We start from the raw sequence: 56,027 nt of genomic DNA on the forward strand, positions 1-56,027 counted from the left end.
AAACAGAATAACCGCGATCAACAACCTGTTTGACTGCTTCAGTTTTAAACTCTTCGGGATAACGCTTACCGCTCATGGGCACCTCTCTTTAAGCCATCTTAAATGACTCTGAGGTGTCTGTTAAACCCGTGGCGATTCAGATGCTACAGGCTACAGTGCTTCACAGGTTTGCCGGATACAAGCGCTTCATAAAAATAATGAAACTGCCTGAAAGGCTGGAATAACGGTGTTTATTTGCAGTCATGGCCTAATAGTTAGCGCCCTGTAACAACTTTTGTGATTAGCAGCCTGACGCATCATCTATGTAAGGAAAGTCCGCTGTGTGCCAGGAGCGGACCTTTGTTAGACAGCATTCAATCTTTCAGCGAACTCAATTCTTCAGAGAGCCACTGTCTTAGAATGCTTATTTTAAATGAATCCTGATTATCTGAACGGTAGACTAAATCGTATCCCCGCTCAGCCTTAAGTTTGTACTGTGGAAACGGAACAACAAGCCTTCCAGCAGCTACATCATCTGCAATCAGAAGACTGCGCCCCAGAGCAACACCTTCGCCACGTATAGCAGCCTCAGTCGCCATGCTGCCAAGAGTCCATAAGGGCCCCTGCTGGCAGCTAAAGTTTTTTTCTCCGGCCATCTCAAACCATGCCTTCCAGTTCGCCAGCATTCTGTACTCATGCAGAAGAACACAGTTTAAAAGACCTTTAATCTCTGTCAGACCATTATGTTTCTCGAGAAAATCTGGGCTACATACAGGCGTGACTGTTTCATCGAACATACGTTCAGACGAAACATCTCGATAATTGCCAAGGCCGTAACGAATTGCGGCATCTACCTGACCATCATTAAGGTCCACATTAATGTCAGTAACATCCAGTTCAATATCAAATTCAGGATATCTCTGCCTGAACCGGCTGAGACGCGGTGCTAACCACTTACTGGCAAATGAAACCGTTGTACTTATACGTAAACTCTTTATCAGGTTTCTTCCACGCAGACGCTCAGACTCCCTCATTAAATCACTCAAAAGACGAGTAACCACATGGTGAAATTCAGCCCCTTGCTCCGTCAAAATTATCTGCCGTGTCAGTCTGAAAAATAGCTTTAACCCCAGATGCTCTTCGAGCTTCCGGATTTGCCGGCTTATCGCGCCATGCGTAACGTGCAACTCCGCTGCCGCCAGCGTCATGCTTGAGAGGCGGGCAGTGGCTTCAAAAGCGCGCAGAGTCTGCAATGGGGGAAGGCTATCGAACATCATACGCGTGATAATAATTCACGCGTATTGTGAGAACAAATGATTTGTCAGGTCAGAGTCCGAAAATCAAAATCAACTTAAAGAACATTACTATTTTCATAGCGATACCGGAGGAATTATGGAAAGTTTATTTGTTTACGGGACACTCGGTCCTGGCCGGCCTAATGCTCATATTCTTGAAAATATCGGGGGAATATGGCAGGAGGGCCACGTTGGTGGTTCTTTATTAGAGAAAGGCTGGGGTGCCGAGATGGGTTATCCGGGAATTGTGCTAGATGACTCAGGTAATCGTGTACAGGGCTTTCTTTTCACCTCCGAGAGTTTACCCAATCACTGGGACATCCTCGATGATTTCGAAGGTTCTGAATATGAACGGGTTCCGGTAAAGGTAACCACATTTACCGGTCAAACAGTGCAGTCATGTATCTATATGCTAAAACATGAATTATAAGTCCCGCAGTGGGCGGATTACACAACTGCCAGTGTACTTTAAATAAATCGATTTGATGGAGAATTAAGTGACAATACAGCGAAAACAGGTTGACGCTTATGCCACACTGGTCATGACCTCGCTGTGCGTTATTTGGGGAATTCAGCAGGTTGCAATTAAAGGTGTAGCCGATGAAATTTCTCCGGTTCTACAGGTAGCAATCAGAAGTGGGGTTGCGGCGGGCCTTATATGTTTATTGTTTATTCTTAAAAAAACGCCTCTAAGAAACTTTGCTATTTGCGTCGTTCCCGGGGGAGCAGTGGGCATACTTTTTGGTTTGCAATTCCTATTTGTTGCTGAAGGCCTGCGATATACGTCGGCATCGCACATGTCAGTATTCCTCTACACCGCTCCAATTTTTGCTGCTCTGGGGCTACAGTTTTTTAAGACCGATGAACGACTGTGTGCACCGCAATGGGTAGGGATAGCAATTACATTTGCAGGGATTTGTGTTGCGTTTCTGTCAGGTAAGGCTCCGGGTGGTAACTCCAGCCAAACTCTTGCAGGAGACATAATGGGATTATTTGCAGGCCTGTCATGGGGAACCACTACCGTCCTCGTCCGATGCTCCTCTCTTAGTGAATCGCCGGCTTCTCATACACTTTTTTATCAACTTACAGGAGGTTTTTTTGTTTTATCAGCCTATTCATACTTCTCTGGCCAGAATCATTTTGAACCCGGCACCGTCGGGATTGTTAGTTTAATCTTTCAAAGCGCAATAGTTGGTTTTTTGAGTTATTTAGCCTGGTACAGTTTAATGCGCAAATACATGGCATCACAGCTCGGTGTTCTCTCATTCATGACGCCTGTATTTGGGGTCGTTACGGCAGTGTTTATTTTGAAAGAACAGCTACAACCAGGGTTTATTTCAGGATCGATACTAATCCTGGGTGGCATAAGTATTGTCAGCGGATGGTCCTGGTTCAGGTCGAGATTTTCAACTGGGTCAGTTAACAAATAAAGATGACTGTCGATCTATTACAGGTAATCTGACGATGTGAGTGAGCCAGTTCAGATAAGGCTGATTTAATACCAATTTTACTTAAACGCCTTTCGGGCTCTAATGCAGAGAATAAATCATCCTCAATGCATCATGCTCAAATCCTTAGCCCGATTTATGTCTGCTCTTCGCTCACAGCTGCCAGTGAGCAGCGCTTCGGGTAAGTTAGTGCAAGGAGCGAGCATTCATTCCGAAGTTGCTCAAATGGTAGACTAAACCGATACACGCAATATTGTCCGATAGCGTTGCATCGATCCGTTGATCTCACAGCGAGATGCGGTCCTAAAGGCATTCGTTCAAAGTTAGTTGAAATTTCATGCCTTTATAGTCTTTGCCACTAATAACTGCCTTAATTTACTTACGCCAGAAGAAACGTGAAAAAAGAATCAACACTGGATATATCTCCAGCCTGCCTAATATCATTGCTGCACACATCAGATATTTTGCTTCATCCTTGAGGGTACCAAATGTTGAGGCGGTTTCACCAAACCCGAGGCCCATATTATTAATACACGCAGCCACTGTCGCGAACGACGTCAATAAATCATACCCCATCAGATTCAATGTCCAAATAAAACCCACGGTAAATAAGACATAAAGAAAGAAGAAACTCCACACTGAATGCAATACGCGATCGTTAACAACGCTTCCGCCTACCTTAATGCTCATCATCGCACGGGGATGAGCAAGTTGATGTAACTCGTGTCGACTCTGTTTAAACAAAATAAGGAACCGAAGCGCTTTAATACCACCGCATGTTGAACCTACGCATCCACCAAAAAAACTCATCGACAGCAGGAAGACAATCGTATGCACCGGCCAGTTGGCATAATCAGCGGTTGCCAGACCGTTATCCGTCATCATTGAGCTTGCGAGAAAGAAGGCATGAACAAGGCTGTCAGTGGCATTATACATCCCGGCATGCCAGACCTGAGCCGCCGTAATGAGCGTGACAACAAGCGCGATCCCCAGAAAAAAACGTACTTCGGTGTTTTGACGAAAGGGCTTCAGGGTCCGTTTGGCAAGCGCCACATACCAGAGCGTAAAATTAAGCGCTGACAACAAAGAGAACAATCCGGCCACCAGTTCAATAGCATGGCTGTCATAAAAACCAATACTTTCGCTACGCGTGGAAAATCCCCCGAGTGAAACGGTTGATAAACCGTGACAGAGCGCATCAAAGGCTGGCATCCCGGCAAGCATATAGGCAAAAGAACAGGCCATCCCCAGCAATAAATAGGTTAGCCACAAGGTGCGAGAGGTATCTGCAAGCCGTGGCGTCAGGCGATCCTCTTTAAACGGTCCTGGCATTTCAGACTGGTATAGTTTCGCCCCACCGATACCAAGCAGTGGCAGAACCGCAACCGCAAGGACGATAACCCCTAAGCCTCCGATAAAATTCAGCTGTGAGCGATAGTAAAGATACGATCGAGGCAGCGCACTCACATCACCGACCACTGTCGCACCGGTTGTAGTTATGCCTGAAACGCCCTCAAATAAGGCATCAGCAAAACTCAGTCCCAGCGCACTGTCCAGCCAGATTGGAATAGCACTGATCAAAGAGAAGAGGATCCAGAACAGAACAATAATGACAAATCCATCGCGTGTTCGCAGCTGTATACCCGCCCGTTTGGTCGCAAGCCAGGCTCCACCTCCCAAACTGAAAAAAGTGGCAAAGGTAATAAGAAAAATAAAGAAACTTCTTTCCTTGTTAAACAACGCCACGAGCATTGGCGGCAACATGGAAAAGCTGTAAAGCATCACCAAAAAACCGCATAAATGAATCACGACATGAAACTGGGAAATGTTAATAGAATAGTGATTCTTCAAACGCTGCTCCGCAATGCCATCAATAAACTGTAAGTTGTTTTTCCGTAACCTATGTCTGCGCAGTAAGCCTCACTGCTGACTGAATATAATCATAATCCCACGCGCTGCCATTAAACGACGGATAGCATGCTTTTGCGAGTGCCGCTTGATTACTTTCCGCTCATTTACGTAAATTTTTATACTTTTTTTACACCCACCTGATTACCTTTTTACAAAATTTTTGCATCGAAAAATCTACACTCACCTCCAGTTTAAACGTCTACCTGGAGGTGGAGTGTGAGTACAGGCGTAATAATCGGCATCGTGCTGGTTTTCCTGCTACTGGGCTATCTGGTCTATGCCCTGATTAAGGCGGAGGAATTCTGATGGCTGCGTCAGGTTTTTTATTAATTTCCAGTTTCCTGGTCATTTTGATGCTGTTGGCAAAACCTATTGGCTCTCTCCTTGCACGCTTAATTGAGGGCGAGCCATTGCCTGGTGTCACGGGATTCGAGAGAGGTTTGTGGCGACTATCCGGCATTCAAAACAGCGAAATGGACTGGAAGAGCTACTTAACAGCAATTTTACTCTTCAACGTTCTGGGCATCGTCGTGCTTTTCAGTATCCTGACCGCTCAGGCGATCCTGCCCTTCAACCCACAACAGTTACCGGGGTTATCCTGGGATCTGGCAATGAACACTGCGGTTAGTTTTGTGACAAATACTAACTGGCAGGCGTATTCGGGTGAAAGCACCATGAGCTATTTCAGCCAGATGGCTGGGCTCGCCGTGCAGAACTTCCTTTCCGCTGCGACCGGTATTGCCGTGGTATTTGCACTGACCCGCGCATTTGCGCGCCGCGCGATGACAACCCTCGGTAATGCCTGGCAGGATCTGTCCCGTATCACGCTCTATGTTCTGGTGCCGATCTCTCTGGTTTATGCCCTGTTCCTGATCCAACAAGGCGCGATTCAGAATTTTGCAGAGTATCAGGCTTACACCAGCCTTGAAGGGGTTAAGCAAATGATGCCAATGGGGCCGGTTGCATCCCAGGAAGCGATTAAAATGCTCGGCACCAATGGTGGCGGCTTCTTTAACGTTAACTCTTCGCATCCTTTTGAAAACCCGACTGCGCTGAGTAACTTCGTACAGATGCTGTCGATTTTCCTGATCCCCGCAGGGCTGTGTTTTGCCTTTGGCAAAGTGGTGGGTGATGCTCGTCAGGGACATGCCATTTTGTGGGCAATGACCATTATCTTCGTGATTTGCGTTGCGGTGGTGATGTGGGCAGAAACCAACGGTAACACACACCTGATGGAATTGGGCGCGTCCAGCAATATCAACATGGAAGGTAAAGAGAGCCGCTTCGGCATTCTGGCCAGTAGCCTATTCGCAGTCGTCACAACTGCAGCATCCTGTGGTGCGGTAAATGCGATGCATGACTCGTTTACTGCGCTAGGCGGCATGGTGCCAATGTGGCTGATGCAAGTCGGTGAAGTGATTTTCGGCGGTGTTGGCTCTGGTCTGTACGGGATGCTGATGTATGTCCTGCTGGCCGTATTTATTGCCGGACTGATGATTGGCCGCACCCCGGAATATCTTGGTAAGAAAATCGATGTGCGGGAAATGAAAATGACCGCTATCGCTATTCTGGTAACGCCTGCACTGGTTCTTCTGGGGACAGCGCTGGCACTGATGACAGAGGCTGGTCGCGCAGGGATTTATAACCCGGGTATCCACGGATTTAGCGAAGTGCTGTACGGCGTCTCTTCCGCAGCAAATAACAACGGTAGTGCATTCGCCGGTCTTGGCGCGAATACACCGTTCTGGAACAGCCTACAGGCCTTCTGCATGTTCGTGGGTCGCTTTGGCGTGATTGTTCCGGTGATGGCTATCGCGGGAAGTCTGGTCAGTAAGAATATTCAGCCTGCCAGTACCGGTACATTACCGACAACAGGCGCACTCTTTATCGGCCTGTTGATTGGCACCGTCGTGCTGGTTGGCGCTCTGACCTTTATCCCCGCACTGGCATTAGGTCCAGTGGCGGAACATCTCTCATTACGTTGAGATCCGTGGAGACGTGTTTTATGAGCCGTAAGCAACTGGCCCTGCTCGAACCTGCACTGGTCCGTCAGGCGCTAAAAGATTCAATTATTAAACTGAGCCCACATATTCAGTGGCGTAACCCAGTCATGTTCATTGTCTGGATTGGCAGTGTTCTGACCACCATTCTGGCAATTGCAATGGCGACCGGACATCTTGCAGGAAGTGCCGGGTTTACCGCAGCCATCAGCGCGTGGCTATGGATAACCGTGCTTTTCGCGAACTTTGCTGAAGCGATGGCAGAAGGACGCAGCAAGGCGCAAGCAAACAGTCTGCGTGGCGTGAAGAAAACGGCGTTTGCACGTAAGTTGCGAGCGCCGCAGCATGACGCTCAGGTTGACCACATTCCGGCCTCCGACTTACGCAAAGGCGATGTGGTACTGGTGGAAGCCGGTGACATTATTCCTTGTGATGGTGAAGTCATCGAAGGGGGCGCCTCGGTTGATGAAAGTGCGATTACCGGTGAGTCCGCGCCTGTTATCCGTGAATCCGGTGGTGATTTTGCTTCGGTGACCGGCGGCACGCGCATCTTATCTGACTGGCTGGTGATTCAGTGTAGCGTCAACCCTGGCGAAACATTCCTTGACCGGATGATTGCCATGGTTGAAGGGGCGCAACGTCGTAAGACGCCAAACGAAATTGCCCTGACCATTCTACTGGTCGCGCTGACGCTGATTTTTCTGCTGGCCACCGTAACCATCTGGCCGTTCTCCGCCTATGGCGGTGTGGCTGTCAGCGTCACGGTGCTGGTTGCGCTTCTGGTGTGTTTAATCCCAACAACAATCGGTGGACTGCTATCTGCCATCGGTGTCGCCGGGATGAGCCGTATGCTTGGCGCTAACGTCATAGCGACAAGCGGACGCGCCGTGGAAGCCGCTGGCGATGTTGACGTGCTGTTGCTGGATAAAACCGGGACGATCACCCTGGGTAATCGTCAGGCATCGGCGTTCCTGCCTGCGCCGGGTATTGACGAGAAAGTCCTGGCCGATGCGGCGCAGCTTTCCTCACTGGCGGATGAAACGCCGGAAGGCCGTAGCATTGTGGTGCTGGCCAAACAGCGCTTCAACCTGCGCGAACGCGATGTACATGACGCCACCTTTGTGCCTTTCACCGCGCAAACACGTATGAGTGGCATCAATATCGGCGAACGAATGATCCGCAAGGGCTCAGTTGATGCGATTCGTCGCCATGTTGAAGCTAACGGCGGTCACTTCCCGGCAGACGTTAATACGCTGGTTGAGAGCGTTGCACGCCAGGGGGCTACCCCACTGGTGGTGGTTGAAGGATCAAAAGTACTGGGCGTTATTGCACTGAAAGATATCGTTAAAGGCGGCATCAAAGAGCGATTTGCCCAGTTGCGTAAAATGGGTATCAAGACGGTCATGATCACAGGTGACAACCGCTTAACGGCGGCGGCAATCGCGGCAGAAGCCGGTGTCGATGATTTTCTGGCCGAAGCGACCCCTGAGGCCAAACTGGCGTTGATTCGCCAGTATCAGGCGGAAGGACGTCTGGTCGCGATGACCGGTGACGGTACCAACGACGCCCCTGCGCTGGCGCAGGCAGATGTGGCGGTAGCCATGAACTCGGGTACGCAGGCTGCGAAAGAAGCAGGCAACATGGTGGATCTGGATTCCAACCCCACCAAGCTGATTGAGGTCGTACACATTGGTAAACAGATGCTGATGACCCGTGGTTCGCTGACGACGTTCAGTATTGCCAACGATGTGGCGAAGTATTTCGCCATTATTCCGGCGGCGTTTGCAGCGACCTACCCCCAGTTGAATGCGCTCAATGTAATGCACCTGCATTCACCCACATCGGCGATTCTGAGTGCAGTTATCTTTAACGCTCTGATCATCGTGTTCCTGATCCCGCTGGCACTGAAAGGGGTGAGTTATAAACCGCTCACCGCCTCCGCGATGCTACGCCGTAACCTGTGGGTTTATGGCCTGGGTGGGCTGGTTGTGCCATTTATCGGCATTAAAGTGATCGATCTGTTGTTAACCCTGTTTGGCCTGGTTTGAGGATATTGTTATGACACAGTTACGTCCGGCAATCGTGATGCTGGTTATCCTGATGCTCATCACGGGTGGTCTTTATCCCGTCTTGACGACGCTGCTTGGCCAGTGGTGGTTCCCGCATCAGGCGAATGGCTCACTGATTGAAGTGAATGGTGAAGTACGAGGTTCGGAGTTGTTGGGCCAGAACTTTACTGAGCCGAAGTATTTCCAGGGCCGTCCTTCGGCCACTGCTGAAGCCCCATATAATCCAATGGCAACCAGCGGTAGCAACCTGGCTGGCAGTAACCCAGAGCTGGATAAAGCGTTCAAAGAGCGTGTGGACGCGCTGCGTGCGGCGAATCCACAAGCTGAAGGCGCGGTTCCGGTTGACCTGGTCACTGCATCATCCAGTGGACTGGATAACGGTATATCTCCGGATGCTGCAAAATGGCAGTTGCCTCGCGTAGCGCAAGCTCGGGGTATGTCTGCTCAGGACGTGCAACGTCTGGTAGATGAAAACACCGTGATGCCTCTGTTGAACTTTATTGGCCAGCCTTATGTAAACGTGACCCGGTTAAACCTGGCCCTGGATACATTGCAGAGCAAATAAGGTTATTAATAATGACAGAAGAACCCAATCGCCCCGATCCCGATCGTCTGTTAGAGCAGACAGGTGCTCTTCACCGCGGGAGGCTGAAAATCTTCTTTGGTGCCAGCGCTGGCGTCGGGAAAACGTATGCCATGCTGCAGGAAGCGCAACGCTTGCGTGCGCAGGGGCTTGATATTCTGATTGGGGTAGTCGAAACCCATGGCCGTAAGGAAACGGCCGCCTTACTGGATGGTCTGGCGACGTTACCCGCTAAACGCATAGCTTACCGGGGACGTCTCATTCAGGAGTTTGATCTGGACGCTGCGCTTGCGCGGCGTCCTCCGCTTATTTTGATGGATGAACTGGCGCACACCAATGCGCCGGGTTCACGCCATCCCAAGCGCTGGCAGGATGTAGAAGAACTGCTGGAAGCCGGTATCGATGTTTTCACGACGGTCAATGTACAACATCTTGAAAGTCTTAATGATGTCGTCAGCGGCGTCACGGGCATCCAGGTGCGGGAAACGGTTCCGGACCCCTTCTTTGATGCTGCCGACGAGGTAGTGTTAGTGGATCTCCCTGCTGACGATCTGCGTCAACGCTTAAACGAGGGTAAGGTCTATATAGGCGGCCAGGCCGAGCGGGCAATTGAACACTTTTTCCGTAAAGGGAATTTGATTGCATTACGCGAACTGGCGCTGCGGCGCACAGCCGATCGCGTTGACGACCAGATGCGTGCCTGGCGAGACGATCAGGGTGAGCAAAAAGTCTGGCACACCCGGGATGCCATTTTACTTTGCCTCGGTCATAACAGCGGTAATGAAAAGCTGGTGCGCACTGCTGCGCGTCTGGCCGCAAAACTCGGGAGTGTCTGGCGTGCAGTTTACGTGGAAACCCCTGCCCTGCACAAACTTCCAGAGCAGCAGCGACGCGCCATACTGAGTGCGTTACACCTTGCCCAGGAGTTGGGGGCAGAAACCGCTACACTCTCAGAATCGTTTCCGGAAAAAGCCATTCTGCGCTATGCCCGTGAGCATAATCTCGGAAAAATTGTGATTGGACGTCGCAATCGCCGTCGCTGGTTCTATCGCCCGGGTTTTGCCGAGACACTCGCTGCCTCTGCCCCCGATCTCGATTTGATGGTTATTGCATTGGACGACAAACCCGCCGTTTTGCAGGCCAAAACGGTAGACAATCGCACCTTCAGTGATAAATGGCGCGTACAAATTCAGGGGTGCGTACTGGCGCTGGTGCTGTGCACAGTGATTACCCTTGTCGCGAATCAATGGCTGCTGGCGTTCGATGCCGCCAACCTGGTTATGCTCTATTTGCTCGGCGTCGTCGTCGTGGCAATGTTTTACGGCCGCTGGCCATCGGTGCTGGCTACCTTTATCAATGTCATCAGTTTTGATCTCTTCTTTATCGCCCCCCGTGGCACCCTTGCCGTTTCCGATGTGCAGTATCTGCTGACATTTGCCGTGATGCTGACTGTCGGGCTTATCATCGGTAATCTGACAGCGGGAGTGCGTTATCAGGCGCGTATTGCACGCTACCGTGAGCAGCGCACCCGACAGCTCTATGAAATGTCGAAGGCGCTGGCCGCCGGACGTAACAGCAATGATATTGCGAAGACCAGCGAGATATTCATTCAGTCAACATTTAATGCACTGAGCCAGGTATTACTGCCCGATTCATCCGGAAAACTGAAGGCGGTTGCGCAGAGCCAGGGGATGACGCCCTGGGATGATGGCATTGCGCGCTGGAGTTTTGATAAAGGGCTGCCCGCCGGGGCGGGAACTGATACGTTACCGGGCGTCCCCTACCTGATTTTGCCGCTGAAAAGCGCCAATAAGACACACGGCCTGGTGATTGTTGAACCGTCGAATCTTCGCCAGTTAATGATCCCAGAGCAGCAGAGGTTGCTTGAAACTTTTATTATGCTGATCGCCAGCACCTTTGAGCGCCAGTCATTAATTTCAAGCGAACAACAGGCACGCCTCAATAGTGAACGCGAACAATTACGAAATTCACTGCTTGCTGCGCTGTCACATGACTTACGTACGCCGTTGACCGTGCTTTTTGGCCAGGCGGAGATCCTCACACTCGATCTCGCCAGCGAAGGGTCTAAACATGCCCTGCAGGCAAGTGAAATTCGCCAGCATGTACTGAATACAACGCGTCTGGTTAACAACTTACTGGATATGGCCCGTATCCAGTCTGGTGGATTCAGCCTTAAAAAAGAGTGGATCACGCTTGAGGAGATAGTAGGCAGCGCCTTACGTATTCTGGAGATGTCACTGAACGGACAGAAAATTAAACTTGATATCCCCGAGCCATTGCGACTGGTGTATGTCGACGGGCCATTGTTTGAACGCGTATTGATTAATCTGCTGGAAAACGCCGGTAAATATGCCGGGCGTAATGCCACTATCGGCCTGAATGCACATGTTGATAGCGGATGGATGGAGATTGAAGTCTGGGATAACGGCAAAGGCATATCCGCCGGGCAGGAACAGGCCATTTTCGACAAGTTCTCACGGGGTAATAAAGAATCGGCGATCCCAGGTGTCGGGCTTGGGCTGGCTATTTGTCAGGCGATAGTCGAGGTCCACGGCGGCTCCATTGTGGCCGGAAATCGTGCTGATGGGGGAGCCAGTTTTATCGTCCGTCTGCCACAGGATCCGCCCCCACAGATTGACGGTTTAGAGTGAGGTCATGTGATAACGGTACTGATTATCGAAGACGAAAAAGAAATCCGTCGCTTTGTGCGCCTGGCACTGGAAGCAGAATCAATGCGCGTGTACGAAGCTGAAACACTGCAGCGAGGTCTGATTGAGGCGGCAACGCGCAAACCCGATCTGGTGGTGCTGGATTTGGGATTACCCGATGGTGACGGCGTCGAATTTATCCGGGACTTCAGGCAATGGAGCAAAGTCCCCATCATGGTGCTCTCTGCGCGCAGCAGTGAAGACGATAAAATTGAAGCACTGGATCACGGTGCTGATGACTATCTTTGCAAACCCTTTGGCATCGGCGAATTACAGGCGCGGATGCGGGTGCTGCTCCGCCGACACAGTGCCATAACACCGGTTGACACTGTTTGGCACTTTTCGGATGTGAAAGTGGATATTACCGCGCGAATTGTGACTCGCCGTGGCGTGGAGATCCACCTTACGCCTATTGAATTTCGCCTGTTAGCACTATTGCTTAATAACAACAGCAAAGTGTTGACTCGCCACCAACTCTTAAGCCAGGTGTGGGGACCGAATGCCGTTGAAAATAGTCACTATTTGCGCATTTATATGGGCCATCTCAGGCAGAAACTGGAAATCGATCCGGCAAGACCCCGCCACTTGTTGACAGAAAGCGGTGTGGGTTATCGGTTTGTATTTTAATCAAGCGTAGACAGTTTTCCTCCGCAGGACGCGGAGGAAAAAATCAGGCAGGTTGAATATAAATATTTAACAAGCACTCAGCAATATGATTAAAAAACCAATATCGCCCCCTCATTAATATTTAACTACAGCACACCTAATGACTTGTAAGTAATTTTGCACTATTGTAATGGCCCGTAAATATATAGTTTTTTTACATCATCGCTTTTGTTTTTAACGCTTTCTTTATATCCATGCACATAACCATTTTTTATACTCCTGTTGTCGCCGAAAGGTATATCAGATAGATAATTATGTATTCAATAATGAGATCCTCACTTTTACAAAACATGCGGGCACTTTTGAGCTTCTCGCAGCCGACAGGAAACACTTGTGCAGAGGCTATAGAAAAGCAGAGAGATTCACGAAGTGAATTCCAGCAGGAAGTCAAAGACTATCTTTTACGGTACCCTGAGACAAAGCATGTTGATATCTATCTGAATGATGTCAACGGGACGTTCAGAGGGAAGCGGATCACCGTAGATGACCTCTGGTCTGCCGCAAATGGATGCTATTTCCCGCAATCAGTTTACTCGATGGACTGGGAAGGAAAAGTGGTTTGTCGAGCCTCCGATAGTCTGGTGATGGATGAACCTGACAGACTCTGTTTACCTGTGAAGGGAACATTGCGACCTTCAGCTTATGAGCCTCGTGAAAATGCACAGTTGCTATTGTCTATGCAGGATGCAGAAGGAGTCCCCTATGCCATGGAGCCAAGGGTCATACTGGAGAATGTGCTTCGTCGGTTCCATCATCACGGCTTATACCCGATCATCGCGCCGGAGATTGAATTTTATCTTATTGATCAGCAGACAGCAGAAACACGTGGACAGGGATGTTTTCAGATGGCGGTACCATCAACGTATACGCCGTTTATAGAACGTCTGGAAAAGATGGCTGCCGCGCAAAATCTTTCCCTGACAGGGATTGTCAGTGAAGCGGAACCCGGACAATTCGAGCTTAATTTGCGACATTCGCATCAGGTGGTGGAAGTCTGCGAGAACGTACTGGCACTGCGCCGCTTAACCAGCATTGTTGCCAGTGAGTTTGGTTATAAAGCCAACTTTATGGCAAAGCCCTTTTCTCAGCTTGCGGGCAACGGCTTACATTTCCATATCAGCTTAAATGATATCCATGGCAATAATGTTTTTGCCGCGGCGCCTGATGAGCTGAACGAGATGACACGGCTGTGTCTGGCGGGTTTACTCCACCTGATGCCTGGGTCACTCGCAATCATGGCTCCGGGGGTGAATGCTTTCCGCAGGATGCGTAAAAACCTCAATGAACCACTGTTCAGTTCCTGGGGATATAATAAGCGCTCTGCGGCATTACGTATCCCATGTTCATCAAAAGAAAACAGTCGTATCGAATATCGTCTGGCGGGTGCTGATGCCAACCCATATTTAGTGATGGCAACAATCCTGACCGGAATGTTATATGGCCTGGAAAATATTGATGATGATGATCTTGATAATATTATCCATGTAGCGCCTCCATTACCCCTTTTTCAACAACATGCACTTGACGCTTTTCAGGAATCCCCGTACCTGACGGAGAGTTTGGGCCGAGAATTCTCACAGCAGTGGATCCACAGCAAACTTGCGGAACTGACGCTTTTCGAAAGTATTGTAACGCATGAAGAGTCCGCAATAACGTTCTGAGAAAAGGTTTGCCGCTAACAATTGCTAATGAAAAAGATGAGGTCAATATGTCTCGTTTAATTATTCTGTCTAACCGCAGTGAAACGCGGGATAAAAATATCGCTGATCCATTACTCATCAGCCTTTCGCAGATCTTTAAAAAACATCCCGGGCTGTGGTTTGGCTGGAATGGTGAAATATCTACGGCCAGAAAATCGCGCGCGGTCCAGCATGTCCTGAAACCTGGGTGCCAGGTTTTCTCTTGGGATCTTTCACCTAATGAATACGACAACTATTACCAGGGGTATATTCATAAAGTACTGTGGCCTATATTCCACAACCGCCCCGATCTTGCGTGTTACAAAAAAGAGTTTTTTATCACCTGGAAAACCTATAATACGGATGTGGTTAATGCGGTTATTTCACATATTGAAAAACAAGATATCGTTTGGGTGCATGACTATCACTTGCTGCCGTCAGGAAAAATGCTGAAGGATGCAGGTTGTCAGAACCAATGTGGTTTTTTCCTGCATCAGCCTTTCCCGCCAGGAGAGGTACTCCGTACTGTTCCGGAACATGACTGGCTTATGCAGTCACTGTTACAATATGACCTAATTGGATTTCAATCCAGTGCTGACATAAATAATTTCTTGTCATATGTTTTACGGTACTACCGTGCTGAACGAATCTCAACCGATGCCATTCAAATTAACGGAAGATTAATTAAAGTGGGAATATTTCCCTGTGGTATCGACAACACGCTCATCGACAATATTAATCTGGATGCCGAACCTGTCAGAGAATACCAGAGAGATGTGATCATCAGCAATGACGTTATCAGCGATATAAGTGGGATCCACTATCGACTGGATGCGATGCGCCAGTTGTTAAATAAATATCCGCAATACATTCAGGATGTCAGTTTATTGCAAATTTCAGATCCTTCTCGCGAGTATCCCCATTCTTCACCCGAGCTAAATTCGAGACTTGAACGGTTCTGCGGTGAAATAAATGGTCAATACGGTGATTTTTCCTGGTATCCGGTTAATTACATCCATAACGGACTTTGTAATCGTGACGTCATTTATGCGCTTTACAGAAAAGCGCACGTCGCCATGTTCACACCGCTGTCAGAAGGGATGAGTTTATGTGCCAAAGAGTTCATTCTTGCACAGGATGCCGACAACCCGGGAGTACTGGTGTTATCTGAGTTTTCCGGAGCCGCAGAACAACTGACCGAGGCGATAACAGTAAACCCATATGATGCCTACAATACCAGTGAATCACTTCATTCGGCGCTGATGATGCCTTTGCATGAACGTAAACGCAGGCACAGTAAATTGCTGGCAAAAGTGAAACGTTATGATTGTTACTGGTGGGCGAAGGAGTTTATTACTCGCCTGCAGAAGACCTCACACGATGCACCATCCAGAATGGTGCTGAGCGGCTCACACTTCGGCATATTTACACCTCAAAAAATTTACTGATTTTAAAAGCCTGCCATCTTGCCGAGTTCTGATTAAGCGGTGCAGGCTTAACTTTTTATACAAATCTGTATTTTCGTTTTGCGAACTCTCTGATTTTGGACAGGTCTGATTCATCATCACTTCACTTCAGCGGGTCAGATGAAGTTTGAACGCCTCATTCGCTTTATGTACCAATATTTCAAAAATGGAAAGTCCGCTCTTCGCTCAAAGCTGCCTGTCAAAGTGGTCAAGCTCTACCACAGCTCAGAGGTACAAAAAATCACCTTAACGAATGGAAGGGACTTCCCCTGATTATGCGCCTGATTAACTCTTGTGCAATCATGGGGTACACATCGTCCCGGAGGAATTCGTTATGACTATCACGACTGTCGGTATCGATCTTGCTAAAAATGTGTTTGCTGTTCACGGTGTTGATCAAAATGGTAGAACTGTTCTGGTTAAGCCTAAAGTATCGCGTGCTGCACTTCCTGAGTTAATTGCAAGTTTGCCTCCCTGTGTTATCGGGATGGAAGCATGCTCCGGGGCTCACTACTGGGCAAGATTGTTTCGGCAGTATGGTCATGAGCCACGTCTGATGGCTGCTAAGTTTGTATCGCCTTATCGTATGGCCGGAAAATCAGGAAAAAATGATGCAGCTGATGCTCAGGCTATCTGTGAAGCTGTTCGTCGTCCGCATATGCGGTTCGTACCAGTGAAAGACGAAAGCCAGCAGGCCATGCAGTGTTTACATCGTACCCGTCAGGGTTTTATCGAAGAGAAAACAGCAACGTATAATCGTCTGCGAGGATTGATATCTGAATTCGGTGTCATCGCGCCACAAAGTGCTGATGCCCTGCGCCACATGGTTTCTGTGCAGAAGAGCTCTTTACCGCTTCAGGTTCAGCAATGTGTTGATGATTTGATGGAACACGTTGATCGCATTGAAGCTAACATCACTGAATATGACCGAATTTTGTCCCACATAGCCAAAACAGATCATCGCAGTCAGCGGCTGATGGAGCTAAAGGGCGTTGGTCCCACAACGGCCTGTGCACTGGTCGCCAGTATCGGTAATGCACATGATTTTAAAAATGGACGTCAACTGGCAGCCTGGCTGGGGCTGACGCCATCACAATACAGCAGCGGGGGAAAGTCGAAACTCGGCAGGATCACAAAAGCCGGTGATTCGTATCTGCGAACGCTTCTGGTTCAGGGGGCTCGTTCAGTGCTTATTGGCGCCGGGAAAAGGACTGACTCATTCAGCCGTTGGGTTTGTATGTTGGTTGAGCGCAGAGGGTACTGGCGGGCTGTTGTGGCCATCGCCGCCAAAAATGCGCGGCTGTGTTGGGCATCACTACATTACGGTGATGATTTCCGGCTGTACTCAGTCAACTAAAGCTCGAAGCTGTATAACCATCTGACCTGCAATTCGTTGATGATAAAGGGTTAGACCCCGTGAGGCCTATCTGGCTATTGTACAGGATATACGTATCCGCTTAACGAACAAGAACCTCACGCGCGTCTTTCATCAGGGCCCGAATCGATGACGATTCATCATGGCCGTTTATAGTACCGCAGTCTCTCCCCTTTATTTTTACTGAAGAGCAGACAGAAACCATAAATACCGGCTTTGACATGCCGGGGAAGTCCTTATAGTACAATAATTTTCGATATCCAAACTGACCCCAATCAGGCGCACAAACTGTTTGAAATGATCCGCTTCAGCCACGTTGATATGACAGAACTGCTTATCCACGCCACGGCTGAGGGCATAGCCATAGCTGAAGCTCATTTTTTCCGGGTGGCTTCTGCGATATTTTTTCAGCGCAACAAGGCTGCTGAATTCCATGACGTCCCACTCTTCCTCTGAGTTTTTTGGCTTATCAGCAACGAGGATCGTGTATGACACGGCTTTTCCCCCCATCTTTCTGGAAGATTCTTGAGCGGCGGTTTTGACGTTTCGTGTGTGCATTCTGGTTTTCTCCTGTGGTGATGGTTGTCCATCTCCCTGGTGAGTTCTCTCGCGGCACAGGGCAAAGGAGCAACGCTGTAAGGAGGAGAACAAGGGGCGGAGACAAAAAGTTTTTGCGGTCCCTGGCAAAAAGTTTTTGGCGGAGTTTATTTACCCCTTGTGCGACGACACGGCGGTGCTACGACCAGCCCTCCGCGTGAGGACACACGGGGGATGGCCTCACCGGGGGGACAGGATGAACACACCCGACACGTCGGAACGGCGTGGCGCCATAAAAGTGACGGCAGCTTTATCGCCGGCACGGTGAAAGCGGCGCATCCTGACAAGGATGCAGCAAGCGTGAATTTGAATTTGCGTCAGGATGGAAGCCCGCAGGGCAGAGACAGCCTGCTGGCTCTGTTCACGACAGCCGTGTCCCTAAAGGGACGACGCCCGGATCGGAATTCATTGGGTTCGCCTGTAAGGATAAATACCGGAAGGGATAAAAAGCAGCATGCCGGATGAGATATAACAGGGATGAATAATTAATCATGATGAGATAAGCCCGCGCCGTAATAATACGGGCGGCGCGTAGCGCAGCCGGTATTATCCGGCACCGCAGGTGAGCAGCCTTTTCCCGAAGTCGGGCAGGTTATCCCCTGCCCTTCTGGTTATTTACGCCACCTTCTGTCATGCCCTGTCTGTGAGAATCGATACAACACATGCGCATAATTGCTATAAGACAAAATGCTGGGGCTGACAGAAACAAAAGGCCAGCCCCGGCCGGTTGCTCAGTACAGTGCAATGACAGGCTTCTTGATACCGCAGGCATGAGCGTATCGGGTCAGCGTGTCAATGCTGGCTTTGGTGATGTTGTTTTCCAGGCGGGAAATAACCGGAGGTGTAACCCCCATGCGTTCAGCAACCTGCGCTTTTGTCAGGTTGTCATGCTTACGCCATTCTGCCAGCAGCTCTCTGAGCTTCTCCTTGCGTTCTTCTTCCTGCCATGCAGCGCGATATTCATCGTCCTGCATCCACTCGCTATGCAGTTCTTTATGGCTTACCAGTTTCATTGAGTACCTCCGCTAAACGCTTTTTGGCGAGATCGATTTCTTTCGCTGGCGTTTTCTGTGACTTTTTGATGAAAACCCGCAGCATAATGATGGTATTGCCTTTGTGGTATACCCATATGCCCCTGGCGATGTCCGTCCCCATCGTGCGGATCTCGAAAAGTCCATCGCCCAGAGGCCTGGTGTCTGGTTCCCGCAGCAACCGGGCATCATATTCCAGTTTGCCGATGAGACGGTCAAACTTCACCCTGATTTTTACGGGTAATGCTGTGGCTTCTTCCCTGGCATCCGGATGATAAACGACGCTAAACATGTGACCTCCCGTTTCCTGTATATTAACCTACAGGCTAATTTTAATCAAAGTAAAGTTAACCTATAAGCTAATTTTCTGGCAGTTATCTTAGCGGCCTGGTCATTATCACGGACTGAAAGAATTTTTACGTGCCTGTGGCTTTTCAAATGGCTACGATGGATTGCCCGGACAAGGCCAGTATTTCGATAATCCAGGGGTGGATTTGTTCTGCTTGCCTTTGTCCGGGCACCAATCTAAGCGGCACGCTCTGCCTCCCAAAGAGAAAACCCACGCACACCGCATATCCTGCGCCCGCCACCCAGCGCGACATGATCGATTAGGGAGCAGGTTTCCCGGCTTCCACGACGTCGGAGACCAGTTTATGCGGTCCGGTCCAGTTTCCAGCGCGGGGAATAGCGCCACTTCATCCGCGGCTCCGGTGTGTCAGCTTGTTCGGGACCTGCCAGCGTTCTGCCTGACGCACAGACTCCGGTGTCTCTCTCACAATGAAGCTGATTTCATGCATGACACCATACAGCGGCTCCCCGGCATCCCGCAGCCAGTCCAGGGAGACCAGCGAGGCAAACCGCGATCGCCAGTTCCAGAAGGCAGGCTCCAGATCCCGCGCGTCAAACTCGTCAGCCCACTGGCGGTACCAGGTGTTAACGGTCTCCGGTGACTGAAAGTTAAGCTCCGTGATAGCCTGCCCCAGCAGGTTCTGTCGCAGCAACCAGGTATGTGCTATCTCTTTGCCTTCACGCCGAACTCTCCGGGTGAACGCAATATTTTCACGCTGCATCCGCCGATCGGTTCGGGTGTGAATCACTTCCGGAAAAAGTTCAGCCTGAACATCGGTTGTCAGCGGCAGCGGGCAGCATTCCCCCTGACTGGCAATCAGCGTATCCAGTGCCTCTTCCACCTGCTTCAGATTATTCAGCCGGTCTTTCGGATCACGGTGCAGGCCGGGAATACTCCGGGCGACGGCGCTGTTAATTCGACTGCAACCGGTCAGCATGCGCAGGAACGTGCGGACATGGGGCATCGAGGGCAAACGAGCGCCCCGAAACCGGGCGTCTTCCACGAACATGATGGCCTGCAAAGCAGCCTGGCGTGCAGGTTTCAGGGTCACAATGGCATGGGATGAGGGGATCACAGTTCGCCCTCCTGAGCCAGGGTGCTGATGATACTGGCAAAGGAATAGCCGTCAGTATCGAGACACGCTATCAGTGCCAGCGTGTGGGAGATCAACTCCGGGTTAAATGTTTCCATGCTACGAACAACGGAGAACGGCTGGCCGCCACGGGTCACAAAAACGACCATCCAGCGCGTACTCAGCTCTCCCGGACTGCAGACCGCCACATCAAAATGACCGTGAGAGGGGGAAAAACGGATCTGTACCGGAAAGAATCCGCCGAATTCACTTTTGTACTCTCCGTTGACGTCCCAGCTCTCCGGACAGGACAGATCCCGCATCACGGCATGGGTGAGTTCACGGCGAAAATCTTCACCGGCGGCGCGGTAGTCTTCCAGCTCTCCGGCGAACATGGTTTTCAGGACATCGGTGGTAATGATCGTGTGCATAGGTTTCTCCTTACCGCCGCCCCCCAGGGCGGCGTCTCCGTTATCAGGCGGCGCAGGCCGGGTTGTTATGGTCGGTGACGTGGTCGACATCAGCGTCTGTATCGCTCTGACTCGTTGCCAGACTGAGTTCAGACTTTGCGGCAGGCTGTTTCTGGTTGTCGGCACTGGTCATCCATTCCGGAACCCACCGGGTTTTTGACAGGAAGTGCTCTGCATGTTCAGAGGCATCCTTTTTCTTCATTTTCGCGGCGTCCTGTGCTGCGCCAGTCAGTCCGGCCTGAGAGAGTGCCTGTACAATGTGTGGCTGCTTCATGTGCGAGAAAAGGTTATCAGCCGTCGGTTTCCACCAGTCGCGAAGGTCAAACTGGATGGCGTTTTCCACCCCATCCAGCGAACTCTGGTGTTTACGACCAAACTCATCCTTGCCCTGTACACCATCAATAGAACAGGCGGTGCAGAAAGCCATCAACGCCATCAGGGTTGCGCCATCGAGCGTAAAGAAGGTGGTCATATCCTTTCGCCAGTTTTCCGGCAGCAGGGCTTCAAGGCGTTCTTTTTCAGCCTGGATTGCCTGAAACGCAACGCTGTTTTCACCGTCAGGTGCTTCACGGGTCAGCGCGTAATGCGACACACTCACGCTAATGCAGAACGGCTCTTTGACGGACGTCGTGGTATGGAAAACCGAATTACACAGTTTCCAGACCATCAGCGCGATGGCTTTCTGCGGCTGCTGCAACAGGGCCGCCTGAACCGCCAGTGTGCGTTCAGAAGAAAGGCGGGTCAGCAACGGGACACCGACGGCGTCCAGCGGATCGACTTTTTCAGGAGCCTGATCGGTGGATGCATCCTTCTCCTTTATTTTTTCATCGGCGCACAGCACCACACCGCGCTGTACTTTCACCTCCTGACCAGTCCAGGAAACCACCACTCCGGCGGATTGCTTCATTTCATCGGGCCATGTCCGGTGTTCAGCGCGAAACTCAATGGTCTGCTGTTCATGCCAGACCTCATTGAGTTCACCTGCAACACGCTCCCCGTCATCCCCGGTATTTTGTACTTCGAGTTCTTCTTCGCGTTGTGCAAGGAAGGCAAGTCGTTCCGATTCGGCTTCGGTATATGCCACAGGCGGGACAGCATGCAGACGCCAGATTTTAGTATCCTTCCCGTAGTGAGAAATCGGTTCAAGGCGGCCATCGCACCATGACCAGCCTTCTGCTTCGCGAAGGTGTTCCGCGATACTCTGCAGTTTTTCCAGCAGGGCGGTATCGAGAGAAGCACTTTTGACATAGCCGCCGTTTTCGCTGCTGAAGAGATCAACCCGGATTTCTTCCGGACTGAATGCGGCCTCTCCCACAAAGCGGAATTTGTCGCCGTTTGTGGAGACCTCTTCTGAGGTAATGAGGTTACGGATCGAGGACACTGATACTTCATTATTCCAGGACCGTTTGCGGGCGGATTCCAGCACTTCCACCTGGCGTTTCTGATCGCTTTCGAGCGCCAGTGACTGGCAGTGTTCGGTGGTGATTTCATCCTTCGCCAGCGCCTCCAGAATGTCGGGAGCCAGTTCGGTCAGCTTCAACATACGCTGAACATGACGGGTACCGAACCCCAGCAAGTCACCAATCTGCGCGGGGGTTTTCCCCTGTGCTGCCAGCGTGCGGAACCCGGCGATCTGTTCAGACGGATGCATTGCCATCTGCTGTTCGTTTTCTGCCATTGATGCCGCAACAGCCAGTTCATCAGGTACCTTTTTCACCATCACCTGATATCCGGCATCGATACGGTTTTCACTCTGCAGGAGCTGCAGAGCTTTCAGGCGACGACCACCTGCAGCCACACCACACTGCCCGTCATGAAGAGAATGAACGACCAGATTCTGCAACAGGCCAAGCGCTTCAATGGAGTCTGCCATTGAGCGTACTTTCTCCACCGGATAAGGGATGGTCCTGACGTTCAGGGGAGATTTTACCAGTGCCGTCACCGGGACATACTCAATCGGCGCGGCATCGAGAGCCGCTTTCAGGGCGGCGGCTTCGGCAGGTTTCACCGATTTTTTGCTGGTTTTTGGTGCAGTTTTTACCTTAGACTCTGTTGCAGACATAATTGATACCTCTCTGATATTGATGACTGTCTGCCGGACAGCCCCCCTGTCCGGCACCTCTTACTGCTTATTGCGTGTTACGGATGCCATAACGTTCGATATAACGGTTGAGCCATTTCCCGGCATCCGCTTCAAAATTCCATGCGCGCCACACCATTTCGCCGTTCTGACGAACGACCAGGCGAAAATGCGAACCCTGATCGTCTTCAATGGCGACATTTTCAAACTGTGCCGCCACCGCTTCAGCCTGTGCTCTGGTGAAGGTGTCATCCGGTAACGGACCGTTATCGTAAATACTCATCTCTCTCCTTTCGGCCCCACCTGGGCAGGGCCGGCCTGAAACGGGTTATCAGAACGGGGCATCGTCATCCATCGGCGGGTAATCATCCGGGGACGGCTGCGGGGGTTGCTGGGACGGCGCGGCACTCTGACGGCCTTTTTTACCGCCCTTCGCTTTCGGGGATGCCACAGGGGGTTCAGCAGGTTGTACCGGAGTCTGCGGCTGTGCGGGCTGATGAGGTACGGCGCTCTCTGACGAACTGCCCTCACGACGCCCACCCAGCATCTGCATCGTGCCGTTCTGCCCGACCAGCACCTCGGTGACATAGCGTGTGATTCCGGCCTCATCCTGCCAGTTGCGGGTGCGCAGCTGGCCCTCGATGTAGACCTGAGCGCCTTTACGCAAGTATTCCCCCGCCACTTCCGCGAGCTTGCCGAACATGACCACACGGTGCCATTCGGTGTTTTCGCGCAGTTCCCCGCTCTGTTTGTCACGCCATGTTTCCGATGTGGCCAGCGTCAGGTTGGCCACCGCGCTCCCGTTGGGTATATAACGCACGTCCGGGTCCTGCCCCAGATGACCAACCAGAATGACTTTATTGATGCCTCGTGCTGCCATGATGACTCTCCTTACTCCGTTGTTTTGCTTTTAAAACCCCATCATCCGTTGAGTTACCGGAAGCCGCGGTTTTGACGTTTGCGGGAACCTGCTGTTTTGTTCCCGGAGGTATGACCTTCACCCGTTTGAGAACCTTCGCCGCAAGGGCGTCAACGAGCACGGCCCGGTGCAGCTGTCCGGGGTGAGCGGGAAATTTTTTCCGGTCTAATGGAGAGAAGCGAAATGGCCGGAAAAAATTTATTGCGAAAGGCCACGCCGGCCCTGGACAGCCAGGCGGGTTGTGCTTGTCTCAGCCCCGGCGAAAGGGACTTAAACGGTGAAAAGGCACAGGAGAGGAAATGAGCAGGGACCCGCCGCAACGTCGGGGCGCGGCACGCGAAACGGCGGTGCCCCTTACAGCCCGGCGGTCACTGGCCGGGGTGCAGGGAGCGCAGGGCACGGCGCGACAGGGCGGCGCCTCCGGAACGGAGGCTGCAAGCCTGCCGTTGACGTTGCGTCATGGGATGGAAGCCCGACAGGGCGGAGACAGCCTGGCTGGCTCCGTTCACGACAGCCCGCCCGGACGCCCACTGCAGGACCTGAAATAAACGAAGAGCAAAAAGAAAAGCCGGCAGAAACAGATGGATGACCACGCTCCATCAGCGGCTCATCCGGAACAAGAAAAAAGGAACAACAGTAAACCAGAATACCAGAAGGAAGAGAGGGACAGGATGAACGCGGAGAGGGAGAGCCGGCGGCGCGTCAGCGCGGCCCGGTCCTCCTGCGCCGCAGGCGTGCGGCCTTTTCCGGCGCGGCCAGACGGGGGCACACTCCCCCGCCGGGCTAACCGGCTTTCAGGCAGCTATCCTGAGCAGAACAGTTGAAACGTCGGTATACGTGAATGTGCCTCGCGGCAATGGCTCCCAGACATCAGCAAGCGGCTTCAGTATGGATTGTTGTCGCGGCCCGTTCAGACAGACCGCAGTGACCACGCCGCCGGGTGCCAGCAGCGTCACTGCCCGCTGTATATGCCGGATATCCTGCGCATGGTTAAACGGTGGATTCATGATAATTTTGCTGTAGTGCTTTTCCGGCCGGTATTCCAGAAAATCACCCAGCCAGACGCTGACGCCCGGGAAATGATCCCGGAGATGGCAGACCAAATCCGCGTTCAGCTCCACGGCGTCACACTGTGCCCGTGGCGCGCCTTCCCTGACCGCCCGTAGAATGGCGCCCGTTCCGGCGCTGGGCTCCAGAACATGATCAGAGTCCACCACCTCCGCCAGACTGACCAGCCGACGACAGAGCGGATCGGGCGAGACAAACAGCTGTGAACTGGCCCGGATTTCTGTCACAGGCATCCGGTCATCCAGCCTGGCCCGCATCGTCTGAATACGCGCCCTGAGTTCTCTGTGCATAAGTCAACCTCCCTGATCTCCCCGGCAACCTGCCGGGGAGTCTGCCTGTCATTTTTTCGGAATTTCAACGGTTTTCATGTCAGTGATATAGACATTCACCAGCGTACAGCCGTGCGTCATGCAGCGGCGAAAGCGGTACGCGCCGTGCGTCTCAGTTTCGGCCACACCCCGGACAGCCTTATAGTCCCCCGGCATTCTGGCCCATTCGGCTTTGGTCATCTCCCGGGATCCCTCCCCCGGATAGTTGACGATCGGGGGACGTTTTGCGGCCTGTTTCGCGGTGCTGACCTCTTCGGCTGAGGGAGCTTTATAGTCAGTGATGCGGTCCGGGGTCAGTTTCATGGTGCCGCCGTAGCCCAGAAAACGGTAACAGGGAGTTTCCACCGAACTAACCTGACCATTGCTTTTGTTGATGCGGATGATGGTTAACCACTCGCCCCGGCTCAGCACCTGCCCGCCAGGCTCAAATTCCTGTGTCCGGGTGACCACACCGCCGCTTTCATCCAGCATGGCGCGCTCATAGCTCAGACGGTTGCGATAATGATGAACCCAGCGTTGCTGATGGCGGATTGTGCGTTCATGGCAGCGGATCGCAATATCCCGCGCCTGTTCAAAAGTAATGATGTCCTCAGACAGGGCAGAATGGAGAGACATCGAGCCCTCATACTGGCTTTTCTCTGCCGGGCGGGGGTATTTGTCTAGCGTGAAGCTGGCATAAATATGGTCATAATTACTGACCAGTAACGCCATTTTCAGATCAAGAGTCTGCGCGCGCCACATCGTCAGATACTTTTCAGACCGGGCAATGTGCTTTTCTGCCTTGCGTAATTCCGCCTCAATTTTTTTGATACGACGGTAACGCACATCCGGACGCTCTTTGTACTTCGCGTGCCGTAAAGAGGCCTGCGCGCGCTCTTCCCAGTATTCTGCGCGTTCGAACAGCATCACCGCGCGTTTCATACCGTTTTCAATCTTCTGCGCATCCCGGCGCGCGCGGCGTTCGCTGTGATGGCCAACCAGGATCGGCTGACCGAAGGGGATAGCCGACGCCAGCGCGTCCACATGCGCAAGCTCCCGCTCAGATTCACCGGCGCGTTTGTCGCTGTAGTCGTTAAAGCGTTCCGCGCGTTGCTCCTGACGGTCAAAGAGTGTGCTGTCTTCGTCCCCGATATCACCGGCGAGAGACAGTAACACATCCTCGCGGCCCGGTGTCCAGGCTGGCGCCACAAACAGTCCCTGTTTCGGCGCCCACCGGAACCCCGCATCATGCACTTTTTTATACGTCTCTTCATCGAGACGGAGCGAGGCATAAAGCCGCAACTTGTTATCATCCGGGGAATAGGTCCCCCGATACATCTGGCCGATCTCCTCTTCAGCGCCGGTCTGCGGGATAGTGTCAGCACTGAGTGTCTGTGCAAAAGCCTGAGTCATAACTTTTCTCCTTCCTGCGGTTGCCGCCCCTCGCGGGGCGGCTCACCTCATCAGTTAAATGCGCGTTTCAGTTCGAGCGTGCGGAGCACCTGCCCAAAAGCGGCGTTTTTCATCGCGGGGATATGAACGCCGCGCCCCTTGCGGTGACTTCTGGCGATATGGCGGCCAAAAGCCTTTAACGCGGGGTCAATCTCCGGCGCGGGAATATCGGCGCGGAAAATGCGCGGATGACGGCGGGGCTTTACAGCCTCTGCGGAAGGTGAAACAATAGTAACGATCATTACGTTAACTCCTTCTGGTAGTTAATGAAGCCGTAGAACCGTTCGAGCGATTTTTACGGCGTGGATTAAGCAGGGGCTACCCTGCTTTTTTCATTTCTGCGGTTCGTTGTCTGCTTCTTCTGCCTCCTTTAATCAGCATCGTTTTTTTCCTGATTTTTAAAGAACATCACCCGTTGAGTTTCAGGAGCCGCGGTTTTGACGTTTGCGGGAACCGGCTGCGATATTCCCGATGGTATAAACTTCACCCGTTTGAGAACCTTCGCCGCAAGGGCGTCAACGAGCACGGCCCGGTGCAGATGTCCGGGGTGAGCGGGAAATTTTTTCCGGTCTAATGGAGCCTGCGGAATGGCCGGGGAAAATTTATTGCGAAAGGCCACGCCGGCCCTGGACAGCCAGGCGGGTTGTGCTTGTCTCAGCCCAGGCGAAAGGGGCTTAAACGGGTGATGCACCAGGAGCGGAACAGAGCGGGGACCCGCCGCAGCGTCGGAGCGCGGCACGCGAAACGGCGGTGCCCCTTACAGCCCGGCGGTCACTGGCCGGGGTGCAGGGAGCGCAGGGCACGGCGCGACAGGGCGGCGCCTCCGGAACGGAGGCTGTAAGCCTGCCGTTGACGTTGCGTCATGGGATGGAAGCCCGGCAGGGCGGAGACAGCCAGGCTGGCTCCGTTCACGACAGCCCGCCTGGACGCCCGTCGTGAAAAAGGAACGTCAGGAACGGAAATTTTTTCCTTTTCTGTACAGCACAATGCTGTGCCAGGCTGAATTCAGGAAAGCAACCACTGGCCCACTCTCCTTAACTTTCTTCTGTCTTCTGATATTCAGGAGCATTTGCGCGCGGCAGCTGCTGACTGTTCAGTCTGTGAATACGCAATCTTTCCCGGAAATACTCACGGAGATGCCCAGGCTGTTCACGCTCCGCGAGTTCGGGCACAACAGGCTTGTTCATACGCTCCTGCCATGCGACGGCAGCGGCCGCTTTATCGACGGAGACTTTGTCCTGTTCTTCTTTTGAGAAAGAGGCGATATTCCACTTTGACATCGGCATTACCGGTTAAGAAACAACTCAGGAGAGAGTATCCCCTTTCGTCGATCTTATCGACCAGTAACGGAGAGAGCGTGTGCGGCGCCGCAGGCGCGGCGAAACGCCTCTCCGGCAGGCACAGCCTGCCAGGGTTTTGCGCGCGGGCAGACAGGCGCCCTCTCCTCCTGCGCCTGCCATCGTGCTTACCGTCCTTTTCCACCCTGTAAGATGAAATGACCGGCGAGATACACGGCACACTGACAGGTCATGTACTCGCAGATTTCATCCATGACCTGTGCGGTTGTCAGTTCCCGCTGACCGGCATCACGGCGGCGGGCATTAATCAGGGCTTTGTACTGTCGGAGTATTTCACGGGTTTCTGTTGCAATATTCATCGGTATTCTCCTTAACCGGCGGGATTTCCCCGCCGTGTATGATTCCGTTACTGGATACATGCCGTCCGGGTCGTTAATCAGTCCAGCGCGGCGTAAATGGCGTTGCATTCCGGGTGAAAGGTAATGTGATCCCAGATCTGGGCATCACGCAGCATGTAAAGGTGGGTCAGGGCCGGGTTACCGCAGTCATGCCAGGACGCCAGACGACGGTTAACTGCCAGGCTGGTCAGAATAATGCCCGCCGCGTCGGCACTGACGGTACGATCGAACCAGTTTTCACCGTTCACCAGATGAACCCGCCCGCAATCAGGCATCATGTAGCCACCCCCTTCTGGTAAGCGGATGAAGTGCCAGAAACCGCCGTCAACTTCAGGCATCCATTTTTTCGCCAGGGCATACACCTGTAATTCTGCGATCATGAAATCCGTGCCGAACATGTACGGCAGGAAAGAAAGCCGATCGGACTCTTCAACATTCAGGACAGGGCGCGTTGTCACATACTGCATGGTAAAACCTCCGTCATCACATGGACTGCGACACCGGGCGGTGCCGTGCCTCCATAACAGGCGGGCGATCAGTCGGGAATGCAGGGGCGCAAGGGAAGCCGCAGCCTGACGCACACGGCAGCCGGGAGTTGCAGGGTGAGTCCGTGAATCCTGAGCGGGCGAACGACCGGAAAATCCCGGCAGACGGGAAGGAAGGACCGGGTGACCGCAGCGGCGAAGCGCACCCTTGCATTCCCGGCCGCCCGGCTACGATGGAGGCACGGCACAGCCCGCACACGCACAGCACTGACAGAGTGGAAAGCTCTCAGGCAACGTCACGCAGGGACGGGGCCGAGGAAAAGCGGAGCCGGCGACAGCCTTATCCTTCCAGGATGCTCCCGGGGGCCGCAACCCCCGGCGGTTCACGACACTGACCGGATTGTTGAAAGGGCACTGCGGACAAAGGTGATTTCTGCGCGCGCTTCTGCCATGACCTCATGTAACAGGGATAAATCCATCCACCGGCGCGCAGGCTCTCCCGGTATCCGTAACACATCACATATCTGCCCACATGCCAGGATCTGATCCACTTTGTCGCTGATAACAAAGTACTCAACGGCACTGTAGCGCGCGCCTTTGTTCAGGAGGGCATCCAGTACCACCGGTACATTGTCGTCCTCTTCGTCCAGCCAGCAGGGCATATCACTTTCCTTCACAACCAGACGGAAATTTCGTGTCTGGCGGTAAAACAGCGTTTCCCCGCGCGTGGTCAGCGCGGCCTCAATCCGGCGCGCATCCTCCCGGACCTGCCGGGAAATATCCCGCACGGCACGAAACAGGCAATCCGTCACAGCCTGAATTTCAGGCTCTGTCAGCCATTCCCCGGCCCAGGGAAAGGTTATCTGTGTTCCGTCCTCCGGCAGTTGCGGCGCGTCGGCATAGCGGCTGCCGGATAAAATAATCTGCGCTGGCGTCCCGGCTATTTTTGTCATGGCAGTTTGCAGCGCTGCGGGTACTCCACCGGTACAAAGCAAAGGAAGCAGGTGAACAATAGCGGCCGCGTCCAGACGGACATAAATACTTATCCATCCCGGTTTATTTACCGGATCACGCTGGCCAACATCGGTATGGACCGGCCATCCGTAATCAGCCAGCAGATCACGTGCACGGCGCATCACAAGGGCGTTTAAGGTGGTGGTTTCCTGCATGGTATCTTCCTCGAAACAGGGTAATGACACGCCGCCCGGGCGGCGTGTGGATGTCAGTTTTTCAGTAATGCACGCACTTTTGCTGCATCAGCAAGGCGGTGAGTAACGCTTTCCGGCACAGGATAGTTACCGTCCCGGGCGGCCCATTCCCTGCCCCACAACGCCTGTTCCGTGGTGATGAGCAGGGTTTCGAGCAGGTCAGCCGGCACCAGGACTCCCGGAACGGCCTCTTTTACCTCATCGATCAGGTCCATCACCGCACCGGCAGACACACCCGACTCAAGCCGCTGGTCTTCCGGTATGGCGTCCATGCGCTCCAGCACCGCCTTTATGTCCTGTTCAGATACGACACATTCCATCCCACCGGCCAGCGCTTCGATATCCTCCGGGGACCAGACAATCAGGTTCAGCGGGGTTTCTGCGGGATAGAGCTCACTCAGCAACCGGCAGAGGGTTTCACAGGTTCCGTACATGGTTTTTCTCCTTAGTCCTTAAAGCAGGCATCCAGCTCAAGAATGTCGTTGTACGCCGCCATAAACAGGGCATTGATGCGAAAAAGCGTCTGGCGGGTCAGGCGTTCGGCCAGCACATCGGAATCAAAGCGGTAGCGGTGCTCCATGTTGTTCAGCGTTGCCCGCAGGTCACACATGTTGTTGGCCAGTCCCGCCACCTCTGCGCGCAGCTTTTCGTGTCCGGCATAGTTCATTACGCGGCCTCCGGATAAAAGACGTCGTTGGCGGCCGGGCGCTGCATGGCGCGCTGGACAGCTGACAGGCGGGCGATTCCGGCGTTGTGGTACTGCTCCATCAGTTCAATACCGATGTAACGGCGCCCAGCCTGGAGGGCAGCCACACAGGTGGAACCAGAGCCGGCAAACGGGTCGAGAACAATGGCGTTCGGGTGTGTGAAGCTCTCGATCAGCGGCTGAAGACTGGTCACTGGTTTTTCGGTCGGATGGTGGCGGTTGCCGCTGTATTTCCAGCCCAGCACGTCCGGCAGCGGGTCCTGCGGCAGAGGCGGACGGCCTTTTGCCAGGACATAGGCGCATTCATGGCGGTAGCCGACATAGGCGGATTTGGACGCGTAAGTTTTGGTGAACACCAGATGCCCGACCACGCTGAACCCGGCACTTTTCCACGCGGCCATAAAACGATCGACGCGGTTCCAGCCATAAAAACTGACCATCAGCGCGTCCTTTTTGAGTACGCGGTACATCTGATTGCAGGCAGGCTGAAGCCATTCGTCAGTTTTGTCGCCGGCGAGGGTGCGGCCGGAACGGTCACGGAAGCCGACCAGGTACGGGGGATCGGTCAGAATGAAATCGACGGCGCGATCGGGAAAGCCGCCCATAATATCGATACAGTTACCCAGGATAAAACGGGACATAGGGATACCTCGTGGTGACAGGGGGCACTCAGGAGGACGTCGGTACGACGTCCGTTCCCTGCTGCCCGGAGCCTGTACGCCGCGACCGGTAACGGGTCAAGCTGACCGTGGAATACCGCAGCCGTCAGTCTTTCCGACGGCAAGGCTATGCCGCGAAAGCGGCTTGAAGGGCGATCATCAGAATGCGAGTGGATGGCGTAAAATCACAACGACGCCGGACAGGAGCGGAAAAGCCGCCCGTCCCGTGTCCACCCGGGCGCGGCACACTGGCTCCGGGCAGTGACTATCCCCGCGCCAGGCGCGGCATCGATGCGGAGCAACGCGACATCATTATTTTCTGACGTACCGGGCAGGAGCTCTGCCCGGCAGATGTCATGTCAGCGTGTGGTATCCCGCCAGTCATTCCCCCACTCGTCACGCAGTACCGGGGCATCCGGCGCGCCGGTCACGGTCCACACATCGAGGAACTTCAGCCCGCGCAGGGTGCTGTTCTCCACGTCCTCGAGCAGAATGATGCTGTCAAACCAGACCACCGGGATACTCCTACCGATGCCGGTCATCCTCGCGTTTCAGGGATGGCCACCAGGTGCGCCCCATTTCCAGGACACCCGCTTCGGCCTGCTCCAGGTCAGTCGCGGATACCAGGTAATACACCATCTGCCGCACCCTTTTCGACGGCGAGGTTATGCCGCGAAAGCGGCTTGAAGGGCGTTCCTCAGCATGGCGCAAACCGCCACCACGCCAGGCAGGATTTGTAAAGGCGCCCGTCCCGTGGCAAACCGGACGCGGCACACTGGCAGCGTGCGGCAGCGGAGGCACGGGTTAACGGGTGAAAGCAGAAGAAACTGTCGGGAACCCGCTATCCACAAAACGTCTGTTTAACGCTGTGGATAACCTGGAGGCAGGTGGCGGAGAAGAGCACTAAGACAGGCGCCGCGTCAGCTGTTCTTTTTTTAAGCAAAGCGGAAAGGATATCAGCGTGGCCGGGTCTTGTCTCCGGCCACGGACAGGCCAATATAGACGCCTGCCCCCCAGATGACCTGCGACAAAATGAAAACCCACTGCGGAACGTCAAAAACCAGAAGCGGAAGCAGACACAGCGTCACAATGCCAATCAGTCGGCTGCCGAATTTCCTGCGGACCAGTTCACTGCTGTCGACGGGAATGCGGGCGAAACGGAGAACACTTCTGAATCCTGGTGACATGAGAATCTCCCTGGGGATGAAAACCATTTGATATCGGTATATTACTGGATGTGACTCGTACTTTTAGTCACCGAATGCACGCCGCATATTTTTCTTTATTTCCCGGGTATCCGAACCAGACACCGGCATGGCAGATGTTGCCGGCGTATCCGGTACTGCAGCAGCAGCCCTGTTCACGGCAGTGGTGCCGGCCATCTGCTGAACCAGTGCCTGCAGCTCACTGACCGAGGTGGGCGGTACCGGCATACTGGTCAACAGGCGCGGCAGTTCCGGTGCCGTCGTGTGGAGGGCCAGACCGGTGATAATCAGGTTTCTCAGCAGATCCCCACGCAGACGGGATGACGCTTCCGTCAGCACACTTTCCACCCGTTCCCCACTCTGGCCATTTTGAAGCGTCAGGGTGTAACGCCGGCGCTGGTATTCCGTCTCCGGTGACATGGGCAGAGCAGCCTCACCATTTTCGGGCTCATCTGGAAGTCCTGTGAGTGAGGACCAGGTTCCGGAGACCAGGGCCATAACAGCGCAAAGGCGGGCAGCGCTCAGCTGCCCGGCAAAGAACACCGGGATCAGCGCCGGTAAACGGGCATCCACCTGGTATACCACCGCCCCGGCGGTGGCGGCGGTACGGATGAACTCACCGCGCAGGGGCTGTGAGATGGTGCTGATGGTTGCCATCGCCGCGATGTCGGTGCGATCGTCGCTGTGCAGATAGAAAGAATACTGGCCGTCCGGCACGTTTAGTCCTCTTTATTGTAAAGGGCAATCTCCCTGGCCAGCGCCATCTGCGGATCGCCTATAACCTCGATACGGTCAGGGGCCAGAGGCCAGGCCTGACGGATAGCTTCTTCTATGAGGGAGGCCCCTCCCCCGACCAGGAATACCCGGTTAACGTTCCTGAAGGCAGTCAGCTCACTGGTGACTCGCGCACCCAGGGAGGTGATTGCCTCTGTTATTTTGTTCCGAACCTCGTCAATTTTACCTGCATCGTTGATCACACGCTGCAGATACTGACGATCATTGCGGTTGCGGATGACCGTGTCGGCAATAAGCGCGCTGGTTTCGCTGTCTGCCGCCCGCAGCGCGCCTGCAGCTGCGCGGGTGACCTGTGACACGCCGACAGACGGATTACCGTGTACCGCACTGATATCATCAAACTGTCCGACAATCACGCCGGCATCGAGCGTGGTTCCGCCGAGATCAATAATCAGGGTGGTCTCAGCGGGTCCGGGCTTCAGCTCCGCGAGACGGGAGAACGCCGCCGGCAGTGATTCCGGCATCACCTTCACGTCCGTTACGGTAAATGCTCTGCCCTTATTCAGAACCAGCTCACGCATCAGGTTTTCTCGTTTGCGTCGTATGTTCTCCTCGTTCCGCTGGCAGTCCCCGTCGTAATATTCACTCAGGGGCAGCGTCACGGTCAGGCTCACCGGTTGCGGCTCCAGTCCGCTGTTCAGCAGCGCATGATGCACAGCCAGCAGGTTGAGATCACCGTACTGATATTCCACGTTTGTTGTCGGGATGGCATCCCGGCTGACGCTGTCCCAGGTGTATTTCAGCGTGCCCACCTGATAATTGAACGTTGCCGCACTGAATTCCGCCACTTTCCAGCCATGCCTGAAGGAGTTCGCAGAGACCCGTGTCTGAAGCTCATCTCCTTCAAACCATGCCAGCTTAACATTAGTTGAACCATCATCGCAGTAAATATTCATCATTATGCTCCGTTAATTACACTCAATTTGATACTAATTATAAGAGCAAAATGAAAAAAACAAAGTTATATTTCTCAATATGAGTAATATAAATACATCAAAATGATTAACAATGACATTTTGAGCACCTTTATTTACTCAAAATGTTCGTGCGGCGGGCGTTCTGGATTATCGTCACGCTGTCAAATATACTGTATGCATAACCAGTGTTTTGAGATATCAGGAGGAAAGATGAAACTACAGCTTTTCAGCACCGGGAAAGAACTCCCGCCACAGGCCCATCCATTGTTTGCCGATCTGGCCAGCTGCGGTTTTCCCAGCCCTGCAGCTGACTATGTCGAGTCCGATCTGGATCTCCATGATTACTGCATACGGCATCCGAGCGCGACTTACTATCTGCGTGCCAGCGGAGACAGCATGGCCGACGGCAGTCTGTACAATGGCGATCTGCTGGTTGTGGACAGTGCTGAAAAGCCGCGGCACGGCGATATCGTTGTCGCCAGCGTACAGGGGGAGTTTACGGTGAAAAGGCTTCTGCTGACGCCACGACTGACGCTGCAGCCCATGAATGCCTCCTGGTCGCCGATTTATCCTGACCCCGACGAGCTGGATATCTTTGGCGTCGTCACGCATATCATCCACCGCCCGAGAGAGATGTACTGATGTTTGCCCTGGCCGATGTGAACAGCTTCTATGCCAGCTGTGAACGTGTTTTCCGACCGGATTTGAAAGGAAAGCCAATAGTCGTCCTGAGCAACAACGACGGGAACGTAATCGCTCGCAGCGCCGAGGCGAAGCCCTGGATCAAAATGGGGACTCCGTGGTTTCAGATAAAAAACGAAAGGTACCCGGAAAAAATATATGCGTTTTCAAGTAACTATGAACTTTACGCCTCGATGTCGGCGCGCGTGATGAACTGCCTGGAGGAACTGGCCCCCAGGGTGGAACAGTATTCAATTGATGAGATGTTCCTCGACCTGACCGGCGTGGAGCACTGTATGGAGCTTGAGGACTTCGGCCGGCAGCTGCGTCAGCACGTGTATGACTGTACCCGCCTGACCATTGGCGTGGGCGCCGGACCAACGAAAACCCTCGCAAAATCAGCCCAGTGGGCCTCAAAAGAGTGGAAACAGTTTCGTGGCGTACTCGCTCTGACCAGGGGAAATCCGCAGAGAACGCGGAAACTGCTTTCACTGCAGCCGGTTGAAGAAATCTGGGGGGTTGGTAACCGTATTGCACGCAAGCTAAATGTGCTGGGCATAAAGACCGCGCTCGATCTGGCTCTGACGAACCCGGCCTTCATCCGCAAAAATTTTTCTGTCGTCCTTGAGCGAACGGTACGGGAACTGAACGGGGAAAGCTGCCTTTCGCTTGAGGAAGCCCCTCCGACGAAACAGCAAATTGTCTGCAGCCGCAGTTTTGGCGTGAAGATCACGGAGTACGAGTCGCTCCGTCAGGCTATCTGTCAGCACGCAGAGCGGGCCTCTGAAAAGCTGCGTAAAGAGCACCAGTATTGCCGGCATATTTCGGTTTTCATCAAAACGTCTCCGTTCGCCGTTAAAGAGCCTTACTACGGCAACGTGGCTACGGAAAAACTTCTTACACCCACTCAGGACACCAGGGACATCATTGCAGCCGCCACAACGGCTCTGGAGCGTATCTGGAGGGATGGGCACCGGTATGCCAAAGCCGGAGTTATGCTGAATGACTTCACCGGCTCCGGCGTTTCGCAGCTGCAGCTGTTCGACGAACGCCCGCCACGCCCTCACAGTGCTGAGCTGATGAGGGTTCTGGACGGGATCAACAACTCAGGGCTGGGTAAAGTATGGTTTGCGGGGCGGGGTATGGCCCCGGAATGGCAGATGAAACGGGAGATGCTTTCTCCTGCTTATACGACACGATGGTCAGATATTCCTGCAGCGAAACTGGCGTGAAACTTTGGCGATTTCACCTTGAAATTCTCAGCCTAAACTGCCTAATTACAATAAGTTAGATGTGAAATCGCCATGGCGAAATTATTGACTCAAATTTCTGTCAAGGACCTCGTTGATAGCCTTGTCCAGTTCATCCTGAATCACTTTTGACATACGGCTAAACTCATAAGTCAGCGTACGCCCTTTCACACGCTTACGCGCGAACTTGTCCTTTTCTTCAAAAGACCAGAGTGGGGAAACCACTGACTTTTCCTTGGGAGATGGATCTATCAATGCCTGAGATGCCTGAGAAATCAGCTTCAGAATACTGGCTTTCTGTTCGTCTTCTGGTCGTTCGCCATCACTCAAAATTGCATCGAGCTGAGCTGATACAGACTGAATGAGTTCTTCAGGCGTTAATCCCTTTTCACTGAGTTTTTCATTAACTTCTAAAAGAAGTTTATAGTCACTAAACGATAGCTCCGACTGAACCGGGAACAGAGAAATCAAGTCTTGCGGTACGGCCGCCGCCTGCAGCGCCCTGGTAACTTTAGCCTGAGATAACCCCTCCAGTTCAGCAATTTCCTTTTGATTAAATCCGGACTCTTTAAGAGCGATCAATCTCAGGCCAATCTCCCGAAGATTATGTTCTTTAGCTGTCTGGATATCTTTAGCCAGTTGGCGAGCTTCATCAGCTGATAAATGTTCTTCGGTGACCATTACATCAAGGCCTGTACGGACAAAAATTGCTGAGGCTCGCCGTCTTGAACCATCCAGTATCTCAATCCTTTCACTTTGCTTAATACCAATACAGGGAAAGAACTGCTGAAACTTAATCGTCTGGATAATGGATTTCAGGGACTCCCTGGTCAGTGCAAGTTGATCTCTTCCGTTGTTTTCCTGGTTTACGAAGGTCTTACTTTCAACTTCAGATGCAGGCACCCGAACAAACCTGAACGTTACCTTCCTGCCGGTTTTTAAGGTAAATACCTGGCTTCTACCGGTGTCCGTCATTTCGACCATTGACGCCTGAGTATTTAACTGTCTGCCGATGGTTTTTCTTTTCTCATTCGACATCACATACCTCCGTTAGTACGAATGAACTCGATGCGATCAAAGACTGCCTTCGCAAAGTCTTCCGCTGCTGATTTTGCGCTTTTTAGTGCCTCTGTACTTCCATCATAGGTTGCTGGATTTGCTGAAATAACTGTGTCAAAAGTCTCCCCGCAGCGTTCGAAACCATCCAGTCTCGGCAGAACCATGTCTAGCATATCGGCACCGAAAACCTCTTTGGCCTGACTATGGCAAATTTTGTGATCAGACTTGTTCAGGATCTTGGACATGAAGCCGACATTACCGATGAGATTGCAGGTGTGCCCATCCATTTCGATGGAATCTATGAGGGCAGGGAGGCTGGCCACAAACTTCAGGGAAGAATGAAAATCAACCGTAGCCGGTGGAAGAGGGGTCAACATCAGGTCTGCCGCCCCAATGCAGTTTTTCAGGAACGCATCAAGGTGAGGACCACTATCAAGGAAAATAAAGTCGTAGTCATGCTGGAGCTTATCGATAATGTTCTCTTTAAGCACAGCATGAATATTTTTCCCTGGAAGATGTTCTTCACACAATCCCTTCCAGCCTTCAGCAAGGAATGCATCGTCAATGGAAGCGGGGATTACATCAACACCAGGGATAATAGACGGTACTATAAAATCGGAAAGTAATTCTTCACGAGACACGTTCTGGAGCATGGCCTGAGCAGCCGTATTTTCAACCAGGCCCACTGAATTCTCATGGCTCAGGAACATTGTCAGAGATGCCTGCGGATCGAAATCGATGGCCAGAATACGCAGGTCTTCGAACAGAAGCTGAGGATGAGCTCGAAAAGCATGTGATAATGAAGCGGTAGAAACTGTCTTGGAACCACCACCTTTAAGATTACATACAAAAATCGTAAAGGCTTTATCGAAGCGATCCCTGTACTTGGGTACTTTACGATGGTTATACAGATCGATGACATTCTGAATCGTCATCGCGTATTTCATTGTATTACCAGAAGGTTTCTTTTTGAAAATGTAGCCACCGGCTTCCATTTCGGCCACAGCATACTCAACACTGCCTTTACTGAGCTTAGGCAGCTTATACAGAGCGGCTTTGCTGTATTCCTGATAGAACTCGGTAAGCTTCAATTCCTCTTTTTGCTGGCGGATACTCTCGCTCAAAGATGTCAGAAGCTTACCTGCACGTGTAGCAACTTTCCGTAACTGCTCAATATTGTCCATTTATCACCTCATGACGTTTTTTGTCATTTTGAACAAAAAGAGTCATGTTGCAAGCAAAAAATCATATTGTTTTGATTTCGCTCTCAACAGGAGGGGGGAGAAGCTCGACGGGCGTGCCACTCAATCACAGTGCCGCAACACGCAGACGCACTTATGACCATCACACAACAACTCGTACAAAAGGGTATAGAGAAGGGTATCAGCGCTCGCCGCAGCCATGTAACCGAGCGTAGCGAGCGAACTGGCGAGGAAGCGGGGAGGAACTGTACAGGCAGATAGCTCTTACGCTCAGCACAAGAAGAGTTATCCATCCTCTGTGGGAAACAGGTCAACTTCATGGACGGCCAGGGCTGCGGGAAACACCACAAGTATAGGCACACACGGATAGCCTGATCAGAGCAACAAGTGTGACAATCTGCCCTCATTGATTATGACGAACTTGCCCCCTCATGTCACATGACTAACGGGAAGAGGGGAAGACCTAGTGTGACAAACTGCACTCATTTAACTGTGACAAACTGCACTCATTTAACTGTGACAAACTGCACTCATTTAACTGTGACAAACTGCACTCATGTATTGTGACAAATTGCCCTCAAACTTGGTTTCACTACCGGTTATAGCCAAAAAACTATGAATAAGCGCAGGCCACCAGGGATGGAACAGCAAAACTGTGACAAATCACCCTCAACCTGCCGGATCTAATGTGACGAACCACCCTCAAATCTGTGACAGATAACCCTCAAACTATTCTGTTGTCATCGAGGTAATATCACGGAAGGAAAATACGATATGAGTCGTCTGGCGGCCTTTCTTTTTCTCGATGTAAGAGAGGCGCATTGGTGTCCGGCTATTGATCTCATCAACACTTGCCTGCAGGAAACGCCGGCGAAAATCCGGCATACGCTGGTAGCTTTGAGGTAGTTGGTAGCGCTCCATGATCCAGTCGATTTTCAGAGACACGACACCTGAGCCATCAGGTTTACGGTACTGACACAGGGATTCGTATAAACGCATTGCATACGGATTGGTAATCTCTTTTGTTTCACTTAGCCGGAACTGCGTAAACCGGTTCTGTAGCCCGATGAAGAAGGGAATGAGATATGGGTTGATATGTACGCTGTAAAGCCCTCTGGATGGACTGTGCGCACGTTTGATAAACCAGGGAAAGGATTCATACCCTTTTTCATCGCCGGCATCCTCTTCAGGGCGATAGAAAACCACTTCCTTACCTGCAAAACCTTTTAAAGCCTGTCGTATATCCTTACTGGCTTCAGCGGAGGTCAGCCCGAATGTTTCAGCGTATTTAGCAACGTGAATTTCGCAAATGCCATCATGTTCTTGCAGGGAGCCGTCGGATTTTCTGATCTGATCAACGAACAGATACAGCATACGTTTTTGATCCCTGGAAAGACTATATGCCGCCTCAGTCAGCTCATTTGACTGGACAATCCGCGGGCTATTTTTACGTTTTTTATGGTTTATAACCGCTATTTCCGCCATGACAGGTCCATGTGAAGTGTGACAGGTTTTCAGATTGTCACACTTTATAAAACAGAGTCAACAGGGATGGATAACTTTGTGAAAAGCAACACTTCCTGAGGGCAATTTGTCACAGGGTTAAGGGCAACTTGTCACAGAAAGGACGGCTATTTGAGGGTAATTTGTCACACTGAAAGGGCGGTTTGTCACAGATCCCTCCCTGGAACCCGCATGGATAAAGGCCTGTGAGCATTCTAAAAATAAAGATCTAACAACTATTAAAAAAGATCTTATAAAAATATCCCCGTGGATAAGTGGATAATCCCTAGGGGAGGTGATTTTTCAGGCATTGAGCGTATGCAGAATTTATGAGTTCTGTTCCCTGGTGCTTCCTCGCTCACTCGGGGCTTTGCCCTGTCGCTCGGCTGCGGCGAGCACTGCTGGCTCGCTCATATCCGTGGCCGGAATTTAGACATACAGAACATACAGTCCAGTTCCACCGGTTGTGAGAGATCCGACCCGCCATAACTGAGTTGCGTAAGCGACTTTTCAACGCCTTACATTTAATTTTCCGCGACGTAAGGCATAAAGCTTGTTCTCTTCATTGTTGACCTACTCCGCCAACGTGACAACCCGCACGAAGATTTCTATCGTCCCTGCAGGCATATTCGAATCGTTTTTATTAACCCTGGCTGCCGTCGTGACAGAACACTACTTCCTGTAAACGGGGCCAAGGCCTATGACACACCTTAAATTAATAATGCGGAGATTTACGATAATGCCATTGCTGGAGACGTTCCTGACTGCCTCACCCGCTTCTCAGGGGGCAACAATCCTGTTCCTTGCCATGCTGATATACTGGCAAAAGCGATAAGTCCATGCGGGCTGGCCATTGGCCAGCTTCGCTGTATAAGGGGTAAAAAGCGGCATATCCAAACGCTTAGCTAGGCAATTTGAGTTCAGATATCTATGCTTGCGATCCGGACAACATGAGGAAACAAGATGAAACTTGAATATATACAGATAAACAATACCGTAAGGAGTGGTCTTAATCCTTTCACTGACGGGGTGATTATTCGTGATACAAAGGTATTGATCACGCTCAATCTCCCGGATGGTTGGAAACCCACTATTGAGGGGGAATGGCGGCATATGTCGGACGCCGACACATTGTCAGATCGTATTAAAATGCTTCAGCATGCGATTTATGAGCGGTATCAGGGATACAGTGCAGATATTCCCGCCAGTTGGGCCAGATAACTTCTGACAGACCTCAGCGGCGAGCAGGACGTTCGCCAGCATCATTCCCCTCTACACTAAGTATTCCCTTTCAGCATGGCCACCGCATCCGCTTCGGGCATCTGGAACTGAACTCGATGACGCGCAGCAACATCAAGTGCGAACACCTTCGTATAGACTTCCGTCGAGCTAATCGATTTGTGGCCCATCAGGCTCTGCAGCACTTTCAGCGGAATACCGGCGTACAGCATGTGCATCGCGTAGGAGTGACGGAACGTATGGGGGGTCACCGGTACTGAGAACGTCACCCCGTCGGCCGCTGCGGCCTCCACCGCTTCGCTAAGCCAGGTGCGAACGGTACGGTCTGTGATCTCCCAGATACGCGCCTTCTCTATTCTGCCGGTGCGCTTGTTTCGTCTTTCCAGCGGAATTTTCAGGGTGGCCACCATCATCTGCAGCTGGCTGACGTACTGGTGATCGGAGAGGGGAACCAGGCGATGGGCCTGACTGCCTGCAGGTGCTCTTCCTGCCGTTCTGGCCGCTTTCTCTGTACGCTGCTTGAGGGTGGCCAGCTGAACAAACGGATACGGTGGAGCCAGCGAAAAATCTCCCCTGGTCAGCGCCAGGGCTTCGTTAATCCGGGCGCCGGTATTCCAGAGCGTCGCCAGCAACATCTTGCGATGAAGGTCGGGCACATAGTGGAGCAGGGCACTCACTTCCGGCGCCAGCAGGTATTTCGGCAGCTCATCCTGTACGAGCGCCATCTGTCGCAGGGCCAGTGCCGCCGGATAGTCGACAGCGACCGGCAGCTGCGATGGGATCACACCAGAGTGTACGCCGGGAATGGCCGGAACAGGTACCGTCATTGCGCGTTCTCTGTCCCCGTAAAGCGTTCAAGCCAGGCAACAGCGGCCACGGCGTAGTTTTCGCCGGCGTCGACGTGGATCTGCCCCTGCTGTTCCAGCTGCCGGCCCGTATCGGCCAGTCGGTTTTGCAGGGCCAGCAGGCTGTCGGTCATCGAGGCGTACAGGCAGGCCTGATGGATCTGGCGGGTGAAGTCATCAACGGGCACGCCAACGAGCGCTTTGTCAGGCGTGGGGCGCTGAATACCGTCTTTTTCTGACTGCAGCTGCAGACAGCGTGTCAGCAGTTCAATGGTCTGGTGTGAAACAGAATTGTTGTTATCACTCATATACATATACCTTTATCATTCGGGTTTTCTCTTTTTCGTACAGCATTGACATTTCGTCAAACATCATCACATGACGGGTGCGCTTTCCGCGAAAGATGCGTCTTACCGTGGCAGGGCGGCCATCGAGCCCTGAGAAGTAGCTGAAGGTATGAGGCCTGTCATAATCGATATCTCCGTATCATTGGGTGTTCAGGTAAGTCTGATGGAGTTTCGCACCGTTTCTGGCTGTCAGAAGCTGCCCAGAATACTATTCCATTCGGCGTTACAGTCCAGCAGGTACCGGAGGCGGTTATCTATTCCATCCAGTAAATCTGAAGCCTCCCCCATTTTTTCCCCGAAGCGACGAGTATTAACGTAATGGATCCCCTCGAGGCTGCGGGTGCCGTCATTTCTCCGGGCATAACGGAAATCTGTCGCCCGTTCATCCACCTGGTGAAGAGCTTTAACCACCTCTTTGACGATTTTAAAATCGGAAGGCCGGTAGCTGTCATCAACGTCCAGGATCAGCTTTTGTGCCAGCGGCCATAAGGTATTCAGGTTATGGTCATCTTTTTTGTACTGGCGTTTATCCGGCTCTTCTGTCAGTGCCAGAGCCAGCCCAATAATTTGTTTGATAATGAGTTCGATGTGATGCCTGTAGAGAAACAACACCGGATAAACCAGAAAATCCTGGTCCCGCCCGGATTCATCAATGTGGTTAATCAGAATATCAGCAGCCCGCCTGTAACCTTCGGTGTAAGCTGTACCATGATCCGGCATGTAATTCAGGCAGGCATTATTGTGCCAGTCGCTGTCGCTGGCCAGCAGCCCCGGTTCTGACGTTTTTCCCTTTTTCATTTCAGCTCCAGAATCTTTTAACAGCCCCGGTTCGGTACCTTATCCGGAAATCCCGCACTCAGCTACGGTTGTTCAGCTGCAGCTTTTGCGATCTCATCCACTGCTTCCCTTACCGAAAAGGATAATTTGTCCTTCGGTGAAAACTGCACCCAGTAGCAGAGATGCGATGCCCAGGTCTGGCCATTCTTGCGTGGTTCATAATCAACACTGAATGCGTAAATCACTCTGTTACTCAACTCCCAGTTTGTGACCTCACAGTACCGTGTATAGAGCTCCAGCAGCTCATCAAAGAACTGACCTTCCCGGAGCGGGCCAGATCCCTTTACAGCCTCACGCTGATCCATGAAATAGTCCACAGCGGCTTTTTTGGACGCAAACTCCCTTCCACCGATTTTGACCTTAACGGAACGTCCCATACTGACCTCCTTTCTGGTTTGCAGGTTAATAATCACTCAGAGCAATTATGATGTGCAGCATCATTCACTGTCACTTAGGTGATTCTCCCTGTCGTAACATTTTCATTATCTAATAATTAGCAACCTTATAACAACACCAGTAAATTACCGGATGCCGGTTTCTGGTGGATCCGACTTTTACGCTATCTGAGACTTTCCGGAAGTGTATCACGCCCACAAAATAATCATACCGCAGTTTTCGGCCGCGGGGGGGCGGGTCACGGGGCTGGGGAGGAACACAACATCTGGTAGCTCCTGCAGCTTAGAGAGCCACTGCATATTGTGATGGAGGGTAGGGCGGGGCCGGATGACGACCGGCAGATCCGGAACAACCAGAAATCGGATCTCGGCGGAAAAAAGAGAGAACTGTATATAGGTGTGGCATATCCATATGCCTGACATCTGCATAGGTCAAACATACGCATATACTCACCATCTGCATATGCTTTACATATACAAACCCGTTCTAAAGGCATATACTTCACCTATGCGGGAATACTCCCTGGCACACTCAGCATATGAGGAAAAACCATGCGCACAGTTTCGATATTTAAAAACGGCAATAACCGCGCCATACGTCTGCCCCGGGACCTGGATTTTGAGGGGGTGAGCGAGCTGGAGATCGTTCGCGAAGGGGACAGTATCATCCTGCGTCCCGTCCGGCCGACCTGGGGTTCATTCGCCAGCCTTGAAAAAGCCGATCCGGACTTTATGGCGGAGCGTGAGGATGTGGTCAGCGACGAAGGACGATTTAACCTGTGAACAAGATCTATATGCTCGACACGAACATCTGCTCGTTCATCATGCGCGAGCAGCCGGAAGCCGTGCTGAAGCGCCTGGAGCAGGCAGTGCTGCGTGGCCACCGTATCGTGGTCTCGGCCATTACCTACTCTGAAATGCGCTTCGGTGCCACCGGCCCGAAGGCCTCACCGCGCCACGTGCAGCTGGTTGACGCGTTCTGCGCCCGCGTCGATGCCATCCTGCCCTGGGATCGCGCCGCGGTGGATGCGACCACGGAGATTAAGGTGGCGCTGCGCCTCGCAGGAACGCCGATAGGCCCGAACGACACGGCGATCGCCGGGCACGCCATCGCCGCCGGCGCCGTACTGGTGACGAATAATGTGAGAGAGTTTGAGCGGGTCCTAGGGCTGAATCTGGAAGACTGGGTAAAATAATATAGTGCATTAATGACGGAATATTAAAAGTATGAGTGAACTAAAAATTGATAACCCGGCTCTGCGGCTGCTCGACATTCTTGAACAAGGTAAACGTCATCAGGCCGCAGCTACCTGTCGTGAAGTCTGGAAGGCACTGCTGCAGGCACAGAATCTGTCTGAGCACCAATTGCTTTCCAGGCTGGCACGAGTGATGGAACTTCCAGAGCGAATAGAGCAGGTGAGGGAAGACCATTTTTCTTCACTACGGAATAAATCCAGCTACTGGAGGGGGCAGGTCGAGAGTGCATTTACTTCACAGTCTTTAAATGGACGGTGGGAAACGTTTAAAAACCACATAGACGAAAGAACCCTGTCCGAGCTGAGCCTCTTATCTCTCAGATACTGAGGTGCATCAACCAACTGGCGAGGATTAAGCTCGTAGATACTTTCAAGAACGAGCGAAAGCAGCACTTTTTTCAGCTTTTCAGGGGGACAGCCAAACCCGGCAGATAATGTATGCAACGCATGAGTTCGTGAGGAGCAATCGAGGATCAACATTGTGTAAACCCCTCACAAATCCAATATGTTAACAGCTCGGGCTCGACGCCGGGCCATATTGTTGAGCGTTAGAAATGATACGCCCGGTGATCGTGTTCCTGATTGCCTGACGAGGCGGTTCCTTAACCGCCTCTCCGGACGCGAGCTGTTTCTCAATTTCAGACCGCTTGCTCAGTTTCTGGCTCATTCTTCTTTCCCTCTGCGTGGGCTTGCACTATCACGACATTAAAACTCAAAAGAACTTCAGCCGCACCCCCCTCTGACCAAATAGACATGTCCGCGCTACAGGCTCACCACTGCGATCACTGCATTCAAAGGATGAGACTCATGAAGACATACGGAACGGAGTTTTTCTCAATGAACGATGTGAACCGACTCAGGATCCTTCAGGATGTTATCGACCGGCTCTCACTACGCACCTCGCGGCCAGCCTGGCAACCGGCAACTGATGCCGGGTCTCTCTGAACGTGCACTACGTATTATCCGCGAACGCTGCGCTGTTTTTGGTCCAACTTTAGCCTGTGAGAAGCTCGCTGAGGTTCATGGGCAGTGTCTGGCCAAAGCGACTACTCATCGTCTTGCAGCCCGTCGGCTGGAGCTCTCTGACAGACACTGTCACCCTTCGCTTGAGCGCTATAGCGACATGGGCCGCTTTGACTTCGGCAGGTTGGATGGTAATAGCATAGAGAGAAGAGCGTATTCTCTACGCCTCAGTAAGAGGGAGTATGGCGTTTTCAGTCTTTTTTGCAGCCCACAACGACTTTTTCCCTACTATAATCAGCACCATAGTAGCTGGTGCGGTCAGATTTGATTGCCAGCTTCTTTTATCGCGAAATGAGGGGTGAGGGTAATCTTCCGGGTGTGTATGCCACTCCCCCAGATATTGCAAAGTACCTTTTGAACGGTAAAAGGCAGCATCAACCGCTTCCTGATGGTGAGGGCCACATCGATCTACAGAAAACCGCGTCCTCTTATCCCCCTTACCGGGTACAGAAAGGTCATGTATCACCAGATGTATACCCCGGCGTTCACCAATAAGAACACCCGCAGCCTCATGACTTTCTGGCGATAGCTGACGAAAGGAAAGAAGCTGACTCATCACTTTGGCTGTGATGACAACAAGTTCATCGTTGTCATCCCGAAATGTCAGTTCACAAGTTGCCATGGCATATTCCACACCGGGGATGAGCTGCTAAAAGTTTTTGCTTTTGGGTCCGGCCTCCCTCGAGTATATGTTCGCTATAGGTCCAGCGAGCGTTCTTTTCAAGTACAGAGAGAGCCGCTTCCTGCATTATCCCTGCAGTAATGATGCTAACCGCTGCATCATAGGGCGTAAAAGTGCTGCCACAACTGATATGTCTTTCCGCGGACATACTGATATGATTGAAGCGCAGATCCATTCCCCCCTTATAGAAGGCTTCGTTGGCAAAAAGACACCCATAGCAACAGCTTCCATCATCAATAATGACCTTGGACGCTCGTCCATTGCCATCGTTAAAACCATGAATTAAGACAGGGCGCTCTGTTAATTTAAGTGTCCGTACTACCGAAGCAAGACGAGCTGACACGGGAGGCCTGCCGGTTGCATCAATAACAATATCATAGCGTTTGAGCTGCTCCGCGTTGATAGCAAACCGCGAAGTAAATGCTTTAATATTTTTAGCAAGATGGGTGGATGAGTTTAGCGTGAAAACCAAAGCTTCAGCTTTGTTACGGCCAATGTCTGTTGTCGCGAGGACATGCCGGCCGAAGTTAATGGGTTGAAATTCATCATGATCAAAGAGATGAAATGTTTTATCACCACAGCCTGCGCCAGCACGGAGTAATAACCCTGCAAGATAGCCGCCTATAGTCCCGCATCCGATAAGCGCTATATGCTTAGTGCTGAGATCTCCTGACTCCTTCCCCCTGCGATTTCGGCTGAGAACCGAAAGGCGATCGGCCTGCACTACATTCACTCTTTGAAATTTCTGCACTGCTTGTTTTGAAGAAACAGCACTGGCGAGATGGGCATAATTCACCCGCCCGGCTTTTCTTTGCCTTCTAACTGAAGATGACTGGTACGAACTGAGAGCCAGTGCCCCCAAATCAAGATCCACCCGGAATCCGACCATGTCCTGATGAAGAACATCCATCAATATCATATGGCGTTTCACAGGATGTTGTATAAAATGCTCAAGGAGATGCAACCATGCTACATTATCAACCTCAGCAAGCCAGTCCAGCACAGCCCTGAAGGTTTTGGGTGGCCATGTCACACCACTCAATTGTGAAGGCTTAATTCTTATACGGCGGGTAATAATCCCCCGCGAGTCATGAAGTTCCAGTTTTCGTTGGCTCAGCCATGCATCACGTTCTTCAAGAGTTGTGTCATCACAAACAACCCACTCCTGATATTCAGTTTTATGCGCATTCTTCTTTCCAGCAACGAAGCAATTGAATTCTTTTTGCTGAGTGACATCTGCAACCAGGTATGCGGTATGCCTGGCTAACCAGTAAGAAGAAAACTCACCTTCCATCTCCGCATCAACCGCCAATCCCGTTTCAACAGCATTTACCGAATTATTGAGAGTTAATCCTATCTGGATGTCAACACTTCTCAATAAGCCCTCAAGATCATTCGGATCCCAGGTTGCTTCTTTCTCCTCAACATAGCACAGGTACCACCCCATATTGATATGGGGTAAAAGACGCCCTTTAAGCTGCTCAGGTGACTGTAAAATAATGGCTGCTGGTAGAGTGGTTAATAGCTCATCTTTCAGTACAATGGCCACGTCAAATGTTCCTGCCGATGTTACATAGCTTTTAACATAAAAGCCTGCTGCGGAATACAGAAGGCGCAGCGCAGAATCCGGCGATATATCTCGCGCGTTGGTGTATCTGAAGCCGCAGCCCAACAACACCTGATGTATTTGACGGACTTGGATCTGGTCCATACCGTTAGCCACTGCTCATCGTCTGGCTAATGACGACAGGCTTAAGAGCCTTGCTGGGCTCTTCATGATATGCCGGTCCGGCGACTTTCCTGTCAATAAGGTCGTGGTCCGTGACGCGATCACCAAATGCTTTATTTAATGCTTTCAGTGCTAGCTCCTTCGTTTCTGCGGTATCCGCTTCAGACAGATAATTTTTTAATTCTTCAAGTTTTGTGATCACATCTTGCTCCCATTCACCATGCGCTTCGACCGGTGGGAACAAGGGCTTATCATCCGTATGATCGGGGCTTTCAACCCCCTTTCTGAACTCCTCAGGCAAATGCAGAGCGATTAGACTCATCGTTGCCCCAAGATCAGTACTGTCATGAGTATATTTGTTGAGGACATTCAGGGTGGCAGCCATTAATGAGATAGATGACGGCCCTTTTTCTTTCCACTGGGCATCACGCCACGCCTTCATAAATCGGCATACTTTCCGCAAGTGCCAGCCATTCACTCGACAACTTTCAAGGAACCAATCCTCAACGATTTTAGGATCGCTTTTTGCCCATTTTTGTTCACCTTCGCGCAGGGCAAGGTTTACGGAGTCTGAATCCAGTTCATATTCATCACGATTAACCATCCAGGCTTCAGCTCTTGCATCAACTGAATCAAAGGCCATTTTCCTGAACGACTCAATCGCGACTTCCTTTAAAACGAACTGATCCTCAGGTATGGCATACATAGGAACGTCAATATGCGTATTTTCAGAGGGGATTTTGATCCGCGCACAGGTACGCTTCGCCTCAAAAATCCATCCATCATTTTCAGCGACAAGTGATTTGAGGGATGTATCGACAAGTAACAACAGAAGCCGGTGGCCAATGATTGGCTTATCATCAAAAAGTGCCATAGGAAGATAGGTACCATCATCAATATCCATCTCCTGGGGAGGTGTGCTATATGGCACATTGAGCGTGTCATACTGAAAACTACCTTGAGTCCAGAAACGTGGCTTCAGACGTAAAAATGATTCACGGGCTTCGTTACCAAGTGCATTAATAAGCTCTTCGACTTCTTTCTGCGCTTCCGGCGAAAGATGTCGAAAGTGGGTAGCTGCAACTTTCTCCCTGAGGTTTACAGTGGAAGTTCTGGTTTCCTCTGCCAGCTTTTTTGCCTCTTCAAACACATCTCTTGTACGTGCCCGAATTTGCTTACGAAGCGCCTTAAGATACCCGGACTTTTCGTCACTGAGCTTCAGCTTACTGATGAGTCCATCTGTCCGGTTTGTATAATAGCGATGAAAACTCCAACTCATGGTATTAGCTCCTTACTGGCCTTGCGAATGAACGGAACGGCACGTGCCTTAAAGAATGCCCTTAACTGATTGTTTTTAGAAAACTCATCAGTCGCCAGTTGTTTACCTCTGCTGGCAAGGTTACGAAGGCTACTTTCACTGGCATTATCGAGAGTGATGTCTGAGGCTGCCTCATTGGGGATTGTGTCATCGAGATAAACGTAATTACCTGAAGCATCATTACGGCGTAACTCGCGTTTGAGTATCGCTTTGTGTAGCAATTGATTTGCCGTCATCGTTGTCAGCACAAGCCTTTCTCCCCCACCCCACAGACCAGCGTAACCGTTTTTCTTGGACGCAAGGGCTGCCGGACTGATGGTATATTCCTCGCCAAGAGTACCAATATTCAGTATTCTGATATTCCTGACATCTACCCCGGGAAAATCGATTTGCATATCACTGATAACTTCGTAAAGCCCGATTAAGCTGGGATTGTTCGCGACTAAGCCTCCATCAGCGAAATAAGCATCCAGTTCGTTACAATAATGGGGGGCGAAGTAAGTCGGTGCAGCTGAGGTCGCCATTGCAGCATCCAGAAGAGTGAGGTGGCCATCACGAGTGAATTCTGGATTATGCGGAGTCTTAAAAAACTGAGGTTCGCCTGTTGAAAGATTCACTGCAGGTATCATAACCCTGCGCTGCAGGTCATTAAACGTGGTAGTCTTTCCAACCATACTCGCAATTGTTTCAGCGAGAGGTGCACTGTCATATAAAGGTTGCTTACAGAGGCGATAAAGACGGCGGTACTTAGGAAAAAACCAGGCTAATTTTTGCTCCGGAAAAATCAACGGAGCCTGCTTTCTGAATACGGCCTCAAGCTGCCGTGCTGTTTTCCCTGAAGCAAGACCCAGAGCCAGAATCCCCCCAATGGAGGTGCCTGTTATCAGATCAAAGTAATCGCCAACATTTACGCTGGTATCACCTGTTTTCTGCTCGATTATCCGCTCAATCTCAGCGAGAACATTAATAGTAAAGAGCCCTCTCGCCCCACCGCCATTGAGACAAAGGATTTTAAGCTTCTCAACTTCAAACTGCTCCGACATCCTGCTCTCCAACTGATAACCGTTCAGAACAACTTAAATATGGGCTGATCGGTCGATTTCAATGGGTATTTATCCGAATTTTTTCAGTAGCATCACCTTACATGATGGACGCAATTAAAGTGCCAGGATGGTTGGTTTATTTCCTTTTTCGAACCGGAAACAACTAACACTGCATTCAATGGAAAATGGATCTGCCAGCTTGGTAACAAGGCCACATAAAATCTGCCAGATGACATTTTCATCAAAATAATTGATTAACTCATGCTTATACAGTCTATGCTCCCAGGATTTTGAGTTTTGTATCCTTTCTTTGCCTGTAAGCACACCCGTTTTAGTTCCACGCACTTTTTGATAGTTCCGGTTTTTCTGCCATCAGCCGGTACACTTCCGGCGTCAGGTTGTTCAGGAATCATGAGGCCGCTCGTTGTTATATTCCATCAGCCAGCGCTCAGTAATTTCCCGTGCTTCACTCAGTGTTCTGAACAGGTAAAAATCCAGGATTTCTGTTCGGTATGTTCGGTTGAACCGTTCTATAAAAGCATTCTGTGTCGGCTTACCCGTCTTGAGAGAGACAGGCTATATCGAGAGGTCAGAGCGCGCCACCCGGAACGCTGGTCGCGCGGTACGCGGAACTTGCAATGGAAAGAGGAGGTCATGTTGAACCCGGAGCGGCAAAACAGACCTGCAAAAAGGCTTTATGGCTGTGATCCGCAGCATCGCAAAACCAATCACATTTTAAATGGATTTAAAATGAAAATCACCATCTATGGGAAAGTAACTGTTCTTTCTGTAAACGCGCTGTAGAGCTTTCTAAGCAACTTAAAACCCAAGGGCTCATATGACTATGAGTATATCGACATTGTAGCTAATGGTATTGATGCTGTAGCGCTTGGCGAACTGACGGGTAAACCGGTTCGGACCGTCCCGCAGATCCTGGTCGATGGGAGGTCGATAGGCAGTTATAACGAATTGGCGACATTGGCCACCACTCTGTAATGAAGAAAGGCTCCTTACGGAGCCTTTCTTATTAGCTTACTTTTGGATTTGGCCAAGTCTTTACGCCGAGCGTATCTGCTTCTTTATTGCCAAGTTTAGCGACTTTACTTCCATCTAGGCTAAGCCAGAAATTTACTGCAGGCATAGGTCGGCAGCTCTTGGCCTTTCTGTCGGCTCGTTTTTCTTTCACTGTCATAGGGCCTCCTGCTGCTTCATTAATCGTTCTATGAGTAAATTCTACACCGATAGTGTCTGCTTTACAAACAACCTTCATTTCTTAGCCCCATAGCCCGTCATCATCTTCACCATCTTCGTCTTCGCCCCTCACCCACCGCGTAAAGCCGATCTCCCCAAAAGATCCTGTATGGTTCACATTCCGAGTGCCGTAAGTGTCTACCATGCCAATAGTGACCACATTCTGAATGCCGTTATCCTCGCGAATGATTAATTCTTCCATTTCACCATTGCTATCTTCATTGAGCATCTGTCGGATTCTCTCCTGAATAGTAATGACATCAGCGGACATCCATGAGTGATTTCGGTAATCATCAAAAAATCCGAACTCACGATAGTAACTTTTAAGATTCTGTTCAGGATTAACCAGCACTATATCCGTCTCATTAATTCTGTCTTTATTACTATCTATATTTGAGGCAAAAATGGTCGCAAAGATGAGAGCTATAATAAAAACCTTGCCATCTAATATAGTGTTTTGATTTCTGATGAAATTTTCCATCATGTAAATTAATAGTGCAGGTTGTCGGTCATCATACTTCATGATGATTGCTGCATGTGGGGAGACCGGATCGTCTAAATTAACAACCTTTAACGACAGGTAAAAAATATGGTTGCCATTTTCAATTTCACGGAAGTCATTAATCCCACTATTCCAAGCAAGCGAATAGCCGTCAGATAAAGTATCTCGGGCTTTGTTGAATAAATCGAACTTTTGCTGAGTTGAAGGATCAGATCACGCATCTTCCCGACAACGCAGACCGTTCCGTGGCAAAGCAAAAGTTCAAAATCACCAACTGGCCCACCTACAATAAAGCCCTCATCAACCGTGGCTCCATAACTTTCTGGCTGGATGATGAAGCTATTCAGGCCTGGTATGAGTCAGCAACACCTTCTTCACGAGGCAGACCTCAGCGCTATTCTGACCTTGCCATCACGACTGTGCTGGTCATTAAACGCGTATTCAGGCTGACCCTGCGCGCTGCGCAGGGCTTTATTGATTCCATTTTTTCTCTGATGAACGTTCCGCTACGCTGCCCGGATTACAGCTGTGTCAGCAGGCGGGCAAAGTCGGTTAATGTCAGTTTCAAAACGCCCACCCGGGGTGAAATCGCACACCTGGTAATTGATTCCACCGGGCTGAAGGTCTTCGGTGAAGGCGAGTGGAAAGTCAAAAAGCATGGCCAGGAACGCCGCCGTATCTGGCGTAAGCTGCATCTCGCCGTTGACAGTAAAACACATGAAATCATCTGCGCTGACCTGTCGCTGAACAACGTTACGGACTCAGAGGCCTTCCCCGGGTTAATCCGGCAAACCCACCGGAAAATCAGGTCAGCCGCCGCCGATGGCGCTTACGATACCCGGCTATGTCACGATGAACTGCGGCGTAAGAAAATCAGCGCGCTTATCCCTCCCCGAAAAGGTGCGGGTTACTGGCCCGGTGAATATGCAGACCGTAACCGTGCAGTGGCTAATCAGCGAATGACCGGGAGTAATGCGCGGTGGAAATGGACAACAGATTACAATCGTCGCTCGATAGCGGAAACGGCGATGTACCGGGTAAAACAGCTGTTCGGGGGTTCACTGACGCTGCGTGACTACGATGGTCAGGTTGCGGAGGCTATGGCCCTGGTACGAGCGCTGAACAAAATGACGAAAGCAGGTATGCCTGAAAGCGTGCGTATTGCCTGAAAACACAACCCGCTACGGGGGAGACTTACCCGAAATCTGATTTATTCAACAAAGCCCTATCGTGCCAACGAAGCGGATTTGCGCCGCCTGGAGTTTCGCCAGCGCGTGGCAGTCGATATCGCCGGGCGCAGCACCGCCACAGTGATACTCGGGCAGGCCGTGACGATGCCAATGGCAATTGCGCCCACCGGTTTAACCGGCATGATTCATCCCGACGGCGAGATCCTTGCTGCGCGTGCGGCGAAACGGTTTGGCATTCCCTTTACACTATCAACCATGAGTATTTGCTCGATGGAAACGGTGGCGCAGGCAACGGATTATCATCCATTTTGGTTCCAGCTTTATGTCATGCGTGATCGCCACTTTGTCGAGAATCTTATCGATCGTGCAAAAGCCGTGAACTGCGGAGCGCTGGTTGTCACTATGGACTTGCAGGTGTTTGGCCAGCGCCATAAAGACATCAAAAATGGCCTGTCTACGCCACCTAAAATGACGCTGCGCAACCTTTTGGACATCGCTGTCAAACCTCGCTGGTGTCGTAATATGCTCGCCACGCGTAACCGTAACTTTGGCAATATCATCGGCCACGCAAGCGGCGTTGATAATATCGATGCGATGGTTGAGTGGACAGCCCAGCAGTTCGACCCGCGTCTTTCCTGGCAGGATATTGAGTGGATTAAACAGCGATGGGGCGGCAAGCTGATCGTTAAAGGTATTATGGATGTAGAAGATGCGCGACTGGCGGTAGCGGCGGGGGCAGATGCCTTGATTGTCTCCAATCACGGCGGGCGTCAACTGGATGGCGTGTCGTCATCGATTACTCTGTTACCGGAGATAGTCTCGGCAGTAGGCGATCGGATTGAAGTGCATTTTGATGGCGGTATTCGTTCCGGGCAGGACGTGCTGAAGGCAATTGCGCTGGGAGCGAAAGGGACTTATATCGGGCGCAGCATGCTGTATGGATTAGGGGCGCTTGGGGAAGAGGGTGTAACGATGGCGCTTAATATCATTCGTAATGAATTCGATTTATCGATGGCATTTTGCGGCAAGACCAATGTTGCTGCGGTTGATGCAAGCATCCTGCGGGGTAATGTATTTTCGGCGCAGCACAATACTTGAAGGGATAGGGTTGTTCGGACGTAAGGACCCTGTACATAAGTTTGTGTAATTGCCTGATTTTGATATGTTCAATCTAACATCAAAAGCAGGTTACTTTATGGACGAAAAACAATTGCAGGCTCTGGCTAACGAACTGGCCAAAAATCTCAAAACCCCTGACGACCTCAACCAGTTCGATCGCCTGCTGAAGAAAATTAGCGTTGAGGCGGCTCTCAACGCCGAAATGACCCACCATCTGGGCTACGATAAAAACCAGCCTAAACCGGGTGCCAACTCCCGCAACGGCTATTCCACAAAGACCGTTACCACCGGCGATGGCCCTCTGGAACTACGCACTCCACGCGATCGTGATGGCTCTTTCGAACCGCAACTGGTGAAGAAAAACCAGACCCGGATCACCGGGATGGATAACCAGATTTTATCGTTGTACGCCAAAGGGATGACCACCCGCGAGATAGCGGCCGCGTTCAAAGAGTTGTATGACGCAGACGTCTCACCGGCGCTGGTATCGAAGGTCACTGACGCGGTGATGGAACAGGTTACTGAATGGCAGAATCGTCCACTGGATGCGGTCTATCCCATTGTTTACCTTGACTGTATCGTCCTGAAGGTCCGGCAGGACAGTCGCGTCATCAATAAATCCGTATTCCTGGCGCTGGGTATAAACATCGAAGGCCAGAAAGAACTGCTGGGTATGTGGCTGGCTGAAAACGAGGGCGCGAAGTTCTGGCTGAACGTGCTGACAGAGCTGAAAAACCGCGGCCTGAACGATATCCTCATCGCCTGTGTCGACGGACTGAAAGGCTTCCCGGACGCCATCAACACGGTATATCCGGAAGCCCGCATCCAGCTGTGCATCGTGCATATGGTGCGCAACAGCCTGCGGTTCGTCTCGTGGAAGGACTACAAAGCCGTCACCCGCGACCTGAAAGCCATCTATCAGGCCCCTACGGAAGAAGCAGGTCAGCAGGCGCTGGAAGCCTTCGCCACCGCCTGGGACAACCGCTACCCGCAGATAAGCCGGAGCTGGCAGGCTAACTGGACTAACCTTGCGACGTTCTTCGCTTACCCGGCAGACATCCGTAAGGTGATCTACACAACGAATGCTATTGAGTCTCTGAACAGCGTGATCCGGCATGCCATCAATAAACGTAAGGTGTTCCCGACGGATGATGCAGTGAAAAGGTGGTATGGCTGGCAATCCAGTCGGCCTCGCAAAAATGGACGATGCCGCTGAGGGACTGGCGCATGGCAATGAGCCGCTTTATTATCGAGTTCGGTGACCGTCTGGACGGTCACTTCTGAGAAAAGGCATTTACACAGAATGGTGTACAGGGTCTTGCCCGGGCACGCAGCGCGA

Annotated in this window: 57 protein-coding genes and 9 pseudogenes; 25 read left to right on the plus strand and 41 right to left on the minus strand. The window is 51.7% G+C overall.

Features of this window, described 5'->3' with window-relative positions; genetic code table 11:
- Nucleotide 1: 1 nt before the first annotated feature.
- Both MMW58_RS29540 and gcvA read right to left on the minus strand, forming a co-directional pair.
- Nucleotides 2-76: pseudogene (locus MMW58_RS29540) on the minus strand (transposase); the annotation flags it as partial.
- Nucleotides 77-353: 277 nt separating this feature from the next.
- Entirely contained in the window at nt 354-1,253 is a 900-nt protein-coding gene (gcvA, locus tag MMW58_RS29545) for a transcriptional regulator GcvA (RefSeq protein ID WP_111975973.1), read from the minus strand.
- A 118-nt stretch (nt 1,254-1,371) separates the two neighbouring features.
- On the opposite strand from gcvA, the gene MMW58_RS29550 reads away from it, so the two are divergent.
- Entirely contained in the window at nt 1,372-1,704 is a 333-nt protein-coding gene (locus tag MMW58_RS29550; RefSeq protein WP_111975974.1) for a gamma-glutamylcyclotransferase family protein, read from the plus strand.
- Nucleotides 1,705-1,771: 67 nt separating this feature from the next.
- Complete coding sequence (locus MMW58_RS29555; RefSeq protein ID WP_111975975.1) at nt 1,772-2,704, plus strand: DMT family transporter; 933 nt, start codon at nt 1,772-1,774, stop codon at nt 2,702-2,704.
- 393 nt (nt 2,705-3,097) lie between these two features.
- Here the strand turns inward: MMW58_RS29555 and MMW58_RS29560 are convergent, their stop codons facing one another.
- Nucleotides 3,098-4,504 (minus strand): TrkH family potassium uptake protein, encoded by a 1,407-nt coding sequence (locus MMW58_RS29560; protein WP_185953663.1) that lies wholly within the window; start codon nt 4,502-4,504, stop codon nt 3,098-3,100.
- A 345-nt stretch (nt 4,505-4,849) separates the two neighbouring features.
- On the opposite strand from MMW58_RS29560, the gene kdpF reads away from it, so the two are divergent.
- From kdpF to MMW58_RS29605, 9 genes are all read left to right on the plus strand, one after another.
- The gene (kdpF, locus tag MMW58_RS29565) at nt 4,850-4,939 is read left to right on the plus strand and encodes a K(+)-transporting ATPase subunit F (protein ID WP_111975977.1); all 90 of its coding nucleotides are present in this window, start codon (nt 4,850-4,852) and stop codon (nt 4,937-4,939) included.
- Nucleotides 4,939-6,618: a potassium-transporting ATPase subunit KdpA gene (gene kdpA / locus MMW58_RS29570; RefSeq protein ID WP_111975978.1), complete on the plus strand. Its 1,680-nt coding sequence runs from the start codon at nt 4,939-4,941 to the stop codon at nt 6,616-6,618. Before kdpF ends, kdpA begins: the two co-directional genes overlap by 1 nt.
- Nucleotides 6,619-6,638: 20 nt before the next feature.
- Nucleotides 6,639-8,681, plus strand: a complete 2,043-nt coding sequence (kdpB, locus tag MMW58_RS29575) for a potassium-transporting ATPase subunit KdpB (RefSeq protein ID WP_111975979.1) — start codon at nt 6,639-6,641, stop codon at nt 8,679-8,681.
- A 10-nt stretch (nt 8,682-8,691) separates the two neighbouring features.
- Nucleotides 8,692-9,267: a potassium-transporting ATPase subunit KdpC gene (kdpC, locus tag MMW58_RS29580; RefSeq protein WP_111975980.1), complete on the plus strand. Its 576-nt coding sequence runs from the start codon at nt 8,692-8,694 to the stop codon at nt 9,265-9,267.
- 11 nt (nt 9,268-9,278) lie between these two features.
- Complete coding sequence (gene kdpD / locus MMW58_RS29585) at nt 9,279-11,957, plus strand: two-component system sensor histidine kinase KdpD (RefSeq protein WP_111975981.1); 2,679 nt, start codon at nt 9,279-9,281, stop codon at nt 11,955-11,957.
- Between the two features lie 6 nt (nt 11,958-11,963).
- Nucleotides 11,964-12,641 carry a two-component system response regulator KdpE gene (gene kdpE, locus MMW58_RS29590; RefSeq protein WP_111975982.1) on the plus strand — a complete coding sequence of 226 codons (678 nt, stop codon included), beginning with the start codon at nt 11,964-11,966 and terminating at the stop codon, nt 12,639-12,641.
- Between the two features lie 305 nt (nt 12,642-12,946).
- Complete coding sequence (locus MMW58_RS29595) at nt 12,947-14,341, plus strand: glutamine synthetase family protein (RefSeq protein WP_233158558.1); 1,395 nt, start codon at nt 12,947-12,949, stop codon at nt 14,339-14,341.
- Between the two features lie 47 nt (nt 14,342-14,388).
- Entirely contained in the window at nt 14,389-15,807 is a 1,419-nt protein-coding gene (locus tag MMW58_RS29600; protein WP_111975984.1) for an alpha,alpha-trehalose-phosphate synthase (UDP-forming), read from the plus strand.
- Between the two features lie 352 nt (nt 15,808-16,159).
- Nucleotides 16,160-17,182 carry an IS110 family RNA-guided transposase gene (locus tag MMW58_RS29605; protein WP_000156887.1) on the plus strand — a complete coding sequence of 341 codons (1,023 nt, stop codon included), beginning with the start codon at nt 16,160-16,162 and terminating at the stop codon, nt 17,180-17,182.
- Nucleotides 17,183-17,380: 198 nt separating this feature from the next.
- Here MMW58_RS29605 and MMW58_RS29610 read toward each other — a convergent pair whose 3' ends face one another.
- The 9 genes and pseudogenes from MMW58_RS29610 to ssb form a co-directional block, all read right to left on the minus strand.
- The gene (locus MMW58_RS29610; protein ID WP_241723827.1) at nt 17,381-17,710 is read right to left on the minus strand and encodes a hypothetical protein; all 330 of its coding nucleotides are present in this window, start codon (nt 17,708-17,710) and stop codon (nt 17,381-17,383) included.
- An 818-nt stretch (nt 17,711-18,528) separates the two neighbouring features.
- A complete protein-coding gene (locus tag MMW58_RS29615; protein WP_004118961.1) occupies nt 18,529-18,810 on the minus strand; it encodes a helix-turn-helix domain-containing protein in 282 nt (93 codons plus the stop codon).
- Nucleotides 18,791-19,120 (minus strand): type II toxin-antitoxin system RelE/ParE family toxin, encoded by a 330-nt coding sequence (locus MMW58_RS29620; protein WP_004118963.1) that lies wholly within the window; start codon nt 19,118-19,120, stop codon nt 18,791-18,793. The genes MMW58_RS29615 and MMW58_RS29620 overlap by 20 nt, the downstream gene beginning before the upstream one ends.
- A 247-nt stretch (nt 19,121-19,367) precedes the next feature.
- Nucleotides 19,368-19,527 (minus strand): annotated as a pseudogene (locus tag MMW58_RS30405) (theronine dehydrogenase); the annotation flags it as partial.
- Nucleotides 19,524-20,252: a plasmid SOS inhibition protein A gene (locus MMW58_RS29630; protein WP_004118966.1), complete on the minus strand. Its 729-nt coding sequence runs from the start codon at nt 20,250-20,252 to the stop codon at nt 19,524-19,526. The pseudogene MMW58_RS30405 and the gene MMW58_RS29630, both read right to left, overlap by 4 nt.
- Nucleotides 20,249-20,680: a conjugation system SOS inhibitor PsiB gene (gene psiB, locus MMW58_RS29635; RefSeq protein ID WP_004118968.1), complete on the minus strand. Its 432-nt coding sequence runs from the start codon at nt 20,678-20,680 to the stop codon at nt 20,249-20,251. The genes MMW58_RS29630 and psiB overlap by 4 nt, the downstream gene beginning before the upstream one ends.
- Nucleotides 20,681-20,723: 43 nt before the next feature.
- Complete coding sequence (locus tag MMW58_RS29640) at nt 20,724-22,781, minus strand: ParB/RepB/Spo0J family partition protein (RefSeq protein ID WP_032744120.1); 2,058 nt, start codon at nt 22,779-22,781, stop codon at nt 20,724-20,726.
- A 67-nt stretch (nt 22,782-22,848) separates the two neighbouring features.
- Complete coding sequence (locus tag MMW58_RS29645) at nt 22,849-23,082, minus strand: DUF905 domain-containing protein (RefSeq protein WP_009654057.1); 234 nt, start codon at nt 23,080-23,082, stop codon at nt 22,849-22,851.
- A gap of 48 nt (nt 23,083-23,130) precedes the next feature.
- Nucleotides 23,131-23,679 (minus strand): single-stranded DNA-binding protein, encoded by a 549-nt coding sequence (gene ssb / locus MMW58_RS29650; RefSeq protein ID WP_032732060.1) that lies wholly within the window; start codon nt 23,677-23,679, stop codon nt 23,131-23,133.
- Between the two features lie 316 nt (nt 23,680-23,995).
- Between ssb and MMW58_RS29660 the strand changes: the two are divergent.
- Nucleotides 23,996-24,239 (plus strand): annotated as a pseudogene (locus MMW58_RS29660) (hypothetical protein); the annotation flags it as partial.
- 273 nt (nt 24,240-24,512) lie between these two features.
- Here MMW58_RS29660 and MMW58_RS29665 read toward each other — a convergent pair.
- The 4 genes from MMW58_RS29665 to MMW58_RS29680 all read right to left on the minus strand — a co-directional run bounded on the left by MMW58_RS29665 (nt 24,513) and on the right by MMW58_RS29680 (nt 27,165).
- Nucleotides 24,513-25,076, minus strand: a complete 564-nt coding sequence (locus MMW58_RS29665; RefSeq protein ID WP_032700843.1) for a class I SAM-dependent methyltransferase — start codon at nt 25,074-25,076, stop codon at nt 24,513-24,515.
- A 48-nt stretch (nt 25,077-25,124) separates the two neighbouring features.
- Nucleotides 25,125-26,432 carry a DUF3560 domain-containing protein gene (locus tag MMW58_RS29670; RefSeq protein WP_086544384.1) on the minus strand — a complete coding sequence of 436 codons (1,308 nt, stop codon included), beginning with the start codon at nt 26,430-26,432 and terminating at the stop codon, nt 25,125-25,127.
- Between the two features lie 125 nt (nt 26,433-26,557).
- A complete protein-coding gene (locus tag MMW58_RS29675; RefSeq protein ID WP_032700845.1) occupies nt 26,558-26,788 on the minus strand; it encodes a CCDC81 family HU domain 1-containing protein in 231 nt (76 codons plus the stop codon).
- A gap of 128 nt (nt 26,789-26,916) precedes the next feature.
- Nucleotides 26,917-27,165: a hypothetical protein gene (locus MMW58_RS29680; protein ID WP_223306709.1), complete on the minus strand. Its 249-nt coding sequence runs from the start codon at nt 27,163-27,165 to the stop codon at nt 26,917-26,919.
- Between the two features lie 92 nt (nt 27,166-27,257).
- On the opposite strand from MMW58_RS29680, the pseudogene MMW58_RS29685 reads away from it, so the two are divergent.
- Nucleotides 27,258-27,470, plus strand: a pseudogene (locus tag MMW58_RS29685) (hypothetical protein); the annotation flags it as partial.
- A gap of 110 nt (nt 27,471-27,580) precedes the next feature.
- Here the strand turns inward: MMW58_RS29685 and MMW58_RS29690 are convergent.
- From MMW58_RS29690 to parM, 11 genes and pseudogenes are all read right to left on the minus strand, one after another.
- Nucleotides 27,581-27,826: a DNA polymerase III subunit theta gene (locus tag MMW58_RS29690; protein ID WP_074172513.1), complete on the minus strand. Its 246-nt coding sequence runs from the start codon at nt 27,824-27,826 to the stop codon at nt 27,581-27,583.
- Nucleotides 27,827-28,011: 185 nt separating this feature from the next.
- Nucleotides 28,012-28,203: a hypothetical protein gene (locus MMW58_RS29695; RefSeq protein ID WP_032700847.1), complete on the minus strand. Its 192-nt coding sequence runs from the start codon at nt 28,201-28,203 to the stop codon at nt 28,012-28,014.
- 77 nt (nt 28,204-28,280) lie between these two features.
- Nucleotides 28,281-28,709, minus strand: coding sequence for an antirestriction protein (locus MMW58_RS29700; RefSeq protein WP_032700848.1), 429 nt, complete (start codon nt 28,707-28,709; stop codon nt 28,281-28,283).
- A gap of 401 nt (nt 28,710-29,110) precedes the next feature.
- Nucleotides 29,111-29,896 (minus strand): hypothetical protein, encoded by a 786-nt coding sequence (locus MMW58_RS29705; RefSeq protein ID WP_032700849.1) that lies wholly within the window; start codon nt 29,894-29,896, stop codon nt 29,111-29,113.
- A 53-nt stretch (nt 29,897-29,949) separates the two neighbouring features.
- Nucleotides 29,950-30,369 carry a DUF1380 family protein gene (locus MMW58_RS29710; RefSeq protein WP_032700850.1) on the minus strand — a complete coding sequence of 140 codons (420 nt, stop codon included), beginning with the start codon at nt 30,367-30,369 and terminating at the stop codon, nt 29,950-29,952.
- Between the two features lie 11 nt (nt 30,370-30,380).
- Nucleotides 30,381-30,602, minus strand: coding sequence for a hypothetical protein (locus tag MMW58_RS29715; protein WP_032700851.1), 222 nt, complete (start codon nt 30,600-30,602; stop codon nt 30,381-30,383).
- A complete protein-coding gene (locus MMW58_RS29720; protein ID WP_032700852.1) occupies nt 30,602-31,282 on the minus strand; it encodes a DNA methylase in 681 nt (226 codons plus the stop codon). The genes MMW58_RS29715 and MMW58_RS29720 overlap by 1 nt, the downstream gene beginning before the upstream one ends.
- A gap of 377 nt (nt 31,283-31,659) precedes the next feature.
- Nucleotides 31,660-31,939 (minus strand): annotated as a pseudogene (locus MMW58_RS29725) (hypothetical protein).
- Between the two features lie 317 nt (nt 31,940-32,256).
- Nucleotides 32,257-32,487, minus strand: a complete 231-nt coding sequence (locus tag MMW58_RS29730; protein WP_032700853.1) for a hypothetical protein — start codon at nt 32,485-32,487, stop codon at nt 32,257-32,259.
- A 63-nt stretch (nt 32,488-32,550) separates the two neighbouring features.
- Nucleotides 32,551-33,222, minus strand: a complete 672-nt coding sequence (locus MMW58_RS29735) for a plasmid partitioning/stability family protein (RefSeq protein ID WP_241723826.1) — start codon at nt 33,220-33,222, stop codon at nt 32,551-32,553.
- Nucleotides 33,223-33,224: 2 nt separating this feature from the next.
- Entirely contained in the window at nt 33,225-34,196 is a 972-nt protein-coding gene (parM, locus tag MMW58_RS29740; protein WP_032425559.1) for a plasmid segregation protein ParM domain-containing protein, read from the minus strand.
- 231 nt (nt 34,197-34,427) lie between these two features.
- On the opposite strand from parM, the gene umuD reads away from it, so the two are divergent.
- A complete protein-coding gene (umuD, locus tag MMW58_RS29745) occupies nt 34,428-34,859 on the plus strand; it encodes a translesion error-prone DNA polymerase V autoproteolytic subunit (RefSeq protein WP_001568036.1) in 432 nt (143 codons plus the stop codon).
- The gene (locus tag MMW58_RS29750) at nt 34,859-36,130 is read left to right on the plus strand and encodes a Y-family DNA polymerase (protein WP_032700856.1); all 1,272 of its coding nucleotides are present in this window, start codon (nt 34,859-34,861) and stop codon (nt 36,128-36,130) included. Before umuD ends, MMW58_RS29750 begins: the two co-directional genes overlap by 1 nt.
- Nucleotides 36,131-36,211: 81 nt before the next feature.
- Here MMW58_RS29750 and MMW58_RS29755 read toward each other — a convergent pair whose 3' ends face one another.
- Together MMW58_RS29755 and MMW58_RS29760 are read right to left on the minus strand one after the other, a co-directional pair.
- Nucleotides 36,212-37,186: a ParB family protein gene (locus MMW58_RS29755; RefSeq protein WP_021312406.1), complete on the minus strand. Its 975-nt coding sequence runs from the start codon at nt 37,184-37,186 to the stop codon at nt 36,212-36,214.
- Nucleotides 37,186-38,391: an AAA family ATPase gene (locus MMW58_RS29760; RefSeq protein ID WP_011977818.1), complete on the minus strand. Its 1,206-nt coding sequence runs from the start codon at nt 38,389-38,391 to the stop codon at nt 37,186-37,188. The genes MMW58_RS29755 and MMW58_RS29760 overlap by 1 nt, the downstream gene beginning before the upstream one ends.
- Before the next feature lie 129 nt (nt 38,392-38,520).
- Between MMW58_RS29760 and MMW58_RS29765 the strand changes: the two are divergent.
- A pseudogene (locus tag MMW58_RS29765) lies at nt 38,521-38,596 on the plus strand (hypothetical protein); the annotation flags it as partial.
- 542 nt (nt 38,597-39,138) lie between these two features.
- On the opposite strand, the gene repE reads toward MMW58_RS29765, so the two are convergent.
- Nucleotides 39,139-39,894 (minus strand): replication initiation protein RepE, encoded by a 756-nt coding sequence (repE, locus tag MMW58_RS29770; RefSeq protein WP_001568031.1) that lies wholly within the window; start codon nt 39,892-39,894, stop codon nt 39,139-39,141.
- Between the two features lie 739 nt (nt 39,895-40,633).
- Between repE and MMW58_RS29775 the strand changes: the two genes are divergently transcribed.
- Both MMW58_RS29775 and MMW58_RS29780 read left to right on the plus strand, forming a co-directional pair.
- Complete coding sequence (locus MMW58_RS29775) at nt 40,634-40,747, plus strand: hypothetical protein (protein ID WP_162180131.1); 114 nt, start codon at nt 40,634-40,636, stop codon at nt 40,745-40,747.
- 128 nt (nt 40,748-40,875) lie between these two features.
- Nucleotides 40,876-41,133 (plus strand): hypothetical protein, encoded by a 258-nt coding sequence (locus MMW58_RS29780; RefSeq protein WP_032700766.1) that lies wholly within the window; start codon nt 40,876-40,878, stop codon nt 41,131-41,133.
- Between the two features lie 56 nt (nt 41,134-41,189).
- On the opposite strand, the gene MMW58_RS29785 is transcribed toward MMW58_RS29780, so the two are convergent.
- The 4 genes from MMW58_RS29785 to MMW58_RS29800 all read right to left on the minus strand — a co-directional run bounded on the left by MMW58_RS29785 (nt 41,190) and on the right by MMW58_RS29800 (nt 43,557).
- Nucleotides 41,190-41,978 carry a site-specific integrase gene (locus tag MMW58_RS29785; protein WP_047722707.1) on the minus strand — a complete coding sequence of 263 codons (789 nt, stop codon included), beginning with the start codon at nt 41,976-41,978 and terminating at the stop codon, nt 41,190-41,192.
- Nucleotides 41,975-42,304: a hypothetical protein gene (locus MMW58_RS29790; RefSeq protein WP_032700767.1), complete on the minus strand. Its 330-nt coding sequence runs from the start codon at nt 42,302-42,304 to the stop codon at nt 41,975-41,977. Before MMW58_RS29790 ends, MMW58_RS29785 begins: the two co-directional genes overlap by 4 nt.
- Before the next feature lie 228 nt (nt 42,305-42,532).
- Entirely contained in the window at nt 42,533-43,141 is a 609-nt protein-coding gene (locus MMW58_RS29795; protein ID WP_032700768.1) for a hypothetical protein, read from the minus strand.
- A gap of 62 nt (nt 43,142-43,203) precedes the next feature.
- A complete protein-coding gene (locus tag MMW58_RS29800) occupies nt 43,204-43,557 on the minus strand; it encodes a hypothetical protein (protein ID WP_032700769.1) in 354 nt (117 codons plus the stop codon).
- Nucleotides 43,558-44,127: 570 nt separating this feature from the next.
- On the opposite strand from MMW58_RS29800, the gene vapB reads away from it, so the two are divergent.
- The 3 genes from vapB to MMW58_RS29815 are packed head-to-tail and all read left to right on the plus strand — an operon-like array spanning nt 44,128 to nt 45,159.
- Complete coding sequence (gene vapB / locus MMW58_RS29805; protein ID WP_049010641.1) at nt 44,128-44,358, plus strand: type II toxin-antitoxin system VapB family antitoxin; 231 nt, start codon at nt 44,128-44,130, stop codon at nt 44,356-44,358.
- Nucleotides 44,355-44,771, plus strand: coding sequence for a type II toxin-antitoxin system VapC family toxin (locus MMW58_RS29810; protein WP_094309882.1), 417 nt, complete (start codon nt 44,355-44,357; stop codon nt 44,769-44,771). Before vapB ends, MMW58_RS29810 begins: the two co-directional genes overlap by 4 nt.
- 31 nt (nt 44,772-44,802) lie before the next feature.
- On the plus strand, nt 44,803-45,159 hold the full coding sequence (locus MMW58_RS29815; protein WP_179222107.1) for a hypothetical protein: 357 nt from the start codon (nt 44,803-44,805) through the stop codon (nt 45,157-45,159).
- Between the two features lie 855 nt (nt 45,160-46,014).
- Here MMW58_RS29815 and cap3 read toward each other — a convergent pair.
- From cap3 to MMW58_RS29845, 5 genes and pseudogenes are all read right to left on the minus strand, one after another.
- Nucleotides 46,015-46,476 carry a CBASS system CD-NTase/cGAS isopeptidase Cap3 gene (gene cap3, locus MMW58_RS29825; RefSeq protein ID WP_094309881.1) on the minus strand — a complete coding sequence of 154 codons (462 nt, stop codon included), beginning with the start codon at nt 46,474-46,476 and terminating at the stop codon, nt 46,015-46,017.
- Nucleotides 46,463-48,247, minus strand: coding sequence for an E2/UBC family protein (locus MMW58_RS29830; protein ID WP_200557577.1), 1,785 nt, complete (start codon nt 48,245-48,247; stop codon nt 46,463-46,465). The genes cap3 and MMW58_RS29830 overlap by 14 nt, the downstream gene beginning before the upstream one ends.
- A gap of 4 nt (nt 48,248-48,251) precedes the next feature.
- Nucleotides 48,252-49,544 (minus strand): CBASS cGAMP synthase, encoded by a 1,293-nt coding sequence (locus MMW58_RS29835; RefSeq protein ID WP_200557576.1) that lies wholly within the window; start codon nt 49,542-49,544, stop codon nt 48,252-48,254.
- On the minus strand, nt 49,541-50,626 hold the full coding sequence (locus MMW58_RS29840) for a CBASS cGAMP-activated phospholipase (RefSeq protein ID WP_094309879.1): 1,086 nt from the start codon (nt 50,624-50,626) through the stop codon (nt 49,541-49,543). Before MMW58_RS29840 ends, MMW58_RS29835 begins: the two co-directional genes overlap by 4 nt.
- Before the next feature lie 405 nt (nt 50,627-51,031).
- A pseudogene (locus tag MMW58_RS29845) lies at nt 51,032-51,193 on the minus strand (integrase core domain-containing protein); the annotation flags it as partial.
- A gap of 183 nt (nt 51,194-51,376) precedes the next feature.
- Here MMW58_RS29845 and MMW58_RS29850 point away from each other — a divergent pair.
- A pseudogene (locus tag MMW58_RS29850) lies at nt 51,377-51,622 on the plus strand (GrxA family glutaredoxin).
- A gap of 31 nt (nt 51,623-51,653) precedes the next feature.
- Here the strand turns inward: MMW58_RS29850 and MMW58_RS29855 are convergent.
- The gene (locus tag MMW58_RS29855; RefSeq protein WP_241723820.1) at nt 51,654-51,896 is read right to left on the minus strand and encodes a hypothetical protein; all 243 of its coding nucleotides are present in this window, start codon (nt 51,894-51,896) and stop codon (nt 51,654-51,656) included.
- Between the two features lie 3 nt (nt 51,897-51,899).
- On the minus strand, nt 51,900-52,400 hold the full coding sequence (locus MMW58_RS29860) for a hypothetical protein (RefSeq protein WP_241723821.1): 501 nt from the start codon (nt 52,398-52,400) through the stop codon (nt 51,900-51,902).
- Nucleotides 52,401-52,579: 179 nt separating this feature from the next.
- On the opposite strand from MMW58_RS29860, the gene MMW58_RS29865 reads away from it, so the two are divergent.
- From MMW58_RS29865 to MMW58_RS29875, 3 genes and pseudogenes are all read left to right on the plus strand, one after another.
- A complete protein-coding gene (locus MMW58_RS29865) occupies nt 52,580-53,548 on the plus strand; it encodes an IS5-like element IS903B family transposase (RefSeq protein ID WP_000654804.1) in 969 nt (322 codons plus the stop codon).
- A gap of 36 nt (nt 53,549-53,584) precedes the next feature.
- Nucleotides 53,585-54,667 (plus strand): alpha-hydroxy acid oxidase, encoded by a 1,083-nt coding sequence (locus tag MMW58_RS29870; protein ID WP_241723828.1) that lies wholly within the window; start codon nt 53,585-53,587, stop codon nt 54,665-54,667.
- A 97-nt stretch (nt 54,668-54,764) separates the two neighbouring features.
- Nucleotides 54,765-55,972, plus strand: a pseudogene (locus tag MMW58_RS29875) (IS256 family transposase).
- Nucleotides 55,973-56,027: the final 55 nt, after the last annotated feature.

This window comes from Klebsiella sp. HC6 (genome assembly GCF_022605325.1).
GTDB classification, from domain to species: domain Bacteria; phylum Pseudomonadota; class Gammaproteobacteria; order Enterobacterales; family Enterobacteriaceae; genus Klebsiella; species Klebsiella terrigena.

Excerpts from the sequence above, each read along its gene's own strand:
- gcvA (WP_111975973.1), bottom strand. The coding sequence starts at position 1,253 with ATGTTCGATAGCCTTCCCCCATTGCAGACTCTGCGCGCTTTTGAAGCC.
- MMW58_RS29550 (WP_111975974.1), top strand. The coding sequence starts at position 1,372 with ATGGAAAGTTTATTTGTTTACGGGACACTCGGTCCTGGCCGGCCTAAT.
- MMW58_RS29560 (WP_185953663.1), bottom strand. The coding sequence starts at position 4,504 with ATGCTTTACAGCTTTTCCATGTTGCCGCCAATGCTCGTGGCGTTGTTT.
- kdpA (WP_111975978.1), top strand. The coding sequence starts at position 4,939 with ATGGCTGCGTCAGGTTTTTTATTAATTTCCAGTTTCCTGGTCATTTTG.
- kdpB (WP_111975979.1), top strand. The coding sequence starts at position 6,639 with ATGAGCCGTAAGCAACTGGCCCTGCTCGAACCTGCACTGGTCCGTCAG.
- kdpC (WP_111975980.1), top strand. The coding sequence starts at position 8,692 with ATGACACAGTTACGTCCGGCAATCGTGATGCTGGTTATCCTGATGCTC.
- kdpD (WP_111975981.1), top strand. The coding sequence starts at position 9,279 with ATGACAGAAGAACCCAATCGCCCCGATCCCGATCGTCTGTTAGAGCAG.
- MMW58_RS29595 (WP_233158558.1), top strand. The coding sequence starts at position 12,947 with ATGAGATCCTCACTTTTACAAAACATGCGGGCACTTTTGAGCTTCTCG.
- MMW58_RS29600 (WP_111975984.1), top strand. The coding sequence starts at position 14,389 with ATGTCTCGTTTAATTATTCTGTCTAACCGCAGTGAAACGCGGGATAAA.
- MMW58_RS29605 (WP_000156887.1), top strand. The coding sequence starts at position 16,160 with ATGACTATCACGACTGTCGGTATCGATCTTGCTAAAAATGTGTTTGCT.
- MMW58_RS29610 (WP_241723827.1), bottom strand. The coding sequence starts at position 17,710 with ATGGGGGGAAAAGCCGTGTCATACACGATCCTCGTTGCTGATAAGCCA.
- MMW58_RS29615 (WP_004118961.1), bottom strand. The coding sequence starts at position 18,810 with ATGAAACTGGTAAGCCATAAAGAACTGCATAGCGAGTGGATGCAGGAC.
- MMW58_RS29620 (WP_004118963.1), bottom strand. The coding sequence starts at position 19,120 with ATGTTTAGCGTCGTTTATCATCCGGATGCCAGGGAAGAAGCCACAGCA.
- psiB (WP_004118968.1), bottom strand. The coding sequence starts at position 20,680 with ATGCACACGATCATTACCACCGATGTCCTGAAAACCATGTTCGCCGGA.
- MMW58_RS29640 (WP_032744120.1), bottom strand. The coding sequence starts at position 22,781 with ATGTCTGCAACAGAGTCTAAGGTAAAAACTGCACCAAAAACCAGCAAA.
- MMW58_RS29645 (WP_009654057.1), bottom strand. The coding sequence starts at position 23,082 with ATGAGTATTTACGATAACGGTCCGTTACCGGATGACACCTTCACCAGA.
- ssb (WP_032732060.1), bottom strand. The coding sequence starts at position 23,679 with ATGGCAGCACGAGGCATCAATAAAGTCATTCTGGTTGGTCATCTGGGG.
- MMW58_RS29665 (WP_032700843.1), bottom strand. The coding sequence starts at position 25,076 with ATGCACAGAGAACTCAGGGCGCGTATTCAGACGATGCGGGCCAGGCTG.
- MMW58_RS29670 (WP_086544384.1), bottom strand. The coding sequence starts at position 26,432 with ATGTATCGGGGGACCTATTCCCCGGATGATAACAAGTTGCGGCTTTAT.
- MMW58_RS29675 (WP_032700845.1), bottom strand. The coding sequence starts at position 26,788 with ATGATCGTTACTATTGTTTCACCTTCCGCAGAGGCTGTAAAGCCCCGC.
- MMW58_RS29690 (WP_074172513.1), bottom strand. The coding sequence starts at position 27,826 with ATGTCAAAGTGGAATATCGCCTCTTTCTCAAAAGAAGAACAGGACAAA.
- MMW58_RS29695 (WP_032700847.1), bottom strand. The coding sequence starts at position 28,203 with ATGAATATTGCAACAGAAACCCGTGAAATACTCCGACAGTACAAAGCC.
- MMW58_RS29700 (WP_032700848.1), bottom strand. The coding sequence starts at position 28,709 with ATGCAGTATGTGACAACGCGCCCTGTCCTGAATGTTGAAGAGTCCGAT.
- MMW58_RS29705 (WP_032700849.1), bottom strand. The coding sequence starts at position 29,896 with ATGCAGGAAACCACCACCTTAAACGCCCTTGTGATGCGCCGTGCACGT.
- MMW58_RS29710 (WP_032700850.1), bottom strand. The coding sequence starts at position 30,369 with ATGTACGGAACCTGTGAAACCCTCTGCCGGTTGCTGAGTGAGCTCTAT.
- MMW58_RS29715 (WP_032700851.1), bottom strand. The coding sequence starts at position 30,602 with ATGAACTATGCCGGACACGAAAAGCTGCGCGCAGAGGTGGCGGGACTG.
- MMW58_RS29720 (WP_032700852.1), bottom strand. The coding sequence starts at position 31,282 with ATGTCCCGTTTTATCCTGGGTAACTGTATCGATATTATGGGCGGCTTT.
- MMW58_RS29730 (WP_032700853.1), bottom strand. The coding sequence starts at position 32,487 with ATGTCACCAGGATTCAGAAGTGTTCTCCGTTTCGCCCGCATTCCCGTC.
- parM (WP_032425559.1), bottom strand. The coding sequence starts at position 34,196 with ATGAATATTTACTGCGATGATGGTTCAACTAATGTTAAGCTGGCATGG.
- umuD (WP_001568036.1), top strand. The coding sequence starts at position 34,428 with ATGAAACTACAGCTTTTCAGCACCGGGAAAGAACTCCCGCCACAGGCC.
- MMW58_RS29750 (WP_032700856.1), top strand. The coding sequence starts at position 34,859 with ATGTTTGCCCTGGCCGATGTGAACAGCTTCTATGCCAGCTGTGAACGT.
- MMW58_RS29755 (WP_021312406.1), bottom strand. The coding sequence starts at position 37,186 with ATGTCGAATGAGAAAAGAAAAACCATCGGCAGACAGTTAAATACTCAG.
- MMW58_RS29760 (WP_011977818.1), bottom strand. The coding sequence starts at position 38,391 with ATGGACAATATTGAGCAGTTACGGAAAGTTGCTACACGTGCAGGTAAG.
- repE (WP_001568031.1), bottom strand. The coding sequence starts at position 39,894 with ATGGCGGAAATAGCGGTTATAAACCATAAAAAACGTAAAAATAGCCCG.
- MMW58_RS29775 (WP_162180131.1), top strand. The coding sequence starts at position 40,634 with ATGCGGAGATTTACGATAATGCCATTGCTGGAGACGTTCCTGACTGCC.
- MMW58_RS29780 (WP_032700766.1), top strand. The coding sequence starts at position 40,876 with ATGAAACTTGAATATATACAGATAAACAATACCGTAAGGAGTGGTCTT.
- MMW58_RS29785 (WP_047722707.1), bottom strand. The coding sequence starts at position 41,978 with ATGACGGTACCTGTTCCGGCCATTCCCGGCGTACACTCTGGTGTGATC.
- MMW58_RS29790 (WP_032700767.1), bottom strand. The coding sequence starts at position 42,304 with ATGAGTGATAACAACAATTCTGTTTCACACCAGACCATTGAACTGCTG.
- MMW58_RS29795 (WP_032700768.1), bottom strand. The coding sequence starts at position 43,141 with ATGAAAAAGGGAAAAACGTCAGAACCGGGGCTGCTGGCCAGCGACAGC.
- MMW58_RS29800 (WP_032700769.1), bottom strand. The coding sequence starts at position 43,557 with ATGGGACGTTCCGTTAAGGTCAAAATCGGTGGAAGGGAGTTTGCGTCC.
- vapB (WP_049010641.1), top strand. The coding sequence starts at position 44,128 with ATGCGCACAGTTTCGATATTTAAAAACGGCAATAACCGCGCCATACGT.
- MMW58_RS29815 (WP_179222107.1), top strand. The coding sequence starts at position 44,803 with ATGAGTGAACTAAAAATTGATAACCCGGCTCTGCGGCTGCTCGACATT.
- cap3 (WP_094309881.1), bottom strand. The coding sequence starts at position 46,476 with ATGGCAACTTGTGAACTGACATTTCGGGATGACAACGATGAACTTGTT.
- MMW58_RS29830 (WP_200557577.1), bottom strand. The coding sequence starts at position 48,247 with ATGGACCAGATCCAAGTCCGTCAAATACATCAGGTGTTGTTGGGCTGC.
- MMW58_RS29835 (WP_200557576.1), bottom strand. The coding sequence starts at position 49,544 with ATGAGTTGGAGTTTTCATCGCTATTATACAAACCGGACAGATGGACTC.
- MMW58_RS29840 (WP_094309879.1), bottom strand. The coding sequence starts at position 50,626 with ATGTCGGAGCAGTTTGAAGTTGAGAAGCTTAAAATCCTTTGTCTCAAT.
- MMW58_RS29855 (WP_241723820.1), bottom strand. The coding sequence starts at position 51,896 with ATGAAGGTTGTTTGTAAAGCAGACACTATCGGTGTAGAATTTACTCAT.
- MMW58_RS29860 (WP_241723821.1), bottom strand. The coding sequence starts at position 52,400 with ATGAAGTATGATGACCGACAACCTGCACTATTAATTTACATGATGGAA.